The following is a 48,232-nucleotide window of genomic DNA, read 5'->3' as shown; positions in this document are numbered from 1 at the left end:
AAAAAAAAACAATATACAATGAAGAAAATCTACTTAACACTCGTTGTCCTACTGGCAACCATCAATATGTTCGCACAGGGTTGGCCTGCCAACTATAGCGGCGTGATGCTGCAGGGATTCTACTGGAATTCCTACAGCGAATCCAAATGGACCAAACTCGAAGCGCAGGCTCCGGAACTGGGACAGTACTTCAACCTCGTATGGATTCCACAGAGCGCCTACTGCGGCAACAAATCAATGGGTTACGACGACCTCTACTGGTTTTCCAACTACGAAAGTTCTTTCGGAAGTGAAAGCGAACTCCGCTCTCTCATCAAGACCTTCAAGAATAATGGTATCGGAACCATCGCCGACGTGGTGATCAATCACCGCAAGAACGTTTCCACCTGGTTTGATTTCCCGGTAGAAACCTACAAGGGAGTAACCTACGAGATGAAATCTACCGATATCTGCGCCAACGATGATGGCGGTAAGGCCAAGAAAGAGGCAGATAAGCAGGGCGTAAAGCTCAGCAGCAACAATGATACCGGAACAGACTGGAGCGGAATGCGCGACCTCGACCACAGCAGCGAGAATGTGCAGAACATCGTAAAGGCTTATCTCGATATGCTCCTCAACGACTTCGGCTATGCCGGATTTCGCTATGATATGGTGAAAGGATACAGCGGAAAGTTTACAGGTATCTACAATACTGCTGCCAAGCCTACCTATTCTGTAGGAGAATATTTGGATGGTGATGTCAGCAAGGTGAAGAATTGGCTCGAGAGCACCAAGGTGAGCGAAGAGATTACCAGTGCTGCCTTCGACTTCCCTATCCGCTACGTGGTGCGCGATGCCATCAATGGCAAATGGTCAAACGTAAAGACAGATGGTCTGGCCAACGACCCAGCTTACAAACAGTATGCCATCACCTTCGTAGAGAATCACGATACAGAATATCGCTCAGCCAGCGAACAGCAGGACCCTATCCGCAAGGATACCCTGGCAGCCAATGCATACATCCTGGCATCTTGCGGTACCCCATGCGTATTCTACAAGCACTGGATTGACTGCAAGCAGGATATCAAGGCGATGATCAATGCCCGTCAACTGGCTGGCATCACCAATACCAGCAATACTACCTTCAATGCTTATAAGGGCGAGGGATATAATGGTATTATGACCACTGGCACAAAGACTTCGCTCCTTGCCATCGTGGGTCCTAACGCCAACAAGTTTGAAGTGTCTAACGCATACGCTGAAATTCTCAACGGCTATCACTATCGCTATTTCATGTCCAAGAAGGCAAACGTGGCTTGGGTAAATCTGGCATCAGGCGAATACGAGGGTGCACAGAAGGCAAAGCTCGTGGCTGTAAGCAATAAGGATAATGCACAGCTGGTTTATACCACCGATGGCACCGAACCTACAGCCAGCAGCAAGAAGGCAAAGAGCGGCGAGGAAATCGAACTCTCTATCGGAGAGACAACGCTCAAGGTAGGTTTGCTGGTAGATGGCGCTGTAAGCAGCGTGATTACCCGCACTTATCAGATTATAAAGCCAGTTAACTTCGAGCCATACGATATCACCGTATATGCCAACGCAGACCAGGTAGGATGGAACGATGGCTTCAACTTCTGGGCTTGGTGCGATAAACCAGATGAGAATCTGACCACCACTAAGAAATGGCCTGGCGATAAAGTTACACAGTGCAAGGAGATCAAAGGCAAGAAATGGTATTATCAGACTTACAAAATCAAGAGCAAAGACTATAAGGTTTCATTCGTATTCAGTACAGGTACCGGAACTCCACAGACCGTAGATTTTACGGATATCAACAAGGATACCTATCTGGAAGTTCTGAATGAGAAGAACAATGAAGGTCACTATAAGATCAAGGATGTAACGGCTGATATGCCTACTACAGGCATCACCGCAGCTCCTACCATCAACAAGGAGACAAGCACCAACAATGCCTGGTACACACTGGATGGTATGAAAATGAATCAGAAGCCACAGCAAACTGGCATCTATATTCATCAAGGCAAGAAAATCGTTATCAGATAAAAAGGCAAGAAAATCGTTATCAAATAAAGTCGTTCAAATCATTTACTAAAATATAAGATATAGGTTTCAAAAAGGTTTAGATTTATTTTAAAAAAGGTTTAAGATTGTTGATTGAATAGAAGTAGGTTTTAGTTTGAATAAGGTATAAGATTGTAAGGGATAGGTTTTAGTTTGAATAAGGTTTAAGATTGTTGATAACAAGGTTTAGGATTATTTAAAAACTAGATTTAGGTTTTCAGGGTAAAGATCAAGCAGAAACGCCTGGTGTAGCAAATCAAAAAAGCTACATCAGGCGTTCTTCTTTTTATAAGTCCTCTTCCTTATCCTATCTCTGCCTCTGATCTGCTCCCCACATCAGCTTTTCTCTCAGCGTAGAGAAATATCGCTGGTTGCGCTGCTTCACAATCTTGATAGAGTGCGGCGCCTTGCGGATAATCAGGCGGGTCTGCTCGGTCATGCGTTCGCTTCTACCATCAATCGCCACGAGATAATTATGGCTTCGGCTCTCCACATCCAGCACGATCTCTGCCGTATCATTGATTACAATAGGGCGGATGTTCAAGCTATGAGGTGCCACAGGAGTAAGACAGAGACTGCCACTCTGCGGAATGATGATAGGTCCGCCATTAGAGAGATTATAAGCCGTAGAACCCGTAGGCGTGGTCACGATAAGACCATCCGCCTGATAGGTAACCAGAAACTCGCCATCCACCTGCGTACGGATGGATATCATCGAAGCATCATCACGTTTCAGCACGGCGATGTCATTCAGGGCAAAAGGATAGCCCGCCAGAATGCCGCCCTCTGCCTTCACCTCGATGATGGCATGTTCCTCTATCCTGCATTCGCCGGCATAGAGGCTGTCAAGCGCCGACTCTATCTCGCCAGGCAGCACATCGGCAAGGAATCCCAATCGGCCCATATTCACGCCGAGGATAGGCGTTCCCTTGGCTCCCACACGGCTCGCCGCCTTGAGGAAGGTACCATCACCACCCATCGAAATAACATAATCTACATCAAAATTGTAATCCTCGAATACACCTGCTGCCTGCACTTCAAGGTGCTCCACCTTGGTAAGAAAGTCGTAGAAGAGACTTTCGATATACACTTCAGCCTCTCTTTTCTCCAGATAAGAGAGGATTCGCATGATGGAAGCACTCTTCTTGGCCTGATATTCATTGCCAAATATAGCAAATTTCAAATGTTGTTGTGCCATTATTTTGTTATTTCAATTATTATTCTTACATTTGCAGTTGCAAAAATAGCATTAATTATTGAATTACGCAATAAAAAAGATAAAATTATGGCTAAGGTATATGAATTTCTTGCCAACGGCTTCGAGGAAATCGAAGGATTGGCTCCTGTTGACATCCTGCGCAGAGGTGGCGTGGATATCAAGACTGTTAGTGTCACCGGAACAGAATGGGTAGAGACTTCCCACGGCATCACCATCAAGGCAGACCTCAAGTTTGAGGACATCCAGAGTTTCGAGGATGCCGATATGCTCCTCCTGCCTGGCGGAATGCCTGGCAGCAGTCATCTCAACGAGCACGAGGGTGTACGCCAGGCTCTCATCGCCCAGCACAAGGCAGGCAAGCGAATCGGTGCCATCTGCGCTGCCCCTATGGTTCTGGCAAGCACAGGTATCCTGGATGGCAAGAAGGCAACCTGCTATCCTGGATTCGAGCAGTATTTCAGCGACAGCACCGAATATACCGCTACCCTCTTCCAGGAGGATGGCAACGTGATAACAGGCGAAGGTCCTGCTGCCACCCTCCCATACGCCTACAAAATATTGAGCTACTTCGCAGGCGATGGCATCACTGGCGAATTGCAGAAGGGTATGATGTACACCCACCTGATGGAAAGCAAGTAAAAGGACAAAAAGAAAGAAATATGGATTATGTAATCATAGTAGCCGGAGGCAAGGGCCTCCGCATGGGAAGCGAGATTCCCAAGCAGTTTCTGCCAGTAGCAGGCAAGCCTATCCTGATGCGCACCATCGAGCGCTTCCACGAGTACAGCCCAGAGTTGAACATCATCCTGGTGCTCCCAGAAAGCCAGCAGGAATACTGGCACCAGCTCTGCCAGGAGCATCATTTCAGCATCAAGCATCAGATTGCCAATGGCGGCGATACCCGCTTCCAGTCATCCAAGAACGGACTGGCGCTGGTTCCTGATACCGAAGACGGCGTGGTAGGTTTCCACGATGGCGTGCGCCCTTTCGTATCTACAGAGGTAATCGATGAATGCTACGAAACGGCACGCGAGGAGTATGCAGCCATCCCGGTATATGCCGTTACCGATACCCTGCGCTACATCGACCAGCACGGAGGCGGAAAGAATGTACTCCGCAGCGACTACCGTGTGGTTCAGACTCCCCAGGCCTTCGACATCGGTCTAGCCAAGCAGGCATTCAACCAGGAGTACAAGGAGCAGTTCACCGATGATGCATCGGTAGTAGAGAGCCTCGGCTGCCAGGTGGCAATGGTAGATGGCAATCGTGAGAACATCAAGATTACCACCCCCTTCGACATCAAGATTGCCGAAGCCCTCCTGAATCAATAGCCCGCCAGCGCAAGCCCGCTATCAGCAAGCTAGCCCCCGTTCCAGGCGATTCCATCGCCTGTCCTCCATATCAAAACCAGCACAAACATGAGCAGTATTCTAGATCAAGACATCCAATTCCTACCTAGCGTAGGCCCCAAGACGAAAGAGATTCTGAGCAAGGAGCTCGGCATCCGCTCGTATGGTGACCTGCTGGAATACTACCCCTACAAATACGTAGATCGCTCAAAAATCTTTCATATCAGCGAGTTAACCTCAGATATGCCCTTCGTACAGCTTAAGGGAAAGATCCTGAGCTACGAGGAAGTCGATATCGGCAAGCGCAACAAGATGCTTGTGGCGCATTTCTCCGATGGCTACGGCGTGGTAGATCTGGTATGGTTCCGCAGCGCCCAGTACATCATCAAGAGCTACAAGGTAGGAACCGAATACATCGTCTTCGGTAAGCCGTCCGCCTATAACGGCAGATTCCAGTTTGCCCATCCCGACATAGATGATGCAAGCAAGCTGCAGATTTCCGAGATGGGAATGCAGCCCTTCTACGGGTTGACAGAAAACATGAAGAAGCGCGGTTATACCTCACGAAGCATCGAAAGGATAACCCGCAACCTGGTCAGCATTCTCCCTCCACTGCCCGAAACGCTCCCCGACTTCATCGTCAACCGCCTGCATCTCGTATCCCGCGATGCCGCCCTCCGGATGATCCACTATCCCCATTCCCACCAGGAAATGCAGAAGGCGCAGGTAAGACTGAAGTTCGAGGAGCTGTTCTACGTGCAGCTTAATATATTAAGGTACGCAAGCGACCAGCGACGCAAATACCGCGGCTACATCTTCAACCGCATCGGAGACATCTTCAACGGCTTCTACGCCCATCATCTTCCGTTCGAACTCACGGGTGCCCAGAAACGGGTGATGCACGAGATCAGGGCCGATATGTGCAGCGGCAGACAGATGAACCGACTCCTTCAGGGCGACGTAGGCTCGGGCAAGACGCTCGTAGCCCTGATGACTATGCTCATCGCTCTGGACAACGGCTATCAAGCCTGTCTGATGGCACCTACCGAAATCCTCGCAGAGCAGCATCTGCAGACCATCCGCGATTTCCTGCAGGGCATGGACATCCGGGTGGAACTCCTCACCGGCATCGTCAAGGGCAAGAAACGGAAGGAGATACTCGACGGACTTGCCACCGGCGATATCCAGATACTGATAGGCACGCATGCCGTGATAGAAGACCCTGTAGCTTTCCATCGCCTTGGCGTAGCGGTAATCGACGAGCAGCACCGGTTTGGAGTGGCGCAGAGAGCCAAGCTCTGGGCGAAGAGCGAGAATCCGCCCCATGTGCTGGTGATGACCGCCACCCCTATCCCCCGCACGCTGGCGATGACCATCTATGGCGATCTGGACGTGAGCGTAATAGACGAGTTGCCGCCTGGCAGAAAACCGATTCAGACGCTGCATAAGTTTGATAATCAGCTCACCAGTCTCTATCAGAGCATCCGCCGGCAGATAAATCTGGGCAGACAGGTCTATATCGTCTTCCCGCTGATCAAGGAGAACGAAAAGATAGACCTGAAGAATCTGGAAGAAGGTTATGAGACGCTGAAGCAGGCTTTTCCGGAGTTCCGCCTGAGCAAGATTCACGGCAGGATGAAATCTGCCGAAAAAGAGGCAGAGATGGAGCAGTTTGTGAAGGGAGAGACCCAGATCCTCGTTGCCACCACCGTGATAGAGGTAGGCGTGAATGTGCCGAACGCCTCGGTGATGGTAATCCTGGATGCCCAGCGCTTCGGACTCTCGCAGCTGCATCAGCTCAGAGGACGAGTGGGACGTGGCTGCGACCAGAGTTACTGCATCCTGGTAACCGGCTACAAGCTTTCAGAAGAAACCCGCAAGCGAATAAACATCATGTGTGATACCAACGATGGATTCCGCATAGCCGAAGCCGACCTGAAGCTCCGTGGTCCGGGCGACCTGGAGGGCACCCAGCAGAGCGGAATGGCCTTCGACCTGAAAATAGCGAATATAGCCCGAGACGGCCAGCTGGTGCAGCTAGCCCGTACCGAGGCCCAGGCCATCATCGATGCCGATCCGCAATGCGAGCATCCTCAGAACTCTCTCCTCTGGAACCGCCTCCGGGAGCTCAAGAAAACCCATATCAATTGGGCAGCCATCAGCTAGAGTTTATAGTTAAGAGTAATCATAAAGTTCAAAGTTCAAATATCAAAGTTCAAAGTAATCATAAAGTTCAAAGTTCAAATATCAAAGTTCAAAGTAATCATAAAGTTCAAAGTTCAAATATCAAAGTTCAAAGTAATCATAAAGTTCAAAGTTCAAATATCAAAGTTCAAAGTCAAAGTAAATGGATAAAAGACGCAAACCAGCCATCCGGGAGCCTCGTCCCCACCTCACCATGGAGGAGATGAGATCCTATCTCACATCCCTAAAGGAAATAGAAAGCGTAACGGGCATCCGTTACATCAAGCTCCACGTTACCGCCAAGATGATTATAGGTATCCGCGAAGCATCGGGCAAGGAATTCACCATCAATCTCGATGATCTCTTCCGTGCCTACAACGAGTGCCTGCGCTTCACAAGTCCCGAAGTAAAGAAGTACATCTTCATGGGTCATTCGCCCGCCGTGGCGCTGCTCAGAAGACTGCAAAACCGGCAACCATTTGATACTGAATCTTTCCACGAAGAAGAAAAGAAATGAAAACATACCCTGTAAAGCCCTATTTGTCAAGAATACGAAAAAGAAGTTGCTAACAAAAGTTAAAAACAAAAAGTCAGCGTTAAATATCAAGCAGATAGCGTTAACAACCTTGGTTTTTTGGAATATTCTTGTTATATTTGCAACGTCTATATAACAAAATCACATCTTAAGGCACTTGCTTTAGTGGTTTTGGCAGGATTTTTTGCTATATTACGTTCTGCACTTATTGACACAATGGACCTAAAAAAGAAAATAGAATTTAAAAGTAGTATGAGTTTTAGAAAGCAAATAAAGAAAATTTCGGTCGTGGCGTTGTTGGCGTTAACAACTGTACCCGTTTGCGGTCAGGACTTATTAGCCAGACAAGCTCCAGTTGACCATCGAATGAAATCATTGGATACTCTCGCAGTATCGCATTATCGACTGATGGAAGATCGAGAAAACCCTTCTGCAGAACTGTATGAGGATTTCTCCAACAAGTATGCCCACAAGGCAACCACATTGCCTGAGCGCTACCGTATCGACCTCCGTCACTTCTGTATGCCAACTTCTAGTCGTGTTGTCACAAGTAACTTCGGTTACCGTGCTAGCTTTGGCCGCCAACATAAAGGTATGGACATCAAGGTTTATATTGGCGACTCAATCCACGCAGCCTTCTCAGGCAAAGTTCGCATAGTAAGATACGACCGTGGTGGTTATGGTAAGTTCATCGTAATCCGTCACAACAATGGCTTGGAAACCATCTATGGCCATCTCTCTGAGCAGCTCGTTTCAGAGAACCAGGAGGTAAGAGCCGGAGAAGTAATCGGCTTGGGTGGTAATACCGGTAGAAGTACAGGTTCTCACCTCCACTTCGAGACTCGTCTCTGCGGTGTAGCCCTGAACCCAGCCCTGTTCTTCGACTTCCGCAACCAGGACGTTACCGGTGACTTCTACAATTTCAACCGTGATACTTACGAGAGTGAGTATGCTGAGGCAAATGCAGCCCGTGGCAAGATTGGCAACGGCGGCTATACCCGAGAGCAGGTAAACGGTGGCGAAGTGGGCAGATATACCACAAGCGCATCTGGCGAGAAGCTTTACCACAAGGTAAAGGCTGGCGAGACTTTGATGAGCATTGCTGAAAAACGTGGCGTTAGCGTAGAGCAGATCTGCCGTCTCAATGGCTATCGCAAGGATAAGAAGCTGTCTCCAGGACAGATTATCCGCTACTCTTAAATTACCAGTAAGTTAATATACAAACAAAAAAGAGATAAGCACTTCGTGATGCTTATCTCTTTTTTTTGTCTGTATCTATTATATTCTCCAGCGGCCATTACATCAAGCCGAAGAATCGCAATACATCGTTCAGATTCGCTACAACAAGCAGCAGCAGGAGGATTCCGAATCCTACGTACTCTGCACGCTCCATGAACTTATCGCCAGGCTTACGACCCGTAATTACCTCGTAGAGGAGGAAGAATACATGACCGCCATCCAATGCCGGGATAGGCAGGATATTCATGAATGCCAAGATAATGCTCAGGAATGCTGTCATCATCCAGAAGGCATGCCAATCCCACATAGAAGGGAAGAGGCTACCCAGGGCTCCGAAACCGCCCAGACTCTTGGCGCCCTCCTTGGTGAATACATATTTCATATCGCCTACATAACCCGAAAGCACATTCCAGCCATACTTCACACCAGCTGGGAAACTCTGGAAAAAGCCATAACTGATATGGGTTACCTTGTAATCGAGCATCACAGGATGATTGTAGAAGCCGAACTTCACACCCTCATCGCTTGCCTGAAGCAATACGCTGTTCTTCAGGGTATCGCCAGAAGCCTTCACATACTCAACATTGGCTGTGAGTGCCTTCACGCTGTCCTGATGAGAGGTAGCAGCGGTAAGCATATCGTTCACACGGCCCATCTCCAACTGGAAATCGTTGAAAGACTCCACTTTCTTGCCGTTCACGGTCAGGACCTTATCACCCTTCACCAATCCCAGTTTGCTGGCAGGCGAATCCTTCATCACACTGTCTATCTGCAATGGGATATACACCTCAACGAATCGAGGGCTCTCCTTGATCATGCTCAGCATATCGAGATCGCCAGGCAGATTCAAGCTCATCGGCTTGCCGCCACGAATGATATCCACACGAGTGGCTGTAGAGAGATCGCGATACATATCACCATCATAGGTCTTGAACTCGCCCTTGTCGGTACCAACCAGGATATCGTGATCCTGGAAGCCCAAAGCCTTGGCCTCTGTATTGAACTTCATTCCCTGGGTCATGTGCTTGGTAGCCACATAGTCGTCACCCCAATGGAAAAGAATCATAGAATAGATAAAGAGCGCCAGCAAAAAGTTGACCAGCACACCACCTATCATGATCAGCATTCGCTGCCAGGCAGGTTTGCTTCGGAACTCGTATGGCTGCATAGGCTGCTTGAGCTGCTCGGTATCGAAACTCTCATCTATCATACCCGAAATCTTGCAATATCCACCCAATGGCAGCCATCCCAAACCATAAGTGGTATCAGAGTTCTTTGGCTTGAACTCGAAGAGGTGGAACCATGGATCGAAGAACAGATAAAACTTCTCCACTCTTACGCCAAAGAGCTTGGAGAAGAAAAAGTGTCCGCCCTCATGGAGCAGCACCAGGATGGAAAGCGATAGCATCAACTGCAACGCTTTGATCAAAAATACTTCCATTTATTTACTTTGAACTGTGAACCTTGAACTTTGAACTTGATGATTAGTCCTATATCCTACGTTCATTTTTAACTATTAACTATTAATTATTAACCATTAACTTTCATCAACTCAGTGGCAATACGGCGCGCCTCTGCATCAGTCTGCAGATAGACATCGAGATCAGGATTGCTGTCGAAAGTAGCCTTTGCCATCGTCTCCTCGATGATGTCCGCCATCTGCAGGAAGCCACATTCGCCCTTGCGGAAGCCGGCATTTACTATCTCATTGGCAGCATTCACGATGCACGACATATTGCCACCCTTCTTGATGGCATCAAAGGCAAGCTGCAGACACTTGAACTTCTTGTAATCAGGCTCAAAGAACTGCAAGTCTTGAGCCTTGAAGAGGTCGAGACGGTCGCCATTGAGATGCAGGCGCTGTGGGAAGGAGAAGGCATACTGGATAGGCAGACGCATATCTGGCACACCCAACTGAGCCTTCACGGCACCATCAGCAAACTGTACGGCACTGTGAACGATGCTCTGTGGATGAATCAGCACCTCAATCTTCTCGGCAGGAACGCCGAAGAGCCACTTAGCCTCTGTCACCTCGAAGCCCTTGTTCATCAGCGACGCAGAATCGATGGTAATCTTGGCGCCCATATCCCAGGTAGGATGCTTCAGCGCATCGGCAGCGGTAACCTTCTCCAGCTGCTCGTGGGTAAAGTTGCGGAAAGGACCACCAGAGCAGGTAAGGAGGAGTTTCTCTACCTCATTATCACCCTCGCCCACCAGACTCTGGAAGATGGCGCTGTGCTCGCTATCCACAGGAAGGATAGGCACGTGATATTCCTGGGCAAGATTGCAGATCAGCTCACCTGCCACCACCAGGGTCTCCTTGTTGGCAAGACAGATCTTCTTGCGAGCCTTGATGGCATGGATGGTTGGCTCCAGACCGGAAAAACCTACCATGGATGCAAGCACCATATCGATAGGCTCTGCCTGCACGATATCGCAGAGCGCCTGGGCACCGGCATAGACCTTGATATCAGGTTCATCGCTGAGCAGATTCTTCAACTCGTCGTAATGCGCCTCATTGGCAACCACTACAGCAGCAGGATGGAACTTATGCGCCTGCTCGGCAAGCTCCTTTACCCTGTTATTGGCGGTAAGGCAATATACCTCGTAAAGATCGCTGTGCTGCTCGATGACATCCAGCGCCTGTGTGCCAATACTTCCCGTAGAACCGAGAATACATATCTGTTGTTTCATTTTATTTAGAACTTTGAAATTTGAACTTCTTCACTCTTCACTTAACTTACAAATCGAGCAGCCCCTCTGGGATTGCCATTCTGATTTCCTTTCTTTCAGCACTCACCTCTTCTATCAGGTCGTTGCTGGCAGGAATCAGCAGGTCATCACCTTCGGGGGTTGTTACCTCGAAAAGGAGATTGAGCGTGGAATCATCTATACGATCCAGGGTTCCCACCACCTTTCCGGTTACGGCATCCACCAGCTGGAAGCCGATGATTTCTGCCCAGGTCATGTTCTCTCCATCGCTATCCGAGAGGTGGCGAGGGAAAAAGACCTCACATCCGGTATAGTTGCGCGCCTGCTCCTGCGTATCGATATCCTCGAACTTCACGAGCACATTCTCATCGTTCTTGAAGCGATACTCCTCCAGATAGAAAGGCACCAGGATGCCATCGATATCAAGAACAAGATATTCTGCATCCACACGGTCGAATACATCATCGGTGATGGCAAAGGTTATCTCGCCCTTCACTCCATGAGGCTTGCCCAACTTACCTATCTTATATACTTCGTCACGTCTTATCATATTTTACTTTGAACTTTGAATTTTGAACTTTGAACTTTATGATTAGTAAAGCAAATGAATTCTTCACTCTTCGTTCTTTACTTATTTAATCGCTGACACGGGTAATCTTGGCACCCAACTGGTTCAGGCGCTGCTCGATATCCTCGTAGCCACGGTCTATCTGGGCGATATTGGCAATACGGCTGGTGCCGTTGGCGCTCATCGCAGCAATCAGCAGGGCAATACCGGCACGGATATCCGGACTCGTCATTCTGCCCGCACGCAGCTTCAGCTTGTGATCATGGCCTACCACCACTGCACGGTGAGGATCGCAGAGGATGATCTGCGCACCCATATCTATCAGTTTATCCACGAAGAAGAGACGGCTCTCGAACATCTTCTGATGGAAAAGCACACTTCCGCGAGCCTGGGTTGCCACCACGAGGAGCACCGACAGGAGGTCTGGCGTAAGTCCTGGCCATGGTGCATCTGCCAGGGTCATGATGGTGCCATCAATGAACGAGTCGATCACATAGTGCTTCTGTTCCGGAATGAAGAGGTCATCGCCCTCTACCTTCACCTTCACACCGAGTCGGCGGAAGGCATCAGGAATGATACCCAGGTCCTTCACCGACACATCCTTGATGCGGATGCCGGCTCCACACATGGCAGCCATACCGATGAAGGAACCCACCTCGATCATATCAGGCAGGATGCGATGTTCGGCGCCATGCAGCTTCTCCACACCCACGATGGTGAGCAGATTGCTGGCAATGCCACTGATCTGGGCACCCATAGAATTGAGCAGGTGACAGAGCTGCTGGATGTATGGTTCACAGGCTGCATTATAGATGGTGGTGGTTCCCTTGGCAAGAACCGCCGCCATGATGATGTTGGCAGTACCGGTAACCGAAGCCTCATCGAGCAGCATATAGCATCCCTTCAGCTTCTTGGCCTGTATCTGATATACATTGCGCTCCTCATCATGCACAAAATTGGCACCCAGGTACTTGAATCCCAGGAAGTGGGTATCAAGACGGCGGCGGCCGATCTTATCGCCACCCGGCTTGGCGATGGTAGCCTTGCCGAATCTGCCGAGCAAGGGTCCGAACATCAGTACACTGCCACGCAGCGAAGAACACTTCTTCACGAACTCCAGACTGTCGAGATAATCCAGTTTCAGCTCATCACTCTGGAAGGTATAATCATGACGGCTGTTTCGGGTTACCTTCACACCGATTTCCTGGAGCAACTTGATCAGGTTGTTCACATCCAGGATGTCCGGCACATTGGTAATGCGCACGGGTTCATCGGTAAGAATGGTGGTACAAATCACCTGCAGCGCCTCATTCTTGGCTCCCTGCGGGGTGATGGTACCTTGGAGCGGATGACCGCCCTCTATGATGAAAGACTCCATAAGCTTGTCTAATTATTATAATCTGATTATCTAAATTACAAAAAGTGATTACTTTTTCTTCTTATTATTATTGTTATTGCTGCGAGCTGGGGTCTCCTTTACTTTCTCGAAGACGAAATGCTTGAGATCGAGCTTGATCTTGCCATCGGTAAATCTCGCCAGATCGGCAGCCACCTTCTGCTCATCGCAGGAACCATGGCTCCACTGCATCAGGTTGCGATGCATCTGGTTGGCAGTCAGCTTCACCAGTTCATCTCTTTCCTTGCCCGGCTCCATGTGCTTCAGCTTCTCGAAGATTTCGAAAAGCATGGCACCATAATGGCGCACAGGAATACGCAGGTTAGGATATTCCACGGTTTCGGGTTTCTTGGCTATCTTTGCAGCATTGCTTACATCGAAAGGATAATCGATGTCGAGTTGGAAATTGCTCATGATGGCGAGATGATCCCAGAGTTTCTGCTCATGGTTTTCCAAGCCTCTGTTTTCCGGAAACATACGATCCATGATCTTGATGATAGACTCGGCACAGCGCTGGCGCTCCTTGCGGTCTTCCAACTCTACACAGTAATCCACCATCTGCTGAATCTCACGTCCGTATTCAGGCAGCACGAGCTTTTCTCGCGTTGTATTATAGTCTAATCCTATTTTATTCATATTTTCTTGCTTGTTTCTTTTATTATTCAGAGGATAACCCCACTATTCAAATCTGCGGATGCTCCCGCCATCCATCTCTCCTAGATAAGCTTCTTAGGCATCTTTGCCACGAAATCCTTGAGATAGAATGGTACGAAGTAAGCCACATCCTCAAACTTGCCCTCTACGAATCTCTTCTCGGCAAGCGGTGCCATATTCTTGGCAAGCGGCTCGATGCCCTCCACGAGATGCGCATGAGGATGGTTGATGGTCTCCATACACTTGGCTGCACCGTTTCCGAAGAAATATACATGATGCCCGTCCAGATATTCCTTGTAGGTTTCGGCATCCACGATATCAGCCTGGATAGGGCGAACCACCTTCAGGGAGCGGTCGAGCACTTCGGCATATACCTCCATGCGGCGTGCGTCGAGCATAGGTACGATGAGGGCATCTTCCTGTTCAGGATGTTCGCCAAGCAATACTGGCACAGCCATCAATTCGAGGGTTGGTACTGCGATGAGCTTCACCCCACGACCATAGCAGATGCCCTTAGCCATACTCACACCGATACGCAATCCGGTATAGGAGCCAGGACCACAACTTACAGCCACAGCCTCTAATGGAAGACCATGGGAATCGAGGAAATCAAGAGCCTCATCAACAAACACACCCAACTTAACTGCATGGTTAGGACCCGTGTGATCTTCCTGGTTGAAAATCACCTGTCCACTATCACTAATTGCCACTGAGCACACGTCCGTACTCGTCTCAATATTCAAAATACACGACATAATTAAAAAATATATTCTTAAATAAGTTGCAAATATACGCATTTTCTCGCTTTTTTTTGTACTTTTGCAGAAATTTAACGTGAAAGATTATATGATACAGTCAATGACAGGCTTCGGAAAAGCTACCGCGGCCTACAAAACAAAGAAGATTAATGTAGAGATAAAGTCATTAAACAGCAAGAATCTTGACCTCTCTACACGTATCGCCCCTCTCTACAGAGAGAAGGAGATGGAGATTCGTCAGTATATAGCTAAAAGCCTGGAAAGAGGCAAGATTGACTTCTCCATCTGGATTGAGAAGGATGCAGCTACAGATGCTACCCCCATCAACAGTGCGCTTGTTCAGAATTATTATCAGCAGATCAAGAAAATATCTGCTGAAACAGGTATTCCTGAGCCTACCGATTGGTACAGCACCTTGTTGCGTCTTCCTGATGTAACAACCAAAACTGATGTGGAAGAATTAACCGACGAGGAGTGGGCAGTGGCAAAAAATGCAATTTGCGAGGCTATCGGCCATCTGAGCGACTTCCGCAAGCAGGAAGGAGCTGCCCTGCAGAAGAAATTCACCGAGAAAGTGGATAATATCCAGGCTCTCCTTGCCAGCATTGAACCATACGAGAAGGCACGCGTGGAGAAGATCCGCCAGAACATCGTAAACGGTCTGCAGCAGATTCCGAATGTGGATTATGACAAGAACCGTCTGGAGCAGGAGCTCATCTACTACATCGAGAAGCTCGACATCAGCGAAGAGAAGCAGCGTCTTGCCAACCACCTGAAGTATTTCCGTGAGACCATGAACGAGGAAGGTCATGGCGTAGGAAAGAAACTCGGTTTCATCGCACAGGAAATGGGACGCGAAATCAACACCACCGGTTCAAAGAGCAATCAGGCTGAAATGCAGAACATCGTGGTGAAGATGAAGGATGAGTTGGAACAGATTAAGGAACAGGTGCTGAATGCACTCTAAAGAAAAAAGGAAAAATGAAGAACGGATTATTGATTTTCAGCGCCCCATCGGGCAGCGGCAAGAGTACCATCGTCAACTGGTTGATGAAAGAGCACCCTGAGTTGAAGTTGGCTTTCTCTATCAGTTGTACCTCTCGTGCCCCTCGCGGCACAGAGCAGAATGGAGTAGAGTATTTCTTCCTGTCTCCAGAGGAATTCAAGTCCAAGATTGAAGCAGATGAGTTCCTGGAGTATGAGGAAGTTTACCAGGATAGATTCTACGGCACCTTGAAGTCGCAGGTAGAAAACCAGCTTGCCAAGGGCGAGTCTGTGATTTTCGACGTAGATGTAAAGGGTGGCGTCAATATCAAGAAGTTCTATGGCGAACGTGCCCTGAGCATCTTCGTGCAACCTCCTTCGGTAGAGGAACTGCGCCGCCGTCTGGTAGGCCGCAACACAGATGCCCCTGAGGTAATCGAACAGCGCCTTGCCAAGGCTAGCTACGAGTTGACCTTCGCTCCTCAGTTCGACCACGTAGTCGTAAACGATGATCTGGGAAAAGCTCAGCAAGAGGTTTATCAGCTAGTAAAAGACTTTTTGAGCGCAGAATAGCAATATCAAAGAAAGGCCAAAGCAGCCTGCTTTGCTAATCATAAAGTTCAAAGTTCTATGTTGAAAGTTCAAAGTAAGAAGGTAGGAATCTTTGGAGGCAGCTTCAACCCCATCCATACCGGCCACATCGCATTGGCGAAAAGCCTCTGCGAGAAGGCGGGGCTGGATGAAGTGTGGTTCATGGTCTCCCCCATGAACCCATTCAAGAAAGCTGCTACCGACCTGCTCGATGACCACCTGCGCCTGGAGATGGTAGAAAAGGCTCTGGAGAATGAACCCCAGCTGAAGGCATGCGACTATGAGTTCCGCCTGCCCAAGCCTTCCTATACCTGGCACACCCTGCAGGCCATCAGCAAGGATTACCCAGAATGTGAGTTTACATTATTAATAGGAGGCGACAACTGGGCAGCATTCGACAAGTGGTACCATCACGACGATATCCTTGCCCACTACCCTATCGTAGTCTATCCCCGCCAAGGCTCCTGCATAGGCGAAGTGCCTGCCGGCGTGACCATCGTAGAAACCCCGCTGCTCAACATCAGCAGCACGGAGATACGCGAATGCATCAAGACCGGAAAAAGCATCGAAGGTATGATTCCCGAATGCATCGAGAACCTCGCCATCAAAAACTATCAGGCGCTCTGAGTCTAAAAGAGTGCCAAAACATCAATTCTCTAAAAATAGCAAACATCATCAATAGAAAGCTATGAGTTGGAAAGAAATCATCAAGAACTGTCTTAGTCTGGCATCAGCCCCAATCAGGCGCAATGCCAACTTCTTTGTGTCCATGTACATCCTGGGCATGGTTAGTTCACTCATCACGATTCCGAAGAACGGAACGCTCTACGAGAACATGTTCCTGGAGCTGTTCCTGGACCTCTACATCGTGAGCGCCATCCTCGCCGTCTTCCCGAAGAAGGTGCGCAGGGGACTGCGTGCCATATTATACATTATATTATATGTCACGGCTGCCGCTGATACCTACTGCTTCGTGAATTTCGGTTCCACACTCAATCCTTCTATGCTGATGCTGGTGGGAGAAACCAACAGTTCCGAGGCAAGCAGCTTCCTCTCTGCCCTCATCTCTGTCGAAGTGCTCTTCAGCAGCGTAGGCTGGATTCTGCTCCTGGCGCTCCTGCAGATACTCATCGTCATCTTCCGGAAACGGCTCATCAAGATCTACGTCTTCCTCGTTACCGTACTCGAATTGGCATCGCTCAAGAAGCGACTGATGGCTATTCCGCGAATGACGGCAGCCATGCCAGCCACCTTCGGTATCCTCTGCCTGGCTATCCTCATCACTTCCATCTGCACCTCCTGGCACAACAAGGAGGCTTACCATAAGCTGATGTCGGGAAGAACCATCGGAGAGGTGGAGCACACCCTTACAGAGAAAGATCACGCCGTGCTCTATCTGCCTATCTACCGACTCCAATTCAGCATCTATGCCAACCAGCTGGCAGCGCATCAGATTACCCAACTGATTCATGCTGCCCACGAGGTGAAGGTAGATAGCTGCAGCTTCCGCTCGCCAAACATCGTGCTGATCATCGGCGAAAGCTACGGTCGCCATCATTCACAGCAATATGGCTACTTCATGAAAACCACCCCAAACCAATCGGCGCTGGAGAAATCAAAGAAACTCACCAAGTTCACAGATGTCGTGACCTGCTGGAACCTCACCAGCTTCGTATTCAAGCACATGCTCTCTACCTATGTGGTAGGCGACAAGGGAGAATGGTGCGACTATCCGCTCTTCCCGGAGGTATTCCGCAAGGCAGGCTACAACGTAACCTTCATCACCAACGAATTCCTGCCTCAGGCAAAGGAGGCGGTATATGACTTCAGCGGCGGCTTCTTCCTGAACAATCCGGAACTGAGCAAGCTGCAGTTCGACCACAGAAACACCCAGCTGCACGCACTGGACGATGGATTGCTGAAAGATTATGATGACAGCCTGAAACAATACAAGACCGACCATAATCTCACCATTTTCCATCTGATGGGTCAGCACGTGAACTACAAGCTGCGCTATCGCCAGAATCAGGCTAAGTTCTGGGCAAGCAGCTACGAAGACAAGCGTCCTGAGCTGACCGATGCCCAGCGCAAGGTATTGAGTCATTACGACAACGCCACCCTCTACAACGACTCCATCGTGGCAGAGATCGTGAAGCGATTCCAGAAGGAAGATGCCGTCATCATCTATGTGCCCGACCATGGCGAGGAGTGCTACGAGGAAAACCGTGGTTTCATCTGCCGCAACCACTCCGCCAACATCGACTGGAAGCTGGCACACTATGAGTTTGAGATTCCTTTCTGGATCTACTGCTCAAAGAAATACATCCAGAAACACCGCGCCATCTACCGGCAGATACGTGCCGCCAAGGACAAGCGGATGATGACGGATGCCCTGCCGCACCTGCTGCTGTATCTTGCCGGCATAGAGACTCCGACCTACAAGGAGGAGAACAATATCCTGAGTCCGAAATACAACGAGATGCGCCCCCGCATCCTGAAGAACTCTGCCGACTACGACAAGCTGAGGGATGAATATCTCAAGACGCAGGCTAAGCAGGAAGAAAAGAAGCAAGACAAGAAAAAAGATAAGAAACAAGGTAAGAAACAAACAAAGAAAGGAGCCAGGAAATGAATCAGAACATACTTTCCAGAAGTGCATGCAATGCATTGAGAGGACTTGCCATCATCGGCATCTTCCTACATAACTATTGCCATTGGCTAGGTCCGATTGTCAAGGAGAATGAATATCAGTTCTTCCAGCACAACGCCGACTGGCTGCTGCAGGTGATGGCGAATCCCGACATCAACCTGCCTGTCCATCTGCTGTCGTTCTTCGGTCATTACGGAGTGCCCGTATTCCTCTTCCTGAGTGCATACGGACTGGTGATGAAGTATGAAGCCAAGCCTCATCTTTCTGCCGACCAGCAGGCTCAGATGTACAACATTTCGGGCAGGAAGCAATCCTGGAGCATCAGCTGGCGCGAGCCTCTGCGCTTCATCCGCTATCACTATCTGAAGCTCTTCAAGATGATGATCGTGGGTTTCATCGCTTTCACGATGATAGACTACATCACTCCGGGTCCACGCCATTACGAGGTGCTGGGCATCGTATCGATGCTGGGTATGTTTAACAATGTATTGCCCAACCCCGACAACATCATCTGGCCAGGACCTTACTGGTTTTTCGGTCTGATGCTGCAGCTTTACATCGTATATCGACTGCTGCTCTATCGCCGCCACTGGGGATGGACGGTAGGATTGATGCTTCTCTGCATCGGCATCCAGCTGCTGCTGGGCTTTGACAATCCCGAGAGCGAGGCGATGAACCGCTACCGCTATAATTTCATGGGCGGTATGCTGCCATTCGGTCTGGGCATTCTGTACGCCCGCTATGGCGAGAAGATTCTGATGACCTTCCATTCGCCTGTTACCAATATCTTCGGCTGCGTATTCTGCCTCTCGCTGATCTACAGTCTGAGTCTCAACATGATAGGATGGACCTTCGTACCATTCTTCATCTGTCTGCTCAGTGTGCTTGTAGCCGATCTGTTGCAGGAGGTAAGTTGGCTGTCGGGCATCTACAAGGTTTTGGAATGGATGGGCGTCATCTCAGCCGCCCTCTTCGTCACCCATCCCATCACCCGCAAGATATTCATCCCTATCAGCCGTCATGGAGACATCTATGCCGGCCTGCTCCTCTACATCATATCGAGCATCTGCCTGGCTTGGCTCTTCACCCAACTGATGAAGAAGATTCCAAACCCGAAATATTAAAAGAAAATCATGAAGATAAAAGACATAGAACTGGCGAATATCAGTAGATATCGCGGTGAGTTGATGGGAGCCGCCATGCTCTTCATCATTCTCTTTCATGTAGCACTGCCTAGAGAGAACGCTTTCTTCGGATTGCGCCGCATGGGCAATGTAGGAGTAGATATGTTTCTGTTTCTCAGCGGCATCGGCCTGTGGTTTTCCTGGATGAAGAATCCTTCTGCCAAGCATTTCTTCATCCGCCGTTACCTGCGCATCTACCCGGCGTGGCTCATCATCGCCTGTCTCTACTACATTCCCCGATTCCGGGGAGGAGACCTCGAGGCGTGGATCAACCTGATAGGCGAGATTACCATCAACTGGAATTTCTGGCGATACGACGAGCTTACCTTCTGGTACATCCCAGCCACCATGATGCTCTATCTCTTCGCCCCAGTCTATATGGAACTCATCAAGCGCCATCCCATCTACAAATGGCTGCCGGTGGTGATGATCATGTGGTGCATCCTGGTACAATACGTCACCCCGATTCATCAGGCAGTAGGTCATCTGGAAATCTTCTGGAGCCGAGTACCCATCTTCTTCATCGGCATCAATATGGGCGAGATGGTGCGCCAGAAGCAGACGCTTGATGGTGCCAGCATCTGGATGATATGGCTGATGTTCCTGATGACGCTGCTCGCAAGCATCTTCCTGGAACAGGAGAAACACGGTATGTTTCCGCTCTTCCTGGAGCGCATGCTCTACATCCCGCTCACCATCACGAGCATCCTGCTCCTGAACCGCATCTTCCGCCGTACTCCAGGATGGTTTAACCGCAGCTTCATGCTGGTAGGAGCATTGAGTCTGGAATGCTATCTCATCCACATCCACTTCGTGCTCCATTATATCGAACCTCATCACTTGGGATACTGGCCAACCTTCATCCTCTGCATAGCCATCACCCTGCCACTCTCCTGGATTTTGAGCAAGATTGCAGAATGGATCTCAAGGGAACTATCTAAGATTATTAAATAAAAAGAATCATCTAAGATTAAATAAAAAGAAGTTTTTATGAACGAGAATGAAATAAAAGACAGCAAAGGCTTCGCTGCCTTGATGCGCCTGATCCGCCCGAAGCAGTGGATCAAGAATATGTTTATCTTCGTACCGCTCTTCTTTGGCGGTGCCCTGTTTCATACAGATGCCCTGCTGGCGGGTCTGATTGCTTTCTTTGCCTACAGCTTTGCCGCATCGAGCATCTATTGCTTCAACGATATCCATGATGTGGAGGCAGACCGCCGCCATTCGGTGAAGTGTCACCGCCCTATCGCATCAGGAGCCGTAAGCATCAGGCAGGCTTACGCTTTGATGTTTCTGATGCTCATCCTCTCAATGGGGGTATGCTGCCTGCTCGATTCGTGGGAGACGATGGGAATCATCGCCTTCTATTGGGTCATGAACCTCTGCTATTGCGCCAAGCTCAAGCAGTATGCCATCATCGATGTGTGCATCGTGGCATTCGGATTTGTGCTCCGCTTGCTGGCAGGTGGCGTCGCTACGCACATCATGCTCAGTAAATGGATTGTGCTGATGACCTTCCTCATCACCCTCTTCATGAGTTTTGCCAAGCGCCGCGATGACGTGCTGCGAATGGAAAAGACGGGCGAGGCGCCACGCAAGAATACGAGCCGATACAACCTCACCTTCATCAATCAGGCTATCACCATTACGGCATCAGTTACCCTGGTTTGCTACATCATGTACACGGTGAGCCCTGAAGTAATAGAGAATTTCCATACCGAATACCTCTATCTTACCAGCGTATTTGTATTGGTAGGTTTGCTGAGATACATCCAGATTGCAGTGGTTGACCAGCAGAGCGGCGACCCTACGAAAATTATCCTGCGCGACAGAATCACGCAGTTTATCGTTCTTGCCTGGCTGCTCTCCTTCCTCATCCTTATCTATATCGTATAAGAAAGAGTTAATCCAAAAGAAGAACAAGAAATGAAGAAGAAATTATACTGTTTCGATTTCGACGGAACACTGACAACGAGTGATACCCTGCTCGAATTCATCAAGTATGCCAAAGGCAGAGGCCGCTTCCTGATGGTTTTCCTGATGTACAGCCCACTGCTGGTATTGATGAAACTGCATCTTTATCCCAACTGGAAGGCGAAGCAGCAGATCTTCGCCCACCTCTTTGCCGGCATGCGCATCGAAAAATTTGATGCTCTCTGCCATGGGTTTGCAGAAGAAAACCAGCATCTGCTCCGTCCTAAGGGCATCACCCTGGTACATGAAGCATTGGTAGCTGGAGCTCAGGTCTTCATCGTAAGCGCCAGCATTGACAACTGGGTTCGCCCTTTCTTTGATATCCGCAACCTGAAAGGTGTTCAGGTACTCGGCACCCAGATAGAAGTAGAAGACGGCAAGCTGACGGGCCGATTCAAGTCAAACAATTGCTACGGTAAGGAGAAGGTGCACCGCATCGCAGAGGTACTAAAATCTTTCGAACGTTCAGAATACGAGATAGAAGCCTTTGGAGATAGCCGTGGAGACAAAGAGATGCTTGCCTTCGCCGACAAGGGACACTTCAAACCATTCCGAGAATAATAAATTTCCATTTTACAGAAAATAACATGAAAAGAAATACAGACCTCGACTTGATACGAGCCATCCTCATCATTCTCATGATATTGATTCATATTGTGAACTTCGGCAATGCATATCCACATCTGAAGACAGGCATTCTCTCGTTTATGATGCCTACCTTTCTCATCATCACGGGTTATCTTGTCAATATCGAGAAAAGTCCCAAGCAAATGGGAATATACCTGATGTGTCTCGCCCTACCCTACGTTATCATGGTATCCGGTTTCTCTGTACTTTCCTATTTCATGCCCGTAAGAGATGGCATCACGGAATTATCCTTCTCACAGATTTGCGAGAAGATATTTGTCACATCTATAGGTCCTTATTGGTTTATCCAGACGATGATTATCTGTGGCATTCTTTATTATATCAGTTTCAAGGGGGCTACTTGGGAAAGCCTCAAACAAGGAAAAACGACGATGAGTACCACTACAAGCCTCTTCATCTTCGCCACCTTACTCTTGCTGGCATCCAAGACACCCACTCTTTCGCCCAGTGCCGCAGCCTATTATTTCATCGGTACAGCAATTCGCCAATGCCACATAGAGTTTGGCAAGATATTCCATCCTTCCCCTGCAGCCTTACTGCTCTGGCTCAGCTTGCTGGGCTTAGAGGAATGGTACGACTGGGGATGCCTGGCTGTAATCTTCTCCTGCTGGTGCTGCATTTCGTCATTGATGTGGATACATAGCCTCATCACTCGCATTCAAGGCAAAATCTACATTCAAAAGATAGACAACACCTTATTATATATAGGGCGCAACACGCTGCCTATCTATCTCTTCCACCCCATCTTTACGATGGCTGCGAAGTTCTATCATCCACTCTTTTCCTGGGATCCGAGCGAGATCTCGTTTGCTGTCGTCACCATCATCCTTGCCATTACAGGCAGCCTGCTCATTGCCAAGATGATGGAGAAGACCAAACTGGCTTATCTCTTTGGAAAAGGGAAACTATTAAGATAAATCCAGGCAGATTAATATTTTGTAGAAAGAATATTTGCTAGAAACAGGAAAAAGGCGTATTTTTGCACGCCGTAAAAGATAAAACAATGAATATCAAGAACAAGATTAATAATATGGATGATGCCAGACGGGAAAAACTGGGCGAAGTCATCAGATTCGGAATCGTAGGCGGACTGGCTACGGTGCTGCAATATGTCATCTATCTGGCTATGATGCCGGTGCTGAACCATTTCATTCCACAAATGGGTGATCACAGTCTGGCTACCACAGCCAACACCATCGCCTACATCGTGAGCTTCATCTTCAATTTCATCGCCAGCACCCGATACACCTTCAAGGTGAAGGCAAACGCCAAGCGAGGTGCCGGCTTCACCCTCTCACATGTGGTAAACTATACGATGCAAACCGTCTGCCTCAACCTCTTCGTTGGTCTGGGGCTCGCCAAACAGTGGGCGATGATTCCTACCCTCTGTATCTGTATCCCCGTTAATTTCCTATTAGTAAGATTCTTCCTGAAGAAATAAAAGAATCTTCGGAAACCCGAAAGAGAAAGACTAAGAGAAAGACTAAGAGAAGATTCCTCTCAAAACTTGAAAGAGAAAGAAATAGAAAGATATGAAAAAGATATTCGATATTTTCACGATCAAGAAAGAAGAAAGATGGCTCGCCCTGGGCATTTTTCTGGCACTTGCCGTTCTGAATGGTGTAGTGATAGCCCGCTATGCCAGTCATTTCACCCTCATCACGGATGATTATTACAAGAATTTCATCCGCCACTTCTGCGTATCAGGCTTCGACCCGCTTACCTACTGGGTATTGAGCGACTGGAATGCAGCATACAATGTATATCGCCATCCGCTGCTCGCCTTCTATATGTATATTCCTTACCTCATCAATGTGGGTCTAATGAAACTCACAGGCTACAACTGCGCCCTTTTCATCGCGGTAGTCATCCAGATATTCTGCGGATTCTATGCCACCCTCTTCCTGAAGAGAATCTTCCGGGAGGTAATGGATCTCGACAAAACGGCATCTCATATCCTTACCCTGCTGTTCTTCTCCTTCGGATATGTGATGGTCACCTGCATCGTACCCGACCATTTCGTCATCTCCATGATGCTGCTCATCCTGGCACTCTACGTATCCGGTCTCAGAATGAAACATCACCATCCGCTCAAGATATGGCAGAGCGTGGTATATTTCATCCTTACAGCCGGCACATCGCTCAATAACGGATTGAAGATTTTCTTTTCTGCATTCTTCGTAAACGGAAAGGGATTCTTCCGCCCTAAGCATCTTCTCCTGGCAGTCATTCTGCCAGCAGCCCTGCTGTGGGGATTCTGCAGATGGGAATACCGCGTCTTCGTATGGCCTAACGAGATGGCACGCAAGGAACTGAAAGCCAAGAAAGCGGCTGAGAAGAAAGCCAGACAGGAGCGTATGGCACAGATCAAGCATACCCGTGATTCGCTGACAAACGACTCTATCAAAAGAGGCTTGAAGATTATCTCTGCTCAGGAGATAGCCCAGAAAGCCAAGAACGACAGCATCCGGAAGGCAAAGGAACTGGCTAAGAAAGAAGCCAAAAAGAAAAGGGGTCCTAAGCAAGGTGCCCCTATCATGAAAGGTGAATTCATGAACTGGACGGATGCTACAAGCTCCCGCACACAGTCGATCATAGAAAATCTGATGGGCGAATCTATCCAGCTGCATCAGGATTATGTGCTGGAAGATGAATTGCGTCATCGCCCGATGTTCGTGAAATACCGATACGCCATCAATTATGTGGTAGAGGCAGTCATCATGCTGCTGTTTGTTGCCGGCATCTGGGCGGGCAGAAAGAGCAAGTATCTCTGGCTGGTGATGTCGTATTTCGGTCTAGATATGATGCTGCATATCGGACTCGGCTTCGGTCTCAACGAGGTATATATCATGTCGGGGCACTGGATATACGCCATTCCGATAGCCATCGGTTTCCTTCTGAAGCAAAAACGACAGCTGCCAAACCAAGAGCTGCAACTCCGACAGCAGCTCTACAGCCGCTGCCTGAAAGGCGTATTGCTCGTCCTGGGTCTGGCACTGCTGATATACAATGGTATTCTGATTATCGGATATTTCTGCTAAGTAGAAAAACAAGCACGCTTATTCTCTGCTAAGTCTGAGATTAAGCGTGCTTATCTCTTCCTATCGTCTTGCGCCATCTGCGAGCCATCGCCTTGAAGATACTGGAGAAATTACCATATCTCAGATTCAAAAAGAGTTCTTCCAGGGAGCGCGACATCTTGATGAATGGGTGGCCCCAGGCATTGATTCTGTACACCCGCTCCTTGAAATCTACGTTTTCCACTACATATTTAGGATGTTTTAGCGGAAACTCCAGTTCATGGCGCTTCATGGTGAAGATTCTGCGATAAGCCTTCGGAGTCGTCTTCATGCTGCCCGAGAAATGGGTAGAGTCATCAGAGAGACCCAGATTATTGATCAGATTCCTGCATGGCATGATGGCAAGGCTGGAATTCAGCAGCATCGAAGCCCAGAAGATGCTTTCATAAAACTCCTTTCCACTATGGGCATGATCCCTGCACATCGGGATGAAGTCCTTACGGAGCCCACGCTGGCGAACCACCGATTCCAACTGTCGCATCGCCTGCTTATCGCGCAGAAAGGCATAGTCACCCTCCCATTTGTCCACCACACGGCGCCACGAAGCCCATCCCCAGATAGAGAAGACAGAAGTAAAGAAATAGCTGTCCTCGCAGTCGGGTGTCACCTCATCTTCATTGAATCCGGCAATCATGGCAATACGCTCATCGTGCTCGTAGCGGTCGAGCATCTCCTTGCAGAAAGGAAAGAAAGATTGCGAAGGCACATCGTCATCTTCCAGCACGATACACTTATCCACAATCGAGAAAGCCCATTTCTGTGAGAGATACTCAGATGGATCGCATCCCTGGTTCTTGGTCTGATAAGATCTGTGCACCTCACACTCCCAATCAATATTCTCATCTGATGCTATCTGCCGGCATGCCTCGATACCCGGCACATCCCGCTCACCTCTTGCTCCATCCTGATAGAGGAACAACTGGGCAGGACGAGCCTTCTTCACCTCGTCAAACACTTTCTGAAAATTGTCGGGACGATTGAAGAAAAGCATCAATACGGCGACATCAATCTTAGCTGGCTGTTTCATATCTATGATATTCGTTAACTATACACAATTGTCGGAATCTGTCATCATCCGTTTTTTGGGAGACAAAGATAACCTAAAAAGCAGACAATGCCAAATAAACCGCCCCAAAAAAACAGCAGGAATGAAATATTTCCTCATTTTTCTTCCCACAATCAATTTTTTACACTAACTTTGCAGCCAAATAAGAATAAAACGATGAAGAATATTTTTAAAATCAAGAAAGAAGAAAGGATTCTTGCACTTGTTTCGATGCTGGTATTCGCCAGCTTGAATGCCGTGCTGATCCATTCCTATCCTACAAGCTTTTTCAAGGCTGGCAAACTGGGATTTTGGAGTATTTTCTACAAGCATTTCACGGTATCCGGTTTCGATGCCTACTCGTATATCTTTCTTTCCAACGAAAAGATATACTTTGAGTTGTCACGCCATCCACTCTTTGGCGCCCTACTCTATCCCGGAGCCTGTCTCAACGACTGGCTGATGGGCTGGACTCATCACAACTGTGCCACCTTCATCATGGCAGTGATGCTCGTCATCAGCGCCACTTTCTCTGCCGTATTCTTCTTCCGCATCTGCCGGGAGCTCATCCAGCTATGCCGGTTGGATGCCTACATTCTCACGGCATTCTTTTTCTCCTTTGCCTCCATCATGCTCACCACGATGGTACCCGATCATTTCTGCTTTTCCATGCTCTGTCTGCTGGTCAGCATCTATATGGTGGGAACCTGTATGGCGCAGGGCAAACAGCTCAAGGCATGGCAGGCTAGTCTGCTGTTCCTTACCACGGCAGGAGTATCGCTGAGCAATGGCGTAAAGACCGGCATCATGTCGCTTTTCAGTAATGGCAGAAAGGTATTCTCCCCCCGATTCTTTGCCATCGTCTTCATCCTCCCGCTCCTCATCATGGGCGGCAGCTTTTACTATCAGAACGAATACATCGTCAAGCCTCAGCAGGAAAAAGGCAAGGAGATAGAAAGAAAGCTGATGCCGAAAAGACCCGATATTGCCCAGAAGAATGCCGTTCACGATGCGTGGATGGATGCTCATCGAGGCAAATCGGTATCCGATATGCCATTCCTGAAATGGACCGATGTTTCTACCCCACGAATGGAATCCATCGTGGAAAACCTCTTTGGAGAAGGCATCCAGCTGCATCAGAAGGAACTGCTCAAAGACCTGAGCGTATCGCGCCCAACCTTTATCCGATACGATTGGGCCATCAGCTACCTCTTCGAAACATTCGTTTTCCTGCTCTTTGCAGCCGGTGTTTTCTACAGCAGACACTCCCGTCTGATGTGGATGTGCCTGAGCTGTGCGGCATTCGATGCCTTCCTTCACCTGGTGCTCGGTTTCGGACTCAACGAGGTATATATCATGGCAGCCCACTGGATGTTCGTCATCCCATTCACCATGGGTTATGCATTCAGAGAGGCTCAACCCAAACTGGCTAATGCGATGAGAGGAGTCACTCTCTTCCTCGCCATCTACTTCTGGGCATACAATGCCACATTAATCATTACGCATTTCTTATAATCCGGGGAGAGATCTCATACGGGTCTTCCCGATAAAAATATAAAGAATATGGACTTTTACAAAGAAATCAAAGAATATAGCCAGCAGAATCTGCGGGCATGCCAACTCAAGCAGCTGGCTATTCTGGAAGAAATAGACAAAATCTGCAAGCGCCACAAGATAGAATACTGGCTGGATGGCGGTACCCTGCTCGGAGCCGTACGCCATGGCGGTTTCATACCTTGGGATGACGATATCGATATCGGTATGTCGCTGGAAGATGAAAAACGATTCGAGGAGATTGCCCCCAAGGAACTGCCCGACTGGCTCTATCTGCAGACCCCCAAATCGGATCCGGGAAGCAAGGAGCCTATCACGAAGATCCGCGACTGCAACTCTCTCTATATCGAACAGGGCGACGATTTCTGCCAGCCTTATATAAAGGGAATCTTTGTGGATATCTTCCCTTTTGTGGATTATCCAGACATTCCCCGTTCGTGGATCAAGACCTTGACAAAGGGTATCTCCAAGAGTTATTCTATCCTGAACCACCGACACACTTACTCTCTGCGTTCCTTTGCTGAGTTCTTCTATTTCGGAGGCAAGTATTGTCTGTGCAGTGCATTATGGAAGGTAGTAGGCTTGTTCGGAAAGAAGACCCGTTATTCTGATGTTCCTTTCCTGAATGGCCGAGGCATCTCATTCGACAAGAAGGCAGTCAAGCCATTGGGTACCATCAAGTTTGAGGGCAAGGAATTCCCTGCACCATGCAATCCCGATTCCTACCTCACCGACCTCTATGGTGATTATATGAAGATTCCACCAGTAGAAAAGCGAGAGTTCCATTCGATATTCATCCTGCCGGAACTAAGGAAAAGGAGTTAAGACGTATGTCTTGTTGTTAAAAAACTACACAAAAAGCAGCACGCCCTGAAAGGGCAGAAGCTCCTAGCCCAGGGCATCGCCCTGGGGATTTATTGACGCTAGCCTGCCGCCCTGTAAGGGAAAAAGCTTTAAAATACAAAGTAATATAAAAAGCTTTTCCCCTTACAGGGCGTCTTGTTGACTACTATTATCCCCAGGGCGATGCCCTGGGCTAGGAGCTTCTGCCCTTTCAGGGCGTGTTGCTTCTGGTTCTTTGTAGCCTTTCAGGGCGTATTGCTTCTGGTTCTCTGGACCTCAGCCCGTTCTTAAACCACATACAAAAACTCAATCTATCATTTACTGCAAAGCCTGGATGGTATGAGCCAGACCATCCTTTAATAATGTAATCGGCTTCCAGCCCAGAGCTTCCAACTTATCCGTAGCAAAAACAGCCTTGGTAATAGGAGTGGTATTGCCATGACTGGCATCATCGGGAATATCAAAGACCACCTTTCTGCCAGCCAGATCAGCAACAGTTTCTGCCAAGGTTCTGATGCTTACATTCGACTCCTCATTGGCTATATTATATGCCTCTCCGTTCCCGCCCTTCAGCAGGATACAAAGCAGCGCCATCGCACAATCCACCACATAAGTCCACGAACGGAACGCCTTCCCCTTACTCTTCAGTACGATATCCTCGCCACGCAATACATTGCGGATAAACTGGGCATAGACACGATTATCATTCTCTGTAAAGAACGGACCGTAGATATGACTCGGACGGGCGATGGACACCTCAATGCCATACTGATGAGCATAGCAGATACAAAGCGTCTCGGAAGCACGTTTTGCCGAAGGATAGCACGCCCTCACCGTAGTAGGATCGATATACCCGCTATAGCTTTCTTCAAAGACACGACCGTCGCCCTCGCCATAGACTTCTCCGGAAGATACATAGACCAATTTCTTCAAGCCGTGCTGCAGTCCAAAGCGCAGCAGATTATCCACGCCAAAGATATTAGACTTCATCACTCCTACAGGATCCTCGCTATAAAGCTGTGGACAGGCACCGCCAGCAGCATCCACGATATAATCGAAAGAGATATCCACCGACAAGGGAGCCGTAACATCAAAAGGAAGAAAATGATAATGTCCGGAATCAAGATACGCCGAAAAGCGCCTGTTAGCCCGCTCTTCGTTACGACCCGCAGCATAAACCTGATAATCCAGTCCCTCATGCTGCATCAGCATATCAACCAGACAGCCACCAATCAATCCAGTAGCGCCCAGCACCAGGATATTCTTGCCCGAAAGCTGCTGCCATGGCAGCTCAAACGCAGCCAAAGCCGCCTTTACATCTTCATTATATAGATTTGTCTGTTTCATCCTACTATCTATTTCCTTCTATTATCTATTTCAACTTATATCGGCAGAGCCTATTATCTATTTCAGCCACTCATCCTTGGTGGTATGCTTCAATGCCTTAAACAGCTCCACATCCTCCGTCTGGGTAAGCTTCAATCCGTTTTTCTCAGATCCCATCACCAGGTGCTGGTTATCCACTCCCAGTTCAGCCATCAAGGTACAGGATGCCACCGTGCCGTCAATACCCTTGTCATCAGCCTCGGCGTGCGCCTTCAGCAAAGTGCCGAGAGGATAGGTATGGGGAGTCTGGGTGCGAACCAGCCGCTCGCGTGGGATGTCGATATTCTTCACACAGTCATCCACCTTCTGCATGATAGCCTCCTTGCAGATCATACCCGTAATGGCATAACCATACTTTCTGCACTTCTCGATATTCTCGGTAATGATTCGCTCTGCCACCAGCGGGCGCACACCATCGTGTACCAATATGATATCATCCTCTGCACATCCGGCATCGCGCAAGCCCCACAAGCCATTGCGGATGGAGTGCTGATTGCTGTCACCACCCTCGAAGATCCACTTCAACTTGGTGATGTTAAACTGGTTGGCATACGCCTGCAGTACCACTTCCCATCCCTTGAGGCACACCACGCAGATGGCGTCTATCTGAGGATGGCTCTGGAAAGCCTGCATGGTATAGATGATAACAGGTATGTTATCAATCGTCATAAATTGCTTTGGGATATCCTGTCCCATACGGTTACCAACACCGCCTGCAGTCAATAATGCAATATTCATAAAGTTCGTATTTTAAGATTGTCTATTATATTGAATGTTATTATATGAGAAGATCAACGGATAGCAGAAGGCACGTATCTTTGCCATCAAGCCCCGCTGATGCTTGCTGTAGTATATCTTGTCACCATGCTTCAGACAGAGGAAGCAGAGGCTGAAGAGTGCCAGCAGATTGTGATGCAGCATATAATAGCTCATGCGATGTGCCAGCGCAAACTTCGACTCCCGGGTATGCTCATATATATAGGTATAGAGCATCTGCCAGTTGGGCTGCTGCTGCAATCTGCGATAATTGGCGATACCATAGAGGTAAGGCTGATAGGTAGGGCGGGCATCTACCTTCTTGCCTGCCTGCTTCAGTTCCTCATGACAGGCTGAAGCCAGATTCGTGCGATGCCAGTTCAGCGGTTCATCTACCATCACGATACCGCCGTGCAACTGGGCGCAGATGGCAAGACTCCAATCGTACATGATATTCGGCAGCCAGTATTCACTTGTCTGGATAAACTCCCGGCGGAGCAGCATGGTATGTCCGGCAAATCCGCAGAAGAGCAGCGCCTCCAGGCTGTACTGAGGATTCACAAGATGCGTATGCTCCCTGTCGGCACCACGCAGATGGGTAGAAAAACAGATGTCATGATTGCCGATGGCAGCCACCTGCTTCTCTATCTTGGTAGGAAACCAGACATCATCCTGATCGCTGAAAGCCACAAAATCGCCCGTTGCCTTCATCGCAGCCGACTTGAAGTTCTGATTGAATCCCAGATTGCTGGCATTGCGCGAGAAATGTATGATAGGATACTTCTCGGCATAGGCTGTGCAAATCGCCACCGTATCATCCGTAGAACCATCATCCTGGATGATGATCTCCTTCAGGGGATAGGTCTGCGAGAGTATAGAATCCAACTGCTCCCTGATATATTCGGCACCATTGTAGGTGCCCATAATGATTGAAACTGTCTTATCTGTATTCATCCTTTATTCTGATTTATTCATATGAACCCATCAAGGTTACTTCTTTCCCATTTTCTTCTTCACGAAACCCATACACTCCTTCAGAATGGCGGCACCGGCAATACGCATCACCAGATAGTACAGCACCACAGCCATCAGAATGCGGCAAAGCAGGAGCAGCCACAGATTGTGGATAGACTGCGTGGCAAAATAGGTAGCCGTCATCACCGACAGGGCTGCCAGCGCAAACGGCAGGATATCCTTCAGGAACATCCATACCCGATAGCCTATCAGGCAACGGGAGAAATACTGCCATACGAACAGCCAGATGATGTTCAGCAGCACGTAGGCAATGACCATCGTGCGGATGCCCCAATGCCATATCAGAATCATCGTCAGAATCTGAACCACACCCAGGGCAAAGGTCACCCCAAAATAAGTACCCGACTTACCGTTGCTCACCACCAGACTCGACATGAGCTGACTCATCGGAATGATGGCACCACTCACGCAGAGAATCTGCAGCAGGAAGGCACTCGCCAGCCATTTTTCGGTGATAGCCAGGACGATGAACTCCCTAGCCACCATTCCAAATCCCAGCATCAGCGGGAAGGTGATGAATGCCGTGAAGCGGATCAGCTTGCGCAAGGCTTCCAACTGGCGTCCAGGCTGCTCACGAAGATCTACCAGCACTGGCTGAGCCACCGAATCCACCATTCCCTGTATCACGCTGTAAGCCTTGAAGTTCCACTGCGAAGCCTGGTTGTAATTACCCGTATCATGCGCCGTGAAGTAATGACCCAGCAGGATATTCAGCACATTGTTGTTGATATGCGTGGTGATGGTGGAAGCCAGCAGTTTGCAGCTGAACTTGAACATCCTGCGGATAGGTTCGAAATCGAACCGCAGACTCGGGCGCCACGGAGAATAATGCCAGAACAGCGCCGTATTCACGATGCTGTAAACGATGGTCTGGGTAGCCAAAGCCCAATAAGACATGTCGCAAAACGCCATGATCACTCCTACCACACTCGAAAAGAGCGTGGCGATGATGCCCGACTGCGCCCTCTGCTTCACCATCATGTGCTTGAAGAGATAAGCCGACTGAGCCGTACAGAGGCTGGAGAATAACAGCGACAGGAATGCATACCGGCAAAGAGGAACCAGTGCCGGAGTATGATAATAGCCCGCTATCAGAGGGGCACAGAGAAAAAGTACCAGGTATAGAAAACCACCTACAGAGATATTAAACCAGAATACGGAGTTATAGTCATTATCTGTAGGTTCCTTGATATTCGTGATAGCCGTGATGAAGCCCGAATTCTGCAAGGCATTGGCTATCAGAGAAAAAACAGTAATCATAGCGATCATACCATAATCGCTTGGCGACAACAGTCTGCCCAGGACGATGCCGAATACCAGTCCGATAACCTGCATCGCCCCATTGTTCATGGCTCCCCAGAAGAGACCCTTTGCTGTTTTTTCCTTTAATGTTTCTGCCATTTAAATTTATTTTTTCTTGCTAAAACCATGCGAACTAGCGCTTGAAGAGACTCCTCACCACAAACCAGGTATGCACCAGAACCGTGGTGACAATGCCATAGTTGCTGCGCATCACCTCAAAACGCTCCTTGAGCGAAGCCTTGTGGTTCTGCACCGACATGCCGCCATCCAGATAGTTGGTGATGACTGCATGCACATTGCGCAACGGAAGATGGCGCTGCTGAGCCGCCTTCATGATGCGGATGCACCAATCCACATCTGCCGAAAGGCGATAGTGAAGATTATAATGGATTTGGCGGGCGATATCCGTACGGGCATAAAACGACTGATGACAGACGAGCATCCCCCACTTGAACGAGCGCCAGTTCAGCTTCTCGGGAGGCGAAAGACGGCGATGGCGCAGGAATCTTCCTTCGTCATTCACGATATCGGTATCTCCATAAAGCACGCCCGGCAGGTTCTCGCCCTCGCCTACGCATCCCTCCACATACTCCAGGGTATCGTCGGAAGGAAAGACATCTCCCGCATTCAGAAACACGAGATAGTCACCCGTAGCACGGTCGATGCCCTTGTTCATGGCGTCATAGAGTCCCTTGTCTGGTTCCGAATAGACCACGATTTCGTGGGCATTCTCTCCAGCCTTTGCCCTGTTCTGGTATGCCCGAACCATTGCCAGGGTCTTGTCCTTCGAAACACCATCTATGATCAGGTGCTCGATGTTGCAGTAAGTCTGCTTATTGACACTATCCAATGTACGCTGCAACACACGCTCAGCATTGTAGGTACAGGTTACGACGGTAAACTTAATCATATCCGGTAGTTTTTAAAGGCCATCGCCTGATTATACACCTCAACATATTTCAGCGCCACCGCATGCTGCGAATAGTTATGCATCACCTTCTGCAGGCACGCCTTCTTCAGATTCTCCTCATCGGCTTCTTCCAGCACCCAGTGGATTCCAGCCGCCAGATCCTTGGCATCGCGGTAGTTTGCCACATATCCGTTCTTCTGATGATCGATCATCTCCGGTATGCCGCCCACCTTGAATCCTACGCTCGGCACGCCGCAAGCCATCGCCTCCATGATGGTATTCGGCAGATTCTCCGACAGGGAAGGGAGCACGAAGACATCGGCAGCATTGTAGATATCTGCGATGCGCTTGTCATCACTCACATAACCGAGCGAAACGATCGGGAACGAAAGCTTGCCTTCGAACTCCTCGCTGTGTCCACCCAGTATTGCCACGCAGGTGTTCTCCCTCATCTCGGGATGCTGCTCAGCCATCAGCCGGCACGCCTCTATCAGATAATCCATGCCCTTATAGGGATTGGTGGCTCTCTGGGCGATGAAGAGGATGATGCGCTTGTCCTTCGGCAGCTGCGTGCGCAGACGGGATTCCAGCTTATCCTGCGGACAATATACATGGGTATCTATTGGATTGGGAATCGTCTCGATGCGATGACCCGCCAGGAGTCCGCTCAGCCGTGCTTCACCCGCCAGCCATCTGCTGCAGGTAACAAAGGAAAGAGCCCCGCTATTATACACCTTCTGCTTCTTCTTCCATATCTTAGCCGACAGATCGTTCTTTCCCCCGTTTCCCGGCAGATACTTGCAGTTGCCGCAGCCATTGTTGTAATGATGGCAACCCAGGGTAAGATGACAGATGGATGAAGCCGGCCAGATGTCGTGCATGGTCCATACCACCGGTTTTCCGCTGCTGATGATCTTCCGGATGGTCTTCAGCGAAAGCATGCCCTGATTGACCCAGTGCAGATGGATGATGTCAGCCTCCTTGAACTCTGGCAGGGAAGTGATGTCGTATCCCGCATTGGCGATATCAAGTGCAAAGAGATTCTTCTTGGAAAAATGAAGGCGGCAGAAGATGCACCAGCGCTCCCACAGAAAATTCCACTGCATCCTGAGCGAGCGTGGCAACCCCACCACGGTAATATCATCGGTCACCTTATCGCGCACCAGCATCTTAGCCTTAACACCATTGTTGTTAAGGGCATCCATCAGGCGGTTGGCAGCTACGGCAGCTCCACCCGCCTTCTCACTTGTATTTACTATGAGTACTCTCATGATTATCCTTTTAATTCTGCTTGCAAAGATAATGTAAAAATTTGAGTTAGCGAAGAAAAAAGGAGACTTTTCTGAGATAAAGAGAATGTTTTTTCTGAAATGATGAGAATGGATATAATAAAACATGCCACAACTCTCAACGAGCTGTGGCATGCACTATGTTTAACTTAAAAATTCTAATCAAAATAGTCTCACGACCTTCTCAATTATCTGTTAAACAATCTACCTTAAAACCTAATAACTAAAAACCTAAATCTATTACTACTAACCTAAACAATCTATTAACCTTTTGACGCTGCAAAGATAGTACTTTTTCTACGAATCTCCAAATAATTCGGCAAAAAAAGTATTATTTTTGAGATTTTTTGATATAAATCAACGAATTATTAGAAATTTCATCAAAAACTAACGAGTTTTTAACCCTCATTAAGCCTTTTCTATCAATACTGTAGCGTAAGCTGAGATTCCTTCCATTCTTCCGGTAAAGCCCAACTTCTCTGTGGTTGTAGCCTTGATGGAGATCTGGTCTTCCTCTACACCCATCACTTTTGCCAGGCATTCCTTCATGGCAGGAACATGCGGATTGAGCTTCGGACGCTCTGCACAGACCGTTGCATCGATGTTGCCCAGGGTATATCCCTTGGTGGCAATCAGGTCCATCGTCTTCTTGAGCAGAATCTTGGAATCCACATTCAGGGTCTCTGCTGCCGTATCCGGGAAATGATAACCGATATCACGCATATTGGCTGCACCCAGCAGGGCATCACAAATGGCGTGAATCAACACGTCGGCGTCACTGTGGCCGAGCAAACCCAACTCATAATCTATCTTGATACCACCCATCCACAAGTCCCGGTTCTCTACCAGCTTGTGAACATCGTATCCGAATCCTACACGAATATTCATAATCTTATATTTATAATTAAAGTTATTAATATGTTTATATTCTGTCCTGCCTATCGCTTGAACAGGTCTTTCAATCCGTCCATATCGAATGCCAGCGTAAAGCGCAGGGTCTGGTCGAGCGGATTGCTCTTGGCGGTGGCTACCACATAGGAAGCATCGAGCGAGAAGACATTCATCTTGAAACCGGCTCCCACCGTGAAGTACTTGCGGTTGCCCTTGCTCTGGCTCTCGTGATGATAACCGGCACGCAGGGCAAACTTGTCATTATATACATACTCGGCACCTACGCCATAGTTGATTTCCTCCAGCTCTTCCTTGAATCCACCTGGGGCATCGCTGAAGCTCCTGAAGATGCCGCTGATGCCCGAAATATCGTTGTATTCGCGATGCACACGGTCTTCATACTCCGAGTTGTCCTCTCCCTCCTTCTGAGCTGGAACCGTCGGCACGAGATACTTGTTGGCATCTGCGGCTATGGTAAAGCGGTTGTACTCGTCGATAGGAATCATCAGCGAGGCACCCAGACGCAGATTGGTAGGCAGGAACTCGCCATACTCCTGACCGCTGAAGGTAATCTTGCTGCCGATATTCGAAATGTTCAGACCTACGCCCAACTGGCACTCACGCGGTCCGATGTTGACATAGTTCTGATAATAGGCTGCGATATCCGCCGCAAAAGCCGAGGCTGGCGAATTTTCCTCCTGATAGTCGAAGCGCAGGTCGGAATAGATCCAGCGGATAGCTGCCGCCAGAGAGAATTTCTCGCTGAGCATCAGAGAGTAAGCCACATCGATCGACATCTCATAGGGATTGATGGTCATCGCATTGTCATCTTTTCCCGGCTCAGAAAGAAACACCTCACCCATATTGAAATAACGGAGCGAAGCGGATACGGCACTGTAATCGCCTATGCGGTAATAGCCCGAGAGATAGGCGAGATTCATGTCGTTGACCAGCGAGCGGAGCCATGGAGTGAAGTTCAGCGCCACGCCCGCCCTGGAGATGTTGAAAGGATACTTTGCCGGATTCCAATACTGCGAGTTGACATCCGGATCGGTTGCCGCACCCACATCACCCAGACCGCCGCCGCGGGCATCGGGCGCTATGGTCTGAGAGATGACGGCATAGTTTACCGGATTGAAAAGACTCTCCTTGGTATCTCCCTCTCCGTTCTGCGCCGATGCCGTCAGCGCCCATACCGAGAGGAAACCGGTTGCGAATATCTTGACGATTCTATTCATACTACATGATTTTATATGATGATATTTTCTATTTTATAATGATCAGTTTCCGGGTCTTGGAGGCATAGCTGCTGCCATCCGATGAAACCTTGACCCGATACAGATAGATGCCCGTACCCAGAGGGCGACCGCCATCTACCGACAGATCCCACTTCACGGTATAGACCTCCGAAGCCGGCACTCCGCTCTCGGCATGGCGCCAGAGCTGTCTGCCCGAAGTATCATAGAGTTCGATCACCACATCCATCCGGCTCTCCGTCCTGTCGTGAGAAACGATGAAGGTGGTGCTGCTGCGGGCTGGATTCTCCGTCACGCCCACATCGAAGAGCGATGGAGCCAGACCGCTTACCACATTGAAGTGGAGGGTGGTGGTAGAACTGTTGTTCTGGATATCCCATGCCGTGAAGGTAAGCTGATGCCTGCCTGGCGGAAGTTCCGGAATACTGTAGCAGGTGGAACCGCTGGTATAGGTTCCGAAATCATACGAGAAATAACCGTTGAGATTGTAGGTCTTCGACTGATCTCCGTCTATCACCAGCTTCAGGTCATGGCCGAGTCCGCTTCCTGCGGCATTGATTCCGTCCTTGTCTGATATCCTTGCCACGAAATAAGGGGTGGTATTCACATTGCCGCCATCCACGAAGGTTGGCGAGTTCAGATAGCAGAATACCGACGGACCGATGGAGTCATTTTCTGCCACCACGCTGCCGCCCACCTTGAACCGTGCGCTTTCTCCATTCGCCCGCAGCGCCTTGTCGTTGCTGACGGCATAGAGATTCATCAGTCCGGTATCACCCGAATAATTGATATCCTTAGGTACGGCAAAGCTGAAGGCGAACTTTCCGCCGGATACGCTGTCAGCACCCTGATAGAGTGTCTTCTGGCGGTCGTAATACTGGAAGGCTGTGGAGGCTCCGTCGGCTGTGGCATCATTCAGCTTGCAGGTAACCAGTTCCCTGGAATCCCTTACCGTAGCCGTCACTACCCCCTGGAAATCCACATCCGTCTCCACATGTCCCGCAATCCTGGCTATATCTCCGGCTCTCAGCAGCGGAATCGTATCGGTGCGCTGGCAGGAGATGCCGTTGATGGAATCCACCACTACCTTCATCATCGGCAGGTTGAGCGAGAGGGCGGGATCTCCGAGCAGGGCATACTGCAGATGGTTTTCCGAGCGGTCTATCTCGCCCGCCATCACATTGCCCAGCATCACGTCGTTCTGCGCCAGCCGGTGTGCCTCGCCTATCGCAATCGGCTTGCCGTCTTCCCGGCTCAGCACCCTGCGCAGGAAGGCACGGTTCATATACTTGTTCTGCTGGGCAAACACGGTACGCGTGGTACCGTAGAATGCCACAGCTCCACCTTTTTCATTCAGCAGGGCAGCCTCGCCGATGGTAGATTTCGTACCATCATAAGGCATGATGTCGCAGGATGCCGTCACCCACAGCGGCAGATTCTCGTTTCTGAACGATTCGAAATCCGTGATCTTGAGCACGTTTTCATGCGAAATCTGGGTCTCGCTTCCATGCCCGGCATAATCCATCACCAGGGCACCATTAGCCTGCTGCTGCCTGATGATACTGGAGACTTCGGGATAGGTATTTCCCGTTGAGGAGGTCTGTCGGGTATAGGCATCCCACATCACCTTTCTGATGAGATAGCCCGGATACAGCGAGGCGATATCGTCTGCCACCTCGTTGGCATCCACCATATGGAGATTCTCGTTGCCGTCATCGCCCATGAACATCAGGGTGTTCTGCCAGGCTCCGGCATTGGCGTTCTTCTTGTAGCTGATGGTCTTGTCCACCAGTATCTTGGCTTCCTGCGCCGTGGTCACCGGGAATCGTCCTACCGCCACATCCTGCAGTTCGGTTTTCGGATCGGCACCCTTTCCTTCGCCGATGATTCCCAGCCAGCTGTCGCTCACGTAGCAGGTGGTCTTGCTGAACGAGTCATCGCTCTCATGACAGAGCAGGTAATCATCCGGATTCAGCAGTCTGCAATCTGCCGTGAGCATCCGGTTGTCCCATACGCAGTCGCCGAAGAGCAGGAGATACTTAGGCATGTCTGCAGCCGTAGCCGCCCTGTCGCTCAGCATCCGCAGATAGCGGCGGTAGGCATTGGCATCGGGGGTACCGCTGGAGAATTCATTATAGAGTTCGTCGGCGGGCACGATATTCACCCGCAGCCCGTCGTGGGTTTCGTGAAATTCCTTGAGCCGCTGTGCCTGCTTGAGCAGTTTCTGCGAGGTTGGGATGATGATTACCATATCGGCAGCCCCGTCGGCATGGTGATCCTGCGGTGTGATGCCATACACATACTCGGCTGCAGGAATCCGGCTTCCGAAACCGGCAAAGGGCGCAGGCTGCTCCCAAGTTACGGCTACATAATCCAGATGAACCGGTCCACCGCTGAGTGGCTGTATCTCGATGGTATCCTTCTCCCCGAAATCCTGAAGCGGATAGGTGGCGCTCCTTTCCACGCCTACCGTATAGGCACTGCTGCTGGTATTGGTAGGCAATTGGAGATTCAGGGTTCCCAGTTCCTGCCGATTCTTCCTGATCTGCACCTGGGTGTTGGTACCGGCGGTAGCAGCCACCACCAGTTTTCCCCGGCTGCATTCGGTAGGATTGGTGATGACCACCTTCTGGGTATCGCCCACCTTGACGGCTGTAGGATGGAAGAGATTCCTTCCACCCTGCATCCAGCTGAACCCATCTACTTCATAAAGAGAATGATAATCTTCCGGCATCGGATGGCAGGAAGATACGAAAGAGGCTGAATCAGCCCAGAGACTCGGCGCCTCATCGCTCTGGGTGATGAAATAACAGCCATAGTCAGAATAGGGATTGCGGGTGCGCACCGTAGCCGTAGGGCTGCTCCAGCTCACCGCACCGCAGGCATAGAAATAATGTCTGCCATCCACTACATATTGCGGCACCTCCTTCAGGTCGTCAGTCTCCCGAATATCCTGGGCATAGAGCGCTTCGTTCTGGAGATTTCCTCCATAACCGTAGATCTTCACCTTGCTGATATCCGAAAAACCGGCACGGCGCACCACGTCGGCAGTCAACTGATGAATACCCGTTTCGCTCACCCTGATCTTTGCCCATTTTCCGCTTGCCAGCACAGAATGGTCGGCATAGGCGGGAGAAGAATCCTCCCCGCCGCGGGTCTGCAGTCGGGCTTCCTGCTGCGAACGTGTCAGCAGATGTAACTGGCTCTGTGAACGTTTCAGCGGCTTCGCCTGGATATCCAGCATGAAGCTCACCAGCGCCTGATATCTGTGCTCCCTGAAAACCAGAGGAGAAAAGGAAATCACCAGCAAGCCTTGCTTCCGGCATTCGGTTACCTGCTGGCAGATGACCACCTGCTCAGGGAGAGCAGCGCCCGAAAGTAGGTTGTAATGAGAAATATCGGTAGCAGGCATATCCACATACTCCGGATATTTCACTGTTACCGTATAGATAGAATCCTGATAATCACCCTGCAAAGGCAAAGAATATACGAATTGAGGCAATATGGAGTCCACCTTCACCTCCTGCGAGGTAAGGTTGAAGAATCTCTGTGCAGCAGCAGGCAGCGCCATCAGCACCAGCACTGCCACGATACAGAGGTATTGCCATATTCTACTCTTATTCATATATTCTTTTATTCTTTATTTGCACATAAAGTCGAGCACCTTTCTATCTTCGAGATAGCCCTCCAGATGGTCGTCGATCTTCACCGGACCGCATCCTGTAGGACAACCCGTATAGAGCAGGTCTCCTGTCTTGAGCGTAAAATACTGGCTGATGTAGGAGATGATTTCATCCACCTTGTAGAGCATATCGCTCGAACAGCCTTCCTGCACATTCTCGCCGTTGATGTTGAGATGGAAGTGGATAGCCTGGATGTCACGGAACTTCTGGATATCTACCCATTTGCCGATAGCGGCAGAACCGTCGAATCCCTTGGCAAGCTCCCATGGCTGTCCAGCCTCTCTCAGCTTCTTCTGCATCTCGCGGGCGGTAAAGTCGATGCCCACGGTCACCGCATCATAATAGCGGTGGGCGAAACGCTGCGGAATGGTCTTGCCCAACTTGCAGATACGCACCACCAGCTCGGTCTCATACTCTATTCTTCCCAGATGATCTGGGATGAAGAAAGGCTTGCCGTTGTTGAGCAGCGCAGAATCAGCCTTCGTAAAAATAACAGGACGCTCTGGTTTAGATAACGTACCATGCAGCGATTTATTGTGTTCGGTATAGTTCATACCGATAGCAAATATCTTCATAACCCAAAAATATATATAAAAAAGAAATGGGAGTTAGAAGCAAAGCTAAGCTTTAACTCCATAACTCCCGGATATTCTAATTTAACTATAAGTCAAATTAATGGTTGCGATGAGCAAAATGATTACTCAGCAACGAGTGTGAAGCGCTTGTAAGCAGTGATCTTGAGATCCTTACTCTGAGAAGCGAGGTACTGAGCAACAGTCTGCTTGTCGCCATCACCGAACTGGAACTCCTGGTCAACGAGGCAGTTCTCCTTGAAGAACTTAGCCAGACGACCGTTAGCGATGTTCTGGATCATAGTTGGGTTCAAAGAAGCAGCCTTCTCCTCACCTACAGTCTTCTTGATGTTGCGAGCCTCCTCAGCCTGCTCAGGTGTCAACCAACCCTTCTTGGTGTTGCTCTCGATGTGATCCTCAGAGTCAACGTGAGCTGGGTTGATGCCAGCCTTCTTCAAAGCAGCGTTAACAGCCTTCTCTACGAGCTCCTCCTTAGTCTTGGCAACAGCAACCTCGAGCTCTGTCTTCTTAGTCTCCTCAGAAACAGAAGACTCGTCGAGAGCTACAGGGCGCATAGCAGCTACCTGCATAGCTACCTTGTGACCAGCCTCCTCGTTGTTCTCGTTGAGCTGAACCATAGTACAGAGAGTGTGCTTGCCCATGTGGTCGTAAACCTCGATGTTCTCACCCTCGAGAACGCAGTAGCCGTCGAGCTCCATCTTCTCACCGGTGATACCAGAACGCTGTGTAACAGCAGCCTGAGCATCAGAGTCGCCGATCTTCAAAGCCTTCACCTCGTCGAGGGTCTGAGCCTTAGCAGCGATAGCAGCATCGAGGATGTCAGATGTCAACTTGATGAAGTCAGCACCGTTAGCTACGAAGTCAGTCTCACACTTCAGAGCGATGATAGCAGCGAAATCGTTAACCTTCTTAACGAGAACGCAACCATTAGAAGTCTCACGGTCAGAACGCTTAGCAGCGATAGCGAGACCACGCTCACGGAGCAACTCCTTTGCCTTATCGAAATCACCTTCAGCCTCTGTGAGTGCCTTCTTAACGTCAGCAAGACCAGCACCAGTCATAGCGCGAAGTTTCTTGATATCTTCAATTGAAACAGCCATAATATTTTCTAATATTAAAAGTTAATAATAATCTTTGGTTTAAAAGTACTAAAGCCATCGAATCATAAAACAGAATCAATGGCTCCAGTATATTTTTGTTTGCCTAATTACTCAGCCTCGTCCTTGCGGGCAGCCTTCTTCTTAGGCTGATCCTTCTGCTCTGCAGCCTTGTCGTCAGCCTTCTCAGCCTTACGCTCCTCAAGACCCTCAGCGATAGCACCGCAAACTGCAGAGAGGATAGCCTCTACTGAGTCCTTAGCGTCATCGTTAGCTGGGATAACGTAGTCGATATTCTTTGGATCTGAGTTGGTATCAACGATACCGAACACAGGGATACCAAGACGGTTAGCCTCCTTAACAGCGATGTGCTCCTTCATTACGTCAACTACGAAGAGTGCGCTTGGGAGACGTGTCAAGTCAGCGATAGAACCGAGGTTCTTCTCCAACTTAGCACGCTGGCGGCTGATCTGCAGCAACTCGCGCTTTGAGAGGTTAGAGAATGTACCATCGTTCAACAGCTTGTCGATGTTTGTCATTTTCTTAACTGCCTTACGGATTGTAGGGAAGTTGGTAAGCATACCACCAGCCCAACGCTCGTTTACGTATGGCATATTGATAGAAGCTGCCTTCTCGGCAACTGCATCCTTAGCTTGTTTTTTAGTAGCGACAAACAGGATCTTCTTACCTGTCTTGGCGATTTCCTTGAGGGCCTCAGCAGCCTCGTCAACCTTAGCAACAGTCTTGTTGAGGTCGATAATATGAATACCGTTACGCTCCATGAAGATGTAAGGAGCCATTGCTGGGTTCCACTTGCGACGGAGGTGTCCGAAGTGGCAACCTGCCTGAAGTAACTGGTCAAAATTTGTTCTTGACATTGTCTTTTTCTTGTTTAAATGTTGTTTACTTTCTTTTGAATTCTAGCTAGAATCAGTCGATGAGTAGTCCCCGATTAATGGAATCTCACCGATTTAGATACTAAACTTTTTAGCTCAGCTATAATAATCTGAATATATATATAAATATATGTATAAGATTAACGCTTGCTGAACTGGAAGCGACGACGAGCCTTTGGCTGACCTGGCTTCTTACGCTCTACAGCACGTGAGTCACGTGTCATGAAGCCTGCATCCTTCAATGCCTTCTTATCGTTAGCGTCGATCTTAACGAGTGCGCGAGCGATAGCGAGGCGGAGAGCCTGGCTCTGACCGGTGAAACCACCACCGTCGAGGTTTGCCTTAATATCATACTTACCCTCAGCCTCGAGCAACTGCAATGGCTGCTTTACTACATAGCGAAGGATTGCTGATGGGAAATATGTCTCAATATCTTTCTTGTTGATTGTGATCTTACCTGTACCCTCTGAGAGGTATACGCGAGCTACAGCGCTCTTACGGCGACCAATTGCATTAATTACTTCCATTCTACCTTAATTATTTATACTGGTTAATATCAATTGCCTTTGGCTGCTGAGCCTCATGCTTGTGCTCTGTGCCATCGTAAATGAAGAGGTTGTCCATCAAAGAGCGACCGAGAGGGCCCTTTGGCAACATACCCTTAACTGCGTGACGGAGGATCTTGTCCATTCCATCAGGACGCTTGCGCAACTCAGCTGGAGTATTGAAGCGCTGACCACCAGGGTAACCAGTGTAACGTGTGTAAACCTTATCTGTCTCCTTCTTACCAGAGAAAACAGCCTTAGCGGCATTGATAATGATTACGTTGTCACCACAATCTACGTGTGGAGTGAAAGTTGGCTTGTACTTACCACGAAGCAACTTAGCTACCTTTGAGCAAAGGCGACCTACTACCTGGTCTGTTGCATCGATTACAACCCACTCTTTCTTAGCTGTCTCCTTATTAACAGAGATAGTCTTGAAACTTAATGTGTCCATTTTAAAATTTAAATTTACTACTAAAAAACGTTTTAATCTTTTCTTACTCACTTAATTTCGGATAGGTGATTCACTAACCGCAAATCCCGGCCACAGGATGTGCTATTAACACACCATACCCAGGGGACTCTAAGTGTATCCCCGAAATAATCGGACTGCAAAATTACACATTTTTATTTGATTATGTGTAAGTTACGAACCGCAGCCCCTATCTTTTATAATTATTTAACTTAGTTTGTCGTGTTTTGTTATTTCCATCCGTTTTTATGGCTTTTTGCATTTCCCAAGCATCTCCTATATATAATCAAGCTCTTCTGTACATATCAAGCTTCTTCTGTACATATCAAGCTTCTTCTGTACATATCAAGCTTCTTCTATATATAATAAGGTGTAAGGTTCGCAGTGAGCCCCACACGCCCTGAAAGGGCAGAAGCTCCTAGCCCAGGGCATCGCCCTGGGTATAACGGCAGTCAGCAAGACGCCCTGTAAGGGCAAAAGCTTTCAGACACAAGGCATAAAAACAGCAATGGGATTTCGATACCCCTATCGAAACCCCATTGTTATTCTTGTATAAGTAAAAGATGATGAAAGCGTTTCACAACGCCGTTTTATTTTTTCTGGTGCAAAGGTACAACAAAAACCGTATGCTAGGGGGTAATTTTTAGCATATATGGGGGTAAGATCTGTTTTTTCAGCATATATCAAGCCAAAATTACCCCCCCCTAAACGATTTTTACTACTTAACCCATCTTTTTTCAAGGTCAAAATCTAAAGAAAAAGAACTTAAAAATACGATTACTACCATATCAATGAAACTTTTCCGGGCTACCAATGAAACTATTTCGGGGATAGGAATGAAACTATCCCCGGCTACCAATGAAACTATCCCCAGGAATATCTATGAAACTATCCAGGAATATCTATGAAACGATTCCTTCATTAGATGACGGTAATCCAGATACCTTCCCCCTGATTCTCCGCTGCCTGGATGCGATTCATCAGACGATGGAGCCAGATACGGGAGTTCACCACCATACCCTTTACGCGGTTCTCGCCTACCAGAATGCAACCCTGGGTATCGTCGGGATAGTTGCCGGCATGGATGCGGATGCCCTCGAAACCGGGAACACCCTGCACATACGGCAGCCACTTCTTGAATCGGCGCGACTTGGTGATGAGCACACGATACGAGCCCTCGGGGATGGCAGTGTGGCCCGGAATCTTTCTCGCCACCTTGCCGCTCTCTCGGCTGAAACGGGCATTCTCCTCCTCCGGCTTCAGCTCAACGCCCTTCAGATTGCGCCACGTTGGCTCCAGGGTATCACAGAAGTAGCTGTCCTTAGACAACTTCTCCATATCGAAACTATGCACGAAACTGCGCTTGTCACCGGCAGTCTTGCCGGAAAGGATCTTGCGCTTCACATCACCATCAGTCAACAGATAAAGTCGGCCGATGGTATAAGTATTCTTCTTAGCTATACGCTCTAAAACTATTTCCATAAGTAATTATGAATTTAAAGAATGAATAAAATAAATAATGTATAAATCATAAGTATCAGCGGTTACTGACTCAAATCCTGCCCATCACATCTGTATTTCAGCTTCGTAAAACTGTGATAACTGTTACTGTGATAGTTCTCGCTGCCACGTTTCACGTATTTTCTATACACCCAGGTAGAAAGCAGATGCGCCGTACCCTCTTCCGAGAGTCCCAGGGCTGCACGAGCCTCCACCACCTGCTGCTCGGTAAACGTATCCGGCAACGACTGGAGAAGATTGGAAGGACCACGCTTGTTGGAATGCTCGCCCACATTGTTCGCCTTCTGGATGTCCTCCTCGAAGAAACGCATCTTGCACCACAGGTCGTAACGCTCACTCCAGCGGATGAAATCCTCTATTTCCGGCTCCCATCTGCAGCCGTTGGCAACATAGAGCACGCACGCCTTGAGATAGGCTATCACGTTGGCACGGAACGTGAAGTTCTCGTAGATTCTGTTCTGGGTAACCTGCGAAAAGTCCGCATTCTCCTCACTCAGAATCTCAGCCAGGCGGTAAGCCTCGGGACAGTCTATCAAACCGGTAGCCATACAGAGGTTCTCGATATAGGGCTTCAGCTCCTTGCGAAACTGATCGTCGTAGGTGCCATACACCGGAATCTTATCGCCGATTTCTCTTTGGGGAATGGTGCAGAAGTTGATTCGGCTCAGCGGACCGTCGGTCAGCACCTTGGAGAAATAACGCTGTCCCTTCTGGATGGTGGTAGAGGCATTCCAGTTGAAACGGACGGTTACTCGCTCGGTGACACTTTGGGTTCCCACTCGTGTTTGTCCATATTGATTACCAGGGTCAAAGGCGAGGCACATGATACGGAAATGCTGGTTGCCGATACCTTTCAGGGCATCAAACTGGTCAATCTCGTTGAGCGAAGTATAGAGGAAGTGGCCTTTGGCTTCTGCCGTACGCATCACGAAGGCAGGGTTGGTCATATCCGCATCTATCTCTTGTATAATGAGATTATCGGGTCTTTTGCGCTTATCCTTGTTGGCACCCTTGCGCATCATCTCCTCTTTCCATTCCTTCTCACGCTTCAGGTTTTCCTGGTCACGCTTACGGATATCCTCCATGATCATCGAAATCGGCATCTGCACACAACTTTTACCTGCGCCTGTACCTGCAAGGAGACAGGTCATAAGGGTAGCTTCGTGCTCCACATTATCGATATATCTGAATCTGGTATTCCAAAGATGGGTAGCCAGCGGAGGAAAAATGGCGTGCGCCACAGCCGGCTGATAAATCTCCGGCGTCTTCGAGATCAGCAGTTCCACCAGCTTCGGCAGCTTCCCCGGCATAGGAGGTGGAGGCGGATAAGAGGCGTTGCTACTTTGAACACAGGCGTTACTTTGAACAT

General features: G+C 49.0%; 42 protein-coding genes and 1 pseudogene. 19 read left to right on the top strand and 24 right to left on the bottom strand.

Annotation, left to right across the window (positions count from 1 at the left end):
- A partial coding sequence (locus DW657_RS07800) for an alpha-amylase family glycosyl hydrolase (protein WP_369973469.1) occupies positions 1-2,046 on the top strand: 2,046 nt, incomplete at its 5' end.
- A 325-nt stretch (positions 2,047-2,371) separates the two neighbouring features.
- Here the strand turns inward: DW657_RS07800 and DW657_RS07795 are convergent.
- Positions 2,372-3,262 (bottom strand): NAD kinase, encoded by an 891-nt coding sequence (locus tag DW657_RS07795; RefSeq protein ID WP_118312058.1) that lies wholly within the window; start codon positions 3,260-3,262, stop codon positions 2,372-2,374.
- Positions 3,263-3,349: 87 nt separating this feature from the next.
- On the opposite strand from DW657_RS07795, the gene DW657_RS07790 reads away from it, so the two are divergent.
- The 5 genes from DW657_RS07790 to DW657_RS07770 all read left to right on the top strand — a co-directional run bounded on the left by DW657_RS07790 (position 3,350) and on the right by DW657_RS07770 (position 8,551).
- Positions 3,350-3,922: a DJ-1 family glyoxalase III gene (locus DW657_RS07790; protein ID WP_118312057.1), complete on the top strand. Its 573-nt coding sequence runs from the start codon at positions 3,350-3,352 to the stop codon at positions 3,920-3,922.
- Between the two features lie 20 nt (positions 3,923-3,942).
- Entirely contained in the window at positions 3,943-4,614 is a 672-nt protein-coding gene (locus DW657_RS07785; protein ID WP_117662232.1) for a 2-C-methyl-D-erythritol 4-phosphate cytidylyltransferase, read from the top strand.
- An 87-nt stretch (positions 4,615-4,701) separates the two neighbouring features.
- Positions 4,702-6,798, top strand: a complete 2,097-nt coding sequence (recG, locus tag DW657_RS07780) for an ATP-dependent DNA helicase RecG (protein WP_118312056.1) — start codon at positions 4,702-4,704, stop codon at positions 6,796-6,798.
- Between the two features lie 181 nt (positions 6,799-6,979).
- A complete protein-coding gene (locus DW657_RS07775; RefSeq protein ID WP_118312055.1) occupies positions 6,980-7,333 on the top strand; it encodes a hypothetical protein in 354 nt (117 codons plus the stop codon).
- 270 nt (positions 7,334-7,603) lie between these two features.
- Positions 7,604-8,551, top strand: a complete 948-nt coding sequence (locus DW657_RS07770) for a M23 family metallopeptidase (protein ID WP_117662238.1) — start codon at positions 7,604-7,606, stop codon at positions 8,549-8,551.
- Positions 8,552-8,648: 97 nt separating this feature from the next.
- Here the strand turns inward: DW657_RS07770 and rseP are convergent, their stop codons facing one another.
- The 6 genes from rseP to tsaB all read right to left on the bottom strand — a co-directional run bounded on the left by rseP (position 8,649) and on the right by tsaB (position 14,675).
- Positions 8,649-10,031, bottom strand: a complete 1,383-nt coding sequence (gene rseP / locus DW657_RS07765; protein ID WP_118312054.1) for an RIP metalloprotease RseP — start codon at positions 10,029-10,031, stop codon at positions 8,649-8,651.
- A gap of 89 nt (positions 10,032-10,120) precedes the next feature.
- Positions 10,121-11,284, bottom strand: coding sequence for a 1-deoxy-D-xylulose-5-phosphate reductoisomerase (locus DW657_RS07760; RefSeq protein ID WP_118312053.1), 1,164 nt, complete (start codon positions 11,282-11,284; stop codon positions 10,121-10,123).
- Between the two features lie 46 nt (positions 11,285-11,330).
- On the bottom strand, positions 11,331-11,852 hold the full coding sequence (gene rimM / locus DW657_RS07755) for a ribosome maturation factor RimM (protein WP_118312052.1): 522 nt from the start codon (positions 11,850-11,852) through the stop codon (positions 11,331-11,333).
- An 85-nt stretch (positions 11,853-11,937) separates the two neighbouring features.
- The gene (gene murA, locus DW657_RS07750) at positions 11,938-13,248 is read right to left on the bottom strand and encodes a UDP-N-acetylglucosamine 1-carboxyvinyltransferase (protein WP_118312051.1); all 1,311 of its coding nucleotides are present in this window, start codon (positions 13,246-13,248) and stop codon (positions 11,938-11,940) included.
- 48 nt (positions 13,249-13,296) lie between these two features.
- A complete protein-coding gene (locus tag DW657_RS07745; RefSeq protein WP_089544394.1) occupies positions 13,297-13,902 on the bottom strand; it encodes a DUF4290 domain-containing protein in 606 nt (201 codons plus the stop codon).
- Positions 13,903-13,982: 80 nt separating this feature from the next.
- Positions 13,983-14,675, bottom strand: a complete 693-nt coding sequence (gene tsaB, locus DW657_RS07740; protein WP_089544395.1) for a tRNA (adenosine(37)-N6)-threonylcarbamoyltransferase complex dimerization subunit type 1 TsaB — start codon at positions 14,673-14,675, stop codon at positions 13,983-13,985.
- A 91-nt stretch (positions 14,676-14,766) separates the two neighbouring features.
- Here tsaB and DW657_RS07735 point away from each other — a divergent pair, with 91 nt between their 5' ends.
- The 11 genes from DW657_RS07735 to DW657_RS07685 all read left to right on the top strand — a co-directional run bounded on the left by DW657_RS07735 (position 14,767) and on the right by DW657_RS07685 (position 25,750).
- The gene (locus DW657_RS07735) at positions 14,767-15,645 is read left to right on the top strand and encodes a YicC/YloC family endoribonuclease (RefSeq protein ID WP_089544396.1); all 879 of its coding nucleotides are present in this window, start codon (positions 14,767-14,769) and stop codon (positions 15,643-15,645) included.
- Positions 15,646-15,659: 14 nt separating this feature from the next.
- On the top strand, positions 15,660-16,235 hold the full coding sequence (gmk, locus tag DW657_RS07730) for a guanylate kinase (RefSeq protein ID WP_118312050.1): 576 nt from the start codon (positions 15,660-15,662) through the stop codon (positions 16,233-16,235).
- 57 nt (positions 16,236-16,292) lie between these two features.
- The gene (gene nadD, locus DW657_RS07725; protein WP_118312049.1) at positions 16,293-16,880 is read left to right on the top strand and encodes a nicotinate (nicotinamide) nucleotide adenylyltransferase; all 588 of its coding nucleotides are present in this window, start codon (positions 16,293-16,295) and stop codon (positions 16,878-16,880) included.
- A gap of 61 nt (positions 16,881-16,941) precedes the next feature.
- Positions 16,942-18,885: a phosphoethanolamine transferase gene (locus DW657_RS07720; protein ID WP_118312048.1), complete on the top strand. Its 1,944-nt coding sequence runs from the start codon at positions 16,942-16,944 to the stop codon at positions 18,883-18,885.
- A complete protein-coding gene (locus DW657_RS07715; protein ID WP_118312047.1) occupies positions 18,882-20,027 on the top strand; it encodes an acyltransferase in 1,146 nt (381 codons plus the stop codon). The genes DW657_RS07720 and DW657_RS07715 overlap by 4 nt, the downstream gene beginning before the upstream one ends.
- Before the next feature lie 9 nt (positions 20,028-20,036).
- Positions 20,037-21,041 carry an acyltransferase gene (locus DW657_RS07710; RefSeq protein WP_118312046.1) on the top strand — a complete coding sequence of 335 codons (1,005 nt, stop codon included), beginning with the start codon at positions 20,037-20,039 and terminating at the stop codon, positions 21,039-21,041.
- A 36-nt stretch (positions 21,042-21,077) separates the two neighbouring features.
- Positions 21,078-21,983 (top strand): decaprenyl-phosphate phosphoribosyltransferase, encoded by a 906-nt coding sequence (locus DW657_RS07705; RefSeq protein ID WP_118312045.1) that lies wholly within the window; start codon positions 21,078-21,080, stop codon positions 21,981-21,983.
- Positions 21,984-22,013: 30 nt separating this feature from the next.
- A complete protein-coding gene (locus tag DW657_RS07700) occupies positions 22,014-22,622 on the top strand; it encodes an HAD family phosphatase (RefSeq protein ID WP_118312044.1) in 609 nt (202 codons plus the stop codon).
- A 26-nt stretch (positions 22,623-22,648) separates the two neighbouring features.
- Complete coding sequence (locus DW657_RS07695) at positions 22,649-23,626, top strand: acyltransferase (RefSeq protein WP_118312043.1); 978 nt, start codon at positions 22,649-22,651, stop codon at positions 23,624-23,626.
- Between the two features lie 86 nt (positions 23,627-23,712).
- Entirely contained in the window at positions 23,713-24,150 is a 438-nt protein-coding gene (locus DW657_RS07690; RefSeq protein WP_153097615.1) for a GtrA family protein, read from the top strand.
- Between the two features lie 91 nt (positions 24,151-24,241).
- A complete protein-coding gene (locus tag DW657_RS07685; RefSeq protein ID WP_118312042.1) occupies positions 24,242-25,750 on the top strand; it encodes a DUF6080 domain-containing protein in 1,509 nt (502 codons plus the stop codon).
- 40 nt (positions 25,751-25,790) lie between these two features.
- Here the strand turns inward: DW657_RS07685 and DW657_RS07680 are convergent, their stop codons facing one another.
- Complete coding sequence (locus tag DW657_RS07680; protein WP_118312041.1) at positions 25,791-26,816, bottom strand: hemolysin activation protein; 1,026 nt, start codon at positions 26,814-26,816, stop codon at positions 25,791-25,793.
- A gap of 195 nt (positions 26,817-27,011) precedes the next feature.
- Between DW657_RS07680 and DW657_RS07675 the strand changes: the two genes are divergently transcribed.
- Both DW657_RS07675 and DW657_RS07670 read left to right on the top strand, forming a co-directional pair.
- Entirely contained in the window at positions 27,012-28,349 is a 1,338-nt protein-coding gene (locus DW657_RS07675) for a DUF6080 domain-containing protein (RefSeq protein ID WP_118312040.1), read from the top strand.
- 48 nt (positions 28,350-28,397) lie between these two features.
- The gene (locus tag DW657_RS07670) at positions 28,398-29,213 is read left to right on the top strand and encodes a phosphorylcholine transferase LicD (RefSeq protein WP_118312039.1); all 816 of its coding nucleotides are present in this window, start codon (positions 28,398-28,400) and stop codon (positions 29,211-29,213) included.
- A 336-nt stretch (positions 29,214-29,549) separates the two neighbouring features.
- On the opposite strand, the gene DW657_RS07665 is transcribed toward DW657_RS07670, so the two are convergent.
- The 16 genes and pseudogenes from DW657_RS07665 to DW657_RS07590 all read right to left on the bottom strand — a co-directional run.
- Positions 29,550-30,578, bottom strand: coding sequence for an NAD(P)-dependent oxidoreductase (locus tag DW657_RS07665; RefSeq protein WP_118312038.1), 1,029 nt, complete (start codon positions 30,576-30,578; stop codon positions 29,550-29,552).
- 57 nt (positions 30,579-30,635) lie between these two features.
- Positions 30,636-31,355 (bottom strand): 2-C-methyl-D-erythritol 4-phosphate cytidylyltransferase, encoded by a 720-nt coding sequence (locus DW657_RS07660; protein ID WP_118312037.1) that lies wholly within the window; start codon positions 31,353-31,355, stop codon positions 30,636-30,638.
- Positions 31,356-31,367: 12 nt separating this feature from the next.
- Entirely contained in the window at positions 31,368-32,327 is a 960-nt protein-coding gene (locus DW657_RS07655; RefSeq protein WP_118312036.1) for a glycosyltransferase, read from the bottom strand.
- A gap of 36 nt (positions 32,328-32,363) precedes the next feature.
- Positions 32,364-33,809, bottom strand: a complete 1,446-nt coding sequence (locus DW657_RS07650; RefSeq protein ID WP_118312035.1) for a lipopolysaccharide biosynthesis protein — start codon at positions 33,807-33,809, stop codon at positions 32,364-32,366.
- A gap of 34 nt (positions 33,810-33,843) precedes the next feature.
- On the bottom strand, positions 33,844-34,620 hold the full coding sequence (locus tag DW657_RS07645; RefSeq protein WP_089544413.1) for a glycosyltransferase family 2 protein: 777 nt from the start codon (positions 34,618-34,620) through the stop codon (positions 33,844-33,846).
- Entirely contained in the window at positions 34,617-35,891 is a 1,275-nt protein-coding gene (locus tag DW657_RS07640; protein WP_118312034.1) for a glycosyltransferase family 4 protein, read from the bottom strand. Before DW657_RS07640 ends, DW657_RS07645 begins: the two co-directional genes overlap by 4 nt.
- A gap of 426 nt (positions 35,892-36,317) precedes the next feature.
- A complete protein-coding gene (ispF, locus tag DW657_RS07635) occupies positions 36,318-36,797 on the bottom strand; it encodes a 2-C-methyl-D-erythritol 2,4-cyclodiphosphate synthase (protein ID WP_117662277.1) in 480 nt (159 codons plus the stop codon).
- 50 nt (positions 36,798-36,847) lie between these two features.
- Entirely contained in the window at positions 36,848-38,038 is a 1,191-nt protein-coding gene (gene porV / locus DW657_RS07630; protein WP_118312033.1) for a type IX secretion system outer membrane channel protein PorV, read from the bottom strand.
- Positions 38,039-38,066: 28 nt separating this feature from the next.
- Positions 38,067-41,681 carry a type IX secretion system sortase PorU gene (gene porU / locus DW657_RS07625; RefSeq protein ID WP_118312032.1) on the bottom strand — a complete coding sequence of 1,205 codons (3,615 nt, stop codon included), beginning with the start codon at positions 41,679-41,681 and terminating at the stop codon, positions 38,067-38,069.
- Between the two features lie 15 nt (positions 41,682-41,696).
- A complete protein-coding gene (locus DW657_RS07620) occupies positions 41,697-42,314 on the bottom strand; it encodes a fumarylacetoacetate hydrolase family protein (protein WP_118312031.1) in 618 nt (205 codons plus the stop codon).
- A gap of 122 nt (positions 42,315-42,436) precedes the next feature.
- Positions 42,437-43,432 carry a translation elongation factor Ts gene (gene tsf, locus DW657_RS07615; RefSeq protein ID WP_118312030.1) on the bottom strand — a complete coding sequence of 332 codons (996 nt, stop codon included), beginning with the start codon at positions 43,430-43,432 and terminating at the stop codon, positions 42,437-42,439.
- 107 nt (positions 43,433-43,539) lie between these two features.
- Positions 43,540-44,307, bottom strand: coding sequence for a 30S ribosomal protein S2 (rpsB, locus tag DW657_RS07610; RefSeq protein WP_118312029.1), 768 nt, complete (start codon positions 44,305-44,307; stop codon positions 43,540-43,542).
- A 158-nt stretch (positions 44,308-44,465) separates the two neighbouring features.
- Complete coding sequence (rpsI, locus tag DW657_RS07605) at positions 44,466-44,852, bottom strand: 30S ribosomal protein S9 (protein ID WP_089544421.1); 387 nt, start codon at positions 44,850-44,852, stop codon at positions 44,466-44,468.
- Between the two features lie 10 nt (positions 44,853-44,862).
- Positions 44,863-45,324: a 50S ribosomal protein L13 gene (rplM, locus tag DW657_RS07600; protein ID WP_089544422.1), complete on the bottom strand. Its 462-nt coding sequence runs from the start codon at positions 45,322-45,324 to the stop codon at positions 44,863-44,865.
- Between the two features lie 939 nt (positions 45,325-46,263).
- Positions 46,264-46,824 carry a DUF5675 family protein gene (locus tag DW657_RS07595; protein WP_118312028.1) on the bottom strand — a complete coding sequence of 187 codons (561 nt, stop codon included), beginning with the start codon at positions 46,822-46,824 and terminating at the stop codon, positions 46,264-46,266.
- A 62-nt stretch (positions 46,825-46,886) separates the two neighbouring features.
- Positions 46,887-48,232: pseudogene (locus DW657_RS07590) on the bottom strand (hypothetical protein); the annotation flags it as partial.

Source organism: Prevotella sp. AM23-5 (genome assembly GCF_003473645.1).
Taxonomy (GTDB): Bacteria; Bacteroidota; Bacteroidia; order Bacteroidales; family Bacteroidaceae; genus Prevotella; species Prevotella copri_A.
The sequence above is the reverse complement of the archived record's forward strand: the minus strand, read 5'-3'. Positions and strand labels throughout refer to the sequence as shown.

Bases quoted from the DNA above. Each gene is read 5' to 3' on its own strand.
- DW657_RS07645 (WP_089544413.1), bottom strand. From the start codon at position 34,620: ATGATTAAGTTTACCGTCGTAACCTGTACCTACAATGCTGAGCGTGTG.
- DW657_RS07685 (WP_118312042.1), top strand. From the start codon at position 24,242: ATGAAAAAGATATTCGATATTTTCACGATCAAGAAAGAAGAAAGATGG.
- gmk (WP_118312050.1), top strand. From the start codon at position 15,660: ATGAAGAACGGATTATTGATTTTCAGCGCCCCATCGGGCAGCGGCAAG.
- DW657_RS07705 (WP_118312045.1), top strand. From the start codon at position 21,078: ATGAACGAGAATGAAATAAAAGACAGCAAAGGCTTCGCTGCCTTGATG.
- DW657_RS07690 (WP_153097615.1), top strand. From the start codon at position 23,713: ATGAATATCAAGAACAAGATTAATAATATGGATGATGCCAGACGGGAA.
- rseP (WP_118312054.1), bottom strand. From the start codon at position 10,031: ATGGAAGTATTTTTGATCAAAGCGTTGCAGTTGATGCTATCGCTTTCC.
- DW657_RS07710 (WP_118312046.1), top strand. From the start codon at position 20,037: ATGAAGATAAAAGACATAGAACTGGCGAATATCAGTAGATATCGCGGT.
- DW657_RS07675 (WP_118312040.1), top strand. From the start codon at position 27,012: ATGAAGAATATTTTTAAAATCAAGAAAGAAGAAAGGATTCTTGCACTT.
- DW657_RS07655 (WP_118312036.1), bottom strand. From the start codon at position 32,327: ATGAATACAGATAAGACAGTTTCAATCATTATGGGCACCTACAATGGT.
- DW657_RS07770 (WP_117662238.1), top strand. From the start codon at position 7,604: ATGAGTTTTAGAAAGCAAATAAAGAAAATTTCGGTCGTGGCGTTGTTG.
- DW657_RS07620 (WP_118312031.1), bottom strand. From the start codon at position 42,314: ATGAAGATATTTGCTATCGGTATGAACTATACCGAACACAATAAATCG.
- DW657_RS07745 (WP_089544394.1), bottom strand. From the start codon at position 13,902: ATGAATAAAATAGGATTAGACTATAATACAACGCGAGAAAAGCTCGTG.
- DW657_RS07760 (WP_118312053.1), bottom strand. From the start codon at position 11,284: ATGAAACAACAGATATGTATTCTCGGTTCTACGGGAAGTATTGGCACA.
- DW657_RS07795 (WP_118312058.1), bottom strand. From the start codon at position 3,262: ATGGCACAACAACATTTGAAATTTGCTATATTTGGCAATGAATATCAG.
- DW657_RS07660 (WP_118312037.1), bottom strand. From the start codon at position 31,355: ATGAATATTGCATTATTGACTGCAGGCGGTGTTGGTAACCGTATGGGA.
- DW657_RS07720 (WP_118312048.1), top strand. From the start codon at position 16,942: ATGAGTTGGAAAGAAATCATCAAGAACTGTCTTAGTCTGGCATCAGCC.
- DW657_RS07650 (WP_118312035.1), bottom strand. From the start codon at position 33,809: ATGGCAGAAACATTAAAGGAAAAAACAGCAAAGGGTCTCTTCTGGGGA.
- DW657_RS07715 (WP_118312047.1), top strand. From the start codon at position 18,882: ATGAATCAGAACATACTTTCCAGAAGTGCATGCAATGCATTGAGAGGA.
- DW657_RS07595 (WP_118312028.1), bottom strand. From the start codon at position 46,824: ATGGAAATAGTTTTAGAGCGTATAGCTAAGAAGAATACTTATACCATC.
- ispF (WP_117662277.1), bottom strand. From the start codon at position 36,797: ATGAATATTCGTGTAGGATTCGGATACGATGTTCACAAGCTGGTAGAG.
- nadD (WP_118312049.1), top strand. From the start codon at position 16,293: ATGTTGAAAGTTCAAAGTAAGAAGGTAGGAATCTTTGGAGGCAGCTTC.
- DW657_RS07670 (WP_118312039.1), top strand. From the start codon at position 28,398: ATGGACTTTTACAAAGAAATCAAAGAATATAGCCAGCAGAATCTGCGG.
- rimM (WP_118312052.1), bottom strand. From the start codon at position 11,852: ATGATAAGACGTGACGAAGTATATAAGATAGGTAAGTTGGGCAAGCCT.
- DW657_RS07695 (WP_118312043.1), top strand. From the start codon at position 22,649: ATGAAAAGAAATACAGACCTCGACTTGATACGAGCCATCCTCATCATT.
- recG (WP_118312056.1), top strand. From the start codon at position 4,702: ATGAGCAGTATTCTAGATCAAGACATCCAATTCCTACCTAGCGTAGGC.
- rpsI (WP_089544421.1), bottom strand. From the start codon at position 44,852: ATGGAAGTAATTAATGCAATTGGTCGCCGTAAGAGCGCTGTAGCTCGC.
- DW657_RS07665 (WP_118312038.1), bottom strand. From the start codon at position 30,578: ATGAAACAGACAAATCTATATAATGAAGATGTAAAGGCGGCTTTGGCT.
- DW657_RS07680 (WP_118312041.1), bottom strand. From the start codon at position 26,816: ATGAAACAGCCAGCTAAGATTGATGTCGCCGTATTGATGCTTTTCTTC.
- DW657_RS07700 (WP_118312044.1), top strand. From the start codon at position 22,014: ATGAAGAAGAAATTATACTGTTTCGATTTCGACGGAACACTGACAACG.
- DW657_RS07640 (WP_118312034.1), bottom strand. From the start codon at position 35,891: ATGAGAGTACTCATAGTAAATACAAGTGAGAAGGCGGGTGGAGCTGCC.
- rpsB (WP_118312029.1), bottom strand. From the start codon at position 44,307: ATGTCAAGAACAAATTTTGACCAGTTACTTCAGGCAGGTTGCCACTTC.
- porU (WP_118312032.1), bottom strand. From the start codon at position 41,681: ATGAATAAGAGTAGAATATGGCAATACCTCTGTATCGTGGCAGTGCTG.
- DW657_RS07790 (WP_118312057.1), top strand. From the start codon at position 3,350: ATGGCTAAGGTATATGAATTTCTTGCCAACGGCTTCGAGGAAATCGAA.
- tsf (WP_118312030.1), bottom strand. From the start codon at position 43,432: ATGGCTGTTTCAATTGAAGATATCAAGAAACTTCGCGCTATGACTGGT.
- porV (WP_118312033.1), bottom strand. From the start codon at position 38,038: ATGAATAGAATCGTCAAGATATTCGCAACCGGTTTCCTCTCGGTATGG.
- DW657_RS07775 (WP_118312055.1), top strand. From the start codon at position 6,980: ATGGATAAAAGACGCAAACCAGCCATCCGGGAGCCTCGTCCCCACCTC.
- DW657_RS07785 (WP_117662232.1), top strand. From the start codon at position 3,943: ATGGATTATGTAATCATAGTAGCCGGAGGCAAGGGCCTCCGCATGGGA.
- DW657_RS07735 (WP_089544396.1), top strand. From the start codon at position 14,767: ATGATACAGTCAATGACAGGCTTCGGAAAAGCTACCGCGGCCTACAAA.
- tsaB (WP_089544395.1), bottom strand. From the start codon at position 14,675: ATGTCGTGTATTTTGAATATTGAGACGAGTACGGACGTGTGCTCAGTG.
- rplM (WP_089544422.1), bottom strand. From the start codon at position 45,324: ATGGACACATTAAGTTTCAAGACTATCTCTGTTAATAAGGAGACAGCT.
- murA (WP_118312051.1), bottom strand. From the start codon at position 13,248: ATGGAGTCTTTCATCATAGAGGGCGGTCATCCGCTCCAAGGTACCATC.